Annotated in this window: 47 protein-coding genes and 1 tRNA gene (2 of these 48 cut by a window edge); 28 read left to right on the top strand and 20 right to left on the bottom strand. The window is 42.3% G+C overall.

The features are described 5' to 3' along the window. On the bottom strand, positions 1–2,160 hold the beginning of the coding sequence (locus tag ACQ76V_RS09830; RefSeq protein ID WP_441000323.1) for a lamin tail domain-containing protein. The gene continues 5,781 nt to the left of window position 1, outside the view; only the first 2,160 of its 7,941 coding nucleotides appear in the window; the start codon lies at positions 2,158–2,160; the stop codon falls past the left edge of the window. Positions 2,161–2,427: 267 nt separating this feature from the next. On the opposite strand from ACQ76V_RS09830, the gene ACQ76V_RS09835 reads away from it, so the two are divergent. Next, a complete protein-coding gene (locus ACQ76V_RS09835; protein WP_441000324.1) occupies positions 2,428–2,838 on the top strand; it encodes a hypothetical protein in 411 nt (136 codons plus the stop codon). Positions 2,839–2,909: 71 nt separating this feature from the next. Here ACQ76V_RS09835 and asd read toward each other — a convergent pair whose 3' ends face one another. Then, positions 2,910–3,968: an aspartate-semialdehyde dehydrogenase gene (asd, locus tag ACQ76V_RS09840; RefSeq protein ID WP_441000325.1), complete on the bottom strand. Its 1,059-nt coding sequence runs from the start codon at positions 3,966–3,968 to the stop codon at positions 2,910–2,912. Positions 3,969–4,144: 176 nt separating this feature from the next. Between asd and ACQ76V_RS09845 the strand changes: the two genes are divergently transcribed. After that, positions 4,145–5,617 carry a glycine--tRNA ligase gene (locus ACQ76V_RS09845; protein ID WP_441000326.1) on the top strand — a complete coding sequence of 491 codons (1,473 nt, stop codon included), beginning with the start codon at positions 4,145–4,147 and terminating at the stop codon, positions 5,615–5,617. Between the two features lie 113 nt (positions 5,618–5,730). On the opposite strand, the gene ACQ76V_RS09850 is transcribed toward ACQ76V_RS09845, so the two are convergent. Both ACQ76V_RS09850 and ACQ76V_RS09855 read right to left on the bottom strand, forming a co-directional pair. Beyond that, positions 5,731–6,297, bottom strand: a complete 567-nt coding sequence (locus ACQ76V_RS09850) for a superoxide dismutase family protein (protein ID WP_441000327.1) — start codon at positions 6,295–6,297, stop codon at positions 5,731–5,733. 80 nt (positions 6,298–6,377) lie between these two features. After that, complete coding sequence (locus ACQ76V_RS09855; protein WP_441000328.1) at positions 6,378–7,133, bottom strand: alpha/beta hydrolase family protein; 756 nt, start codon at positions 7,131–7,133, stop codon at positions 6,378–6,380. 71 nt (positions 7,134–7,204) lie between these two features. Here ACQ76V_RS09855 and ACQ76V_RS09860 point away from each other — a divergent pair, with 71 nt between their 5' ends. Next, on the top strand, positions 7,205–7,633 hold the full coding sequence (locus ACQ76V_RS09860) for a VOC family protein (RefSeq protein WP_441000329.1): 429 nt from the start codon (positions 7,205–7,207) through the stop codon (positions 7,631–7,633). Positions 7,634–7,710: 77 nt separating this feature from the next. On the opposite strand, the gene ACQ76V_RS09865 is transcribed toward ACQ76V_RS09860, so the two are convergent. The 3 genes from ACQ76V_RS09865 to ACQ76V_RS09875 all read right to left on the bottom strand — a co-directional run bounded on the left by ACQ76V_RS09865 (position 7,711) and on the right by ACQ76V_RS09875 (position 11,112). Further along, the gene (locus ACQ76V_RS09865; RefSeq protein ID WP_441000330.1) at positions 7,711–8,640 is read right to left on the bottom strand and encodes an IS3 family transposase; all 930 of its coding nucleotides are present in this window, start codon (positions 8,638–8,640) and stop codon (positions 7,711–7,713) included. Further along, complete coding sequence (locus ACQ76V_RS09870; RefSeq protein ID WP_441000331.1) at positions 8,637–9,038, bottom strand: transposase; 402 nt, start codon at positions 9,036–9,038, stop codon at positions 8,637–8,639. Before ACQ76V_RS09870 ends, ACQ76V_RS09865 begins: the two co-directional genes overlap by 4 nt. Before the next feature lie 67 nt (positions 9,039–9,105). Further along, a complete protein-coding gene (locus ACQ76V_RS09875) occupies positions 9,106–11,112 on the bottom strand; it encodes an ABC-F family ATP-binding cassette domain-containing protein (protein WP_441000375.1) in 2,007 nt (668 codons plus the stop codon). Between the two features lie 110 nt (positions 11,113–11,222). Here ACQ76V_RS09875 and ACQ76V_RS09880 point away from each other — a divergent pair, with 110 nt between their 5' ends. From ACQ76V_RS09880 to ACQ76V_RS09915, 8 genes are all read left to right on the top strand, one after another. Continuing rightward, positions 11,223–12,305 (top strand): hemolysin family protein, encoded by a 1,083-nt coding sequence (locus tag ACQ76V_RS09880; RefSeq protein WP_441000332.1) that lies wholly within the window; start codon positions 11,223–11,225, stop codon positions 12,303–12,305. A gap of 406 nt (positions 12,306–12,711) precedes the next feature. Next, positions 12,712–13,272, top strand: a complete 561-nt coding sequence (locus ACQ76V_RS09885) for an RNA polymerase sigma-70 factor (RefSeq protein ID WP_441000333.1) — start codon at positions 12,712–12,714, stop codon at positions 13,270–13,272. A 163-nt stretch (positions 13,273–13,435) separates the two neighbouring features. Continuing rightward, positions 13,436–14,500 carry a FecR family protein gene (locus ACQ76V_RS09890; protein WP_441000334.1) on the top strand — a complete coding sequence of 355 codons (1,065 nt, stop codon included), beginning with the start codon at positions 13,436–13,438 and terminating at the stop codon, positions 14,498–14,500. A 104-nt stretch (positions 14,501–14,604) separates the two neighbouring features. Beyond that, entirely contained in the window at positions 14,605–18,105 is a 3,501-nt protein-coding gene (locus tag ACQ76V_RS09895; RefSeq protein ID WP_441000335.1) for a SusC/RagA family TonB-linked outer membrane protein, read from the top strand. A gap of 23 nt (positions 18,106–18,128) precedes the next feature. Then, positions 18,129–19,550, top strand: a complete 1,422-nt coding sequence (locus ACQ76V_RS09900; protein ID WP_441000336.1) for a SusD/RagB family nutrient-binding outer membrane lipoprotein — start codon at positions 18,129–18,131, stop codon at positions 19,548–19,550. A gap of 155 nt (positions 19,551–19,705) precedes the next feature. Then, on the top strand, positions 19,706–20,836 hold the full coding sequence (locus tag ACQ76V_RS09905) for a C40 family peptidase (protein WP_441000337.1): 1,131 nt from the start codon (positions 19,706–19,708) through the stop codon (positions 20,834–20,836). Between the two features lie 41 nt (positions 20,837–20,877). Next, positions 20,878–21,756, top strand: coding sequence for a serine hydrolase (locus ACQ76V_RS09910; protein ID WP_441000338.1), 879 nt, complete (start codon positions 20,878–20,880; stop codon positions 21,754–21,756). A gap of 16 nt (positions 21,757–21,772) precedes the next feature. Beyond that, a complete protein-coding gene (locus ACQ76V_RS09915; RefSeq protein WP_441000339.1) occupies positions 21,773–22,762 on the top strand; it encodes an NAD(P)H-dependent amine dehydrogenase family protein in 990 nt (329 codons plus the stop codon). Positions 22,763–23,198: 436 nt separating this feature from the next. On the opposite strand, the gene ACQ76V_RS09920 is transcribed toward ACQ76V_RS09915, so the two are convergent. Further along, a complete protein-coding gene (locus ACQ76V_RS09920; protein ID WP_441000340.1) occupies positions 23,199–24,842 on the bottom strand; it encodes an N-acyl-D-amino-acid deacylase family protein in 1,644 nt (547 codons plus the stop codon). Between the two features lie 68 nt (positions 24,843–24,910). Here ACQ76V_RS09920 and ACQ76V_RS09925 point away from each other — a divergent pair, with 68 nt between their 5' ends. Next, positions 24,911–26,323: a D-alanyl-D-alanine carboxypeptidase/D-alanyl-D-alanine-endopeptidase gene (locus ACQ76V_RS09925; protein ID WP_441000341.1), complete on the top strand. Its 1,413-nt coding sequence runs from the start codon at positions 24,911–24,913 to the stop codon at positions 26,321–26,323. Between the two features lie 32 nt (positions 26,324–26,355). Here ACQ76V_RS09925 and ACQ76V_RS09930 read toward each other — a convergent pair whose 3' ends face one another. The 3 genes from ACQ76V_RS09930 to ACQ76V_RS09940 all read right to left on the bottom strand — a co-directional run bounded on the left by ACQ76V_RS09930 (position 26,356) and on the right by ACQ76V_RS09940 (position 30,840). Beyond that, entirely contained in the window at positions 26,356–27,699 is a 1,344-nt protein-coding gene (locus ACQ76V_RS09930; protein WP_441000342.1) for an aspartate kinase, read from the bottom strand. 81 nt (positions 27,700–27,780) lie between these two features. Beyond that, positions 27,781–28,836, bottom strand: a complete 1,056-nt coding sequence (locus ACQ76V_RS09935) for a S1 family peptidase (protein ID WP_441000343.1) — start codon at positions 28,834–28,836, stop codon at positions 27,781–27,783. Between the two features lie 150 nt (positions 28,837–28,986). Beyond that, positions 28,987–30,840 carry a cation:proton antiporter gene (locus ACQ76V_RS09940; RefSeq protein WP_441000344.1) on the bottom strand — a complete coding sequence of 618 codons (1,854 nt, stop codon included), beginning with the start codon at positions 30,838–30,840 and terminating at the stop codon, positions 28,987–28,989. 251 nt (positions 30,841–31,091) lie between these two features. Here ACQ76V_RS09940 and ACQ76V_RS09945 point away from each other — a divergent pair, with 251 nt between their 5' ends. The 4 genes from ACQ76V_RS09945 to nhaA all read left to right on the top strand — a co-directional run bounded on the left by ACQ76V_RS09945 (position 31,092) and on the right by nhaA (position 37,261). Next, positions 31,092–31,343 (top strand): hypothetical protein, encoded by a 252-nt coding sequence (locus ACQ76V_RS09945; protein ID WP_441000345.1) that lies wholly within the window; start codon positions 31,092–31,094, stop codon positions 31,341–31,343. A gap of 73 nt (positions 31,344–31,416) precedes the next feature. Then, positions 31,417–33,543 (top strand): amino acid permease, encoded by a 2,127-nt coding sequence (locus tag ACQ76V_RS09950; protein ID WP_441000346.1) that lies wholly within the window; start codon positions 31,417–31,419, stop codon positions 33,541–33,543. Positions 33,544–33,699: 156 nt separating this feature from the next. After that, on the top strand, positions 33,700–35,829 hold the full coding sequence (locus tag ACQ76V_RS09955) for an amino acid permease (protein WP_441000347.1): 2,130 nt from the start codon (positions 33,700–33,702) through the stop codon (positions 35,827–35,829). 73 nt (positions 35,830–35,902) lie between these two features. Then, positions 35,903–37,261: a Na+/H+ antiporter NhaA gene (gene nhaA, locus ACQ76V_RS09960; RefSeq protein WP_441000348.1), complete on the top strand. Its 1,359-nt coding sequence runs from the start codon at positions 35,903–35,905 to the stop codon at positions 37,259–37,261. Positions 37,262–37,377: 116 nt separating this feature from the next. Here the strand turns inward: nhaA and ACQ76V_RS09965 are convergent, their stop codons facing one another. Both ACQ76V_RS09965 and hisS read right to left on the bottom strand, forming a co-directional pair. Further along, entirely contained in the window at positions 37,378–38,385 is a 1,008-nt protein-coding gene (locus tag ACQ76V_RS09965; RefSeq protein ID WP_441000349.1) for a hypothetical protein, read from the bottom strand. A gap of 14 nt (positions 38,386–38,399) precedes the next feature. Continuing rightward, positions 38,400–39,659 carry a histidine--tRNA ligase gene (gene hisS / locus ACQ76V_RS09970; protein WP_441000350.1) on the bottom strand — a complete coding sequence of 420 codons (1,260 nt, stop codon included), beginning with the start codon at positions 39,657–39,659 and terminating at the stop codon, positions 38,400–38,402. A 169-nt stretch (positions 39,660–39,828) separates the two neighbouring features. On the opposite strand from hisS, the gene ACQ76V_RS09975 reads away from it, so the two are divergent. Continuing rightward, entirely contained in the window at positions 39,829–40,191 is a 363-nt protein-coding gene (locus ACQ76V_RS09975) for a GxxExxY protein (protein WP_441000351.1), read from the top strand. Positions 40,192–40,226: 35 nt separating this feature from the next. Here the strand turns inward: ACQ76V_RS09975 and ACQ76V_RS09980 are convergent, their stop codons facing one another. Together ACQ76V_RS09980 and ACQ76V_RS09985 are read right to left on the bottom strand one after the other, a co-directional pair. Further along, positions 40,227–41,213 (bottom strand): NAD(P)H-quinone oxidoreductase, encoded by a 987-nt coding sequence (locus ACQ76V_RS09980; RefSeq protein ID WP_441000352.1) that lies wholly within the window; start codon positions 41,211–41,213, stop codon positions 40,227–40,229. 18 nt (positions 41,214–41,231) lie between these two features. After that, on the bottom strand, positions 41,232–42,722 hold the full coding sequence (locus ACQ76V_RS09985; RefSeq protein WP_441000353.1) for a lipopolysaccharide biosynthesis protein: 1,491 nt from the start codon (positions 42,720–42,722) through the stop codon (positions 41,232–41,234). 125 nt (positions 42,723–42,847) lie between these two features. On the opposite strand from ACQ76V_RS09985, the gene ACQ76V_RS09990 reads away from it, so the two are divergent. Next, positions 42,848–43,996 carry a glycosyltransferase gene (locus tag ACQ76V_RS09990; RefSeq protein WP_441000354.1) on the top strand — a complete coding sequence of 383 codons (1,149 nt, stop codon included), beginning with the start codon at positions 42,848–42,850 and terminating at the stop codon, positions 43,994–43,996. Beyond that, a complete protein-coding gene (locus ACQ76V_RS09995; protein ID WP_441000355.1) occupies positions 43,996–44,919 on the top strand; it encodes a sulfotransferase in 924 nt (307 codons plus the stop codon). The genes ACQ76V_RS09990 and ACQ76V_RS09995 overlap by 1 nt, the downstream gene beginning before the upstream one ends. Here ACQ76V_RS09995 and ACQ76V_RS10000 read toward each other — a convergent pair. Beyond that, positions 44,916–45,827, bottom strand: a complete 912-nt coding sequence (locus ACQ76V_RS10000; RefSeq protein WP_441000356.1) for a glycosyltransferase — start codon at positions 45,825–45,827, stop codon at positions 44,916–44,918. The genes ACQ76V_RS09995 and ACQ76V_RS10000 overlap by 4 nt on opposite strands. Before the next feature lie 85 nt (positions 45,828–45,912). Between ACQ76V_RS10000 and ACQ76V_RS10005 the strand changes: the two genes are divergently transcribed. Together ACQ76V_RS10005 and ACQ76V_RS10010 are read left to right on the top strand one after the other, a co-directional pair. After that, a complete protein-coding gene (locus ACQ76V_RS10005) occupies positions 45,913–46,749 on the top strand; it encodes a glycosyltransferase (protein ID WP_441000357.1) in 837 nt (278 codons plus the stop codon). Between the two features lies 1 nt (position 46,750). After that, positions 46,751–47,716 (top strand): sulfotransferase domain-containing protein, encoded by a 966-nt coding sequence (locus ACQ76V_RS10010; protein ID WP_441000358.1) that lies wholly within the window; start codon positions 46,751–46,753, stop codon positions 47,714–47,716. Between the two features lie 11 nt (positions 47,717–47,727). Here ACQ76V_RS10010 and ACQ76V_RS10015 read toward each other — a convergent pair whose 3' ends face one another. Both ACQ76V_RS10015 and gatC read right to left on the bottom strand, forming a co-directional pair. Then, positions 47,728–50,229: a YfhO family protein gene (locus tag ACQ76V_RS10015; protein WP_441000359.1), complete on the bottom strand. Its 2,502-nt coding sequence runs from the start codon at positions 50,227–50,229 to the stop codon at positions 47,728–47,730. A gap of 116 nt (positions 50,230–50,345) precedes the next feature. After that, positions 50,346–50,633, bottom strand: coding sequence for an Asp-tRNA(Asn)/Glu-tRNA(Gln) amidotransferase subunit GatC (gatC, locus tag ACQ76V_RS10020; protein ID WP_441000360.1), 288 nt, complete (start codon positions 50,631–50,633; stop codon positions 50,346–50,348). A gap of 161 nt (positions 50,634–50,794) precedes the next feature. On the opposite strand from gatC, the gene ACQ76V_RS10025 reads away from it, so the two are divergent. The 7 genes from ACQ76V_RS10025 (at position 50,795) to ACQ76V_RS10055 (ending at position 56,736) form a co-directional block, all read left to right on the top strand. Continuing rightward, positions 50,795–51,079: an HPr family phosphocarrier protein gene (locus tag ACQ76V_RS10025; protein ID WP_441000361.1), complete on the top strand. Its 285-nt coding sequence runs from the start codon at positions 50,795–50,797 to the stop codon at positions 51,077–51,079. Then, the gene (gene ptsP / locus ACQ76V_RS10030; RefSeq protein WP_441000362.1) at positions 51,072–52,799 is read left to right on the top strand and encodes a phosphoenolpyruvate--protein phosphotransferase; all 1,728 of its coding nucleotides are present in this window, start codon (positions 51,072–51,074) and stop codon (positions 52,797–52,799) included. Before ACQ76V_RS10025 ends, ptsP begins: the two co-directional genes overlap by 8 nt. 6 nt (positions 52,800–52,805) lie before the next feature. Continuing rightward, positions 52,806–53,849, top strand: coding sequence for a bifunctional phosphoglucose/phosphomannose isomerase (locus ACQ76V_RS10035; RefSeq protein WP_441000363.1), 1,044 nt, complete (start codon positions 52,806–52,808; stop codon positions 53,847–53,849). Positions 53,850–53,875: 26 nt separating this feature from the next. After that, positions 53,876–54,670: a biotin--[acetyl-CoA-carboxylase] ligase gene (locus ACQ76V_RS10040; RefSeq protein WP_441000364.1), complete on the top strand. Its 795-nt coding sequence runs from the start codon at positions 53,876–53,878 to the stop codon at positions 54,668–54,670. Then, positions 54,642–56,000: a tRNA lysidine(34) synthetase TilS gene (gene tilS / locus ACQ76V_RS10045; RefSeq protein WP_441000365.1), complete on the top strand. Its 1,359-nt coding sequence runs from the start codon at positions 54,642–54,644 to the stop codon at positions 55,998–56,000. The genes ACQ76V_RS10040 and tilS overlap by 29 nt, the downstream gene beginning before the upstream one ends. Before the next feature lie 3 nt (positions 56,001–56,003). Further along, positions 56,004–56,570, top strand: a complete 567-nt coding sequence (hpt, locus tag ACQ76V_RS10050) for a hypoxanthine phosphoribosyltransferase (RefSeq protein WP_441000366.1) — start codon at positions 56,004–56,006, stop codon at positions 56,568–56,570. A gap of 76 nt (positions 56,571–56,646) precedes the next feature. Further along, positions 56,647–56,736 (top strand) — tRNA-Ser (locus ACQ76V_RS10055). 176 nt (positions 56,737–56,912) lie between these two features. Here ACQ76V_RS10055 and ACQ76V_RS10060 read toward each other — a convergent pair. Both ACQ76V_RS10060 and ACQ76V_RS10065 read right to left on the bottom strand, forming a co-directional pair. Further along, positions 56,913–57,332: a secondary thiamine-phosphate synthase enzyme YjbQ gene (locus ACQ76V_RS10060; RefSeq protein ID WP_441000367.1), complete on the bottom strand. Its 420-nt coding sequence runs from the start codon at positions 57,330–57,332 to the stop codon at positions 56,913–56,915. A gap of 75 nt (positions 57,333–57,407) precedes the next feature. Further along, positions 57,408–57,671, bottom strand: partial view of an SDR family oxidoreductase gene (locus ACQ76V_RS10065; protein WP_441000368.1) — the 3' portion only. It continues 513 nt past the right edge of the window; the window shows 264 of its 777 coding nt (coding positions 514–777); its start codon lies beyond the right edge, outside the window — the gene reads right to left on this strand; its stop codon occupies positions 57,408–57,410.

A 57,671-nucleotide genomic window follows, 5' to 3' on the forward strand; every position in this document is an offset into this window, starting at 1 on the left:
TACTTCATTGGCAGATCCTGGAGTTCCAAAGCCGTTAGGATTATTGGCCCAATTGTTTTGGTATGTGCCTGAAACATTAACGGCGCGACGTTCCAGTGCGACTTCATCACCGCCCCAGCCGGAGGAATATTGTAGAGAATCCAGCAGGCTACCGTTCTGGTCCCGAATGATAATTTGGTCGCCGCCATTATTAAGGGCAGGAAAACCGCTCATGGTAACCAAAGAAATGTCGGGATGGTTGGTTAATAAGGTGTTATCAGGAGTAAGAACCACAAAACTATCCGGAGGTACAATAAATTGATCACTTGAAATGGTAGCCTCAAAATCTTCCCTGTTGTCACTTAGTATCCAGTTTTGAATATCAATTGATTTGTTGGAGTGGTTGTAAAGCTCGATATATTCGGAGCTGGTTGACGGCGGCGCATACATTACTTCATTTATTACCACATCGCCTGAATCTGCGGGAGATGGATCATAAAATGTAAAAGAGGTATCGGTGGGGGTGATGGTATTGTCAAAAATATCTTTTGTATTATCAATAGAAAGGGTATAGGTCTGAGCATCTTGAAGAGTTGAACCCAATAAAAGTTCTACGGTGTCAGCTGCTGTTTGATTAACGGATGATATGCTATTATTGGTGATACTATAACTGCCGGTTTGATCAAGGCGCTCACCAAAAACAAGTTGAAGATTTTGGGCAGATAGAATATACAGACCAGTAAGTTTTGGAGGCGAATTATCAGGAGCTATCTCGTTAGCGGTGCCAGGTGTACCGCCATCGGGATGGGGAGAATCTCCCCAATTTTCTTGGTAAATGCTTGATGTTGACGACGATCGCCGTTCCAGAGCTACATCTGTGCCACCCCAGTTTGAATTATATGTTAGTGAATCTACTTTAGCTCCAGCATTAGTGATTAATTGTACGGCATCAGGAGTTGTATTATTGAGAGCAGGGAAAGTGGTTTGGTGGTAGGATCTATTTCCAAAAAGGTTATAAAGTACCGTGGTATCGGCAGAAATAACCAGAAAACTGTTAGGTTCTATGGGGATCGGATCCGATCCTAAACTGGAACTACTGTTATTATCAGCAATTTGCCAGTCGGCAAGATTTAGATACTTATTACTGGTGTTTTTTATTTCAATGTACTCTTCATTGATCGTCGTTGGATAATCATAAGCAAATTCGTTGATGACGAGGTCTCCATCCGTATAGGCGTCAAAAAACTGAAACTTAAAATCTATATTGGAATCGATGGCATTTCCTTCACTGTCCTTAATATCGTTGACAGTCAGGGCATATCCCCCGCCGGGGATAGGATCGTTATAAATTAGTTGAACAAGGTTGCCTGAAGTACTGATGTTATCTGGATTGCCGATATTGGGCGAAATGATAAAATCAGATGTTTGAATACTGGCCGGGTCAACGTCCAGATTAAAAGAGACCTCAATGGTTTGATTATCTACAACGGTAACCTCTTGAATGTCCAATGGAGGATTAATTTTTGTGACTTTTATATCATCATATTCAAAGCCCGTGGAACGAGAACCAATATATTTACTGAAAAGACCAATAAATATATTGGTTGAATAGGTGTTATCATTTGCAGTTCCTTGCGAAATAAATGAAGTGCCACCACTAGGGTCAGCAAACAATTCCCATTCCCCGTTTATGTTTCGTGTAGCTTTAATCCGTACATTGACGGAACTTGAACCAACCAAGCCATCAGTACCATCAATAATTTTCGAGGCGTTGTTGCCATCTTGACGGTATAGGCTTACTTCGTCTGGAGTATTCCCTACCTCAATATAATAGCCATTCACATTACTCTTTATGGACTCAGTATCTGAAATAATATAAAATCGGGCTAAGCTTGTACTTGAAGTGGCAAAGTCCATGTTTATAAGAGCTTCCCATTCTCCATAAGCAGCTGATGAAGTAGTACCAATTACGGCTTCATCAGCTACTGCCGGAGCGTCAAGCTGAAGCGTATTTGATGCATCAACAATATGCTTGGATTCTTTGTCAGTCCAAGTAGGGTTATTAGTATAATCTCCGTCACTAAAACTTTCATCAATGATGATTGTTTGAGCGAAGAGGGATGATGTAATAGAAATGAAAATCCCAATGAAAAGGAAAACCAACTTAGTTTTGTATTCCATACCGATTTGCTTGATGAATAGTCTGCCAGAAGAATAATAGAGCAGATTATGAACCCCCAATAATTCCTTCAACGCAAAAAAAGAGGGTGAAACTGTTATCCACAGCTTCACCCCGGAAGGACATTTGATATTGCTCTCTATTTCAACGGCTTATACGCTTTTATGCGTTTCTGTTAGTAAGACCATTGAGATCATAAATCCTTACAAAATTTTTCCAGAAATTTTCTATACTTATTATTCAATGTTTAATTAATGTGATATAGTTTGATGAATTACTCCTCTAATCCTTCCGTACCGGTTGAAATATCCAATATTAAGCACGGCTTGCAAGTGGCCAAGGGGCTGATGAAAGTGAAAGAAGACGGACTCCATTTGGAATTTGAGGTGAAAGATAGTTTTGTGGGGATCATAAAATCCGGTGTTCAATCGGCGGTTATTTCTTATGCTGATCTGGAAGACTTGCGTTTTGAAAAGGGGTGGTGGAATGGCAGCCTCATTTTAGAAGGCAGTTCCATGAAAGTGTTCGAAGATCTTCCGGGAAGTGAGCAGGGACGGTTAAAATTCAAAATAAAACGATCTGATCGGGGTGATGCCCAAAATGCGGTATCTTCGGCTCGGGTTCATCTCTCTGAACATAAGCTTGAACAAATGGAAAAAAGAGATGCTGAGGAAAGATAATATAAAAAGAAAATCCTGTCAGAGTTGAGGGCTCTAACAGGATGAAATATCATGTGAACAGATGTTAATTATTAGCTGATAAATCCTTTGGCAGTTAAGAGTTCGGCATTGAGAATAGCTCCGCCGGCCGCTCCTCGGATGGTGTTGTGTGCCATTGTCACATACCCCAAATCCATGACAGTACCTTCGCGAAGTCGTCCCACCGCCGTTTGCATTCCGCCTTCCCGATCGGCATGGAGACGGGGCTGGGGATAGCGATCTTCTTTATAAAGCCGAACTGGATTTTTGGGCGATGAGAGTAACTCTAAATTGGCAATGGGATTCTTCCAATTGGTAAATGCTTCTTCGGCTTCTTCAATTGATGAAGGAGCATTTTTCAGTTTCACTGATGCCGAAAGTAGGTGTCCCTCGATGGTCGGAACTCGCACAGCCGTTGCTTGGATCTTAAAATCATTAAAGGCAATAGTATCGTCTGACAGAGTCCCCAGAACTTTGGTGGCTTCGGTCTGCACTTTGGGTTCTTCTCCACCAATATAGGGCACCACATTTGCCACAATATCCATGCTTGAAACACCGGGGTAGCCGGCCCCCGAAACGGACTGCATTGATGTAACGATCAGCGAATCAATACCGAAGGCATCATGTAAGGGTTTTAAAGACATTGAAAGAGGTACGGAAACGCAATTGGGGTTGGTGACGATCCATCCATTGCCTTCGGGATCGAAGCTTTGCTTTTTAATTAATTCTGCATGGTCAGGATTTACTTCGGGCACTAGCAATGGAACCTGGTCATGCATGCGATAGTTTTTTGCATTGGATATGACAGGGATGCCTGCTTCGGCGAAGTTCTTTTCGATATCACCGGCAACGGAGGAATCCAATCCGGAAAAAACAAAATCGACGCCTTTGAATTCTTCGGGAGCACATGCTTTGACTTTCAGGTTAGCTGATGCAGAGGGCAGTTCGGTCTTTTCAATCCAGTGGACGGCCTGTTTGTACTTCTTTCCAGCGGAGCGTTTGGAAGCGCCCAATGCTTTTATGGTAAACCACGGGTGATTTTCTAAGAGACGAATAAACTTTTGTCCGACAGCGCCGGTAGCTCCGAGTACGCCAACCTGATACGAATCCATAATGTTGTTGATTAGGTAAACTTATTAAGTGTTAGGATAAATAAAAGGAATGAGGGAAGAATCATTCCTTTTAGAACGGGCAAAAATACACATAAAAGGATAATTAATTAAAGCAGTAATTTTTTCTATCTTTGGGCATCTCAAAATCATTGTTTAACCTAAATTTTAGCACGTACATGTCAGTTACCGAACTCGATAGTTTAGACACCATTGTGTCGTTGGCGAAGGCCCGCGCTTTTATTTATCAATCCTCAGAAATTTACGGTGGACTCGGAGCCGTATATGATTATGGTCCGCTGGGCGTGGAGCTAAAGCGAAACATTCGTGATATGTGGTGGAAGGAGATGACCCAGAGACATGATAATATTGTAGGACTCGATTCGGCGATATTTATGCATCCCAAAGTATGGGAGGCCAGTGGTCACCTCGATGGTTTTAACGACCCCATGATTGATGACAAGCAGTCGAACAAACGATATCGAGCCGATATGCTGATTGAAAATCATATTGCTAAGCTGCGCAGTGATGGTAAAGCGGATAAGGCCAATGAACTTCAGGAATTGCTGGATACTGCGGGATCGCGCAAAGGAGTGTGCGAAGATCTGCATAAGATTATTATGGATGAAGAGATCCGAGCTCCGGAATCCGGCGCGTTTGAATGGACCGAAGTACGTCAGTTTAACCTCATGTTCAAGACGCAGTTTGGGGCAACATCTTCCGGCGGTGAAGGAGATGACGCGGTTTATTTGCGTCCCGAAACGGCCCAGGGTATTTTTGTAAATTTTAAGAATGTCATGGACACCGCCCGTCAGCAGGTACCATTTGGCATTGCTCAGGTTGGTAAAGCCTTTCGCAATGAAGTTGTAGCACGTCAGTTCATTTTCCGCATGCGGGAATTTGAGCAGATGGAGATGCAATATTTTGTAGAGCCGGGAACCGATAAAGAGAGCTATGATCACTGGCTCAACAAACGCCTTGATTGGCATAAAGCATTGGGGATTCGTGAAGATAAGCTGCGCACGCATCCGCATCCCGAAGACAAATTAGCCCATTATGCTAAAGCTGCTGCCGATATTCAGTATGAATATCCCATTGGTTGGCAAGAGGTTGAAGGCGTTCACAATCGGACCGATTTTGATTTGAGTCAGCACATGGAATACTCAGGCAAGAAGCTGGAATATTATGATCAAAAGAAGCAGGAAAAGTATATTCCCTATGTAATTGAGACCTCAATCGGGTTGGATCGAACGGTGATGATGGTGCTTTGTGATGCCTACCGGGAAGAGGAAGTGGATGGCGATACCCGAACGGTCTTAAAGATGAATCCACAGCTGGCGCCAACGAAAGTGGGTATTTTTCCGCTAATTAAAAAGGATAAGTTGCAGGATCTGGCGCATAAGATTACTGATGATCTTCGTGAAGATTACAATGTGCTTTATGATGAGTCCGGTTCAATTGGTAAGCGTTATCGTCGGCAAGATGAAGCGGGAACGCCTTTCTGTGTGACAGTTGATTTTGATGGCGTTGAATCGGAAGGCGAAGATACGGTGACCATCCGCTATCGCGATGATATGACACAGGATCGGGTTCCGGTCAGTCGATTGAAGGAAGTTATTGATGACAAGGTGAAAAGCTGGAAACCCGAATAAATTTGCACCTAACTTTGCCTCATCTTGTACTTGATTCAAGGTCTATAGCTTATTAATAAAAAAAGGAGTTCACCATTAAAGTGAACTCCTTTTCTTTTTTGAGATCGTATTTTTTAAGTATCAGCGTTGGCGACTCCAATAACACCACATCCCATACGCGGACCAGCTGCGCCAGTGGGTTGTGATTTGAGATCATCTTCGCCACCGTGAATGATAACACCTCGTCCCATGATACTTTCCGGGCCATTCAGTGTGATTGTATTATCCACATAATCAATGGTGGCATTTCCGTTGGTATCAGCTTCGAGGTTACCCATATCTCCTACGTGCCGGTTTTCAGCTTCAGGACCGGCATGTGGATTATCTGCCGGATTATAATGTCCGCCGGCTGAGGTTCCGTCAGCAGCTCTACAGTCGCCATATTGGTGGATGTGAAATCCGTGCTTGCCTTCGGTCAATCCTTCAAATTCACCCTGCACGCGAACGCCATTTTCAACTTTGGTGAAAGTGACGTGCCCGGTGGCATCCCCATTTTCTGTAGGATGAACAACGGAAACAGCTTCAGCAAAAGTTGTAGCCGGTTCTGTTGTTGTTTCTTCCTGTTCCATTTCTTGTTGGGTGCATCCCATGGCGAAAAAGACCAATAAAAATGATAATAAATACTTTTTAAATGATTGCATATATACGATGATTTTGGTTTTTGTTAGAGTTCCAATCCTCAATTATTAACAAGAGCCAAAGTATAGGCATTCAATGAAATTTAAAAATAGCGATCAGCCCAGGCTGCAATAACTTCAGCTACAAATATACCGTCTTCCTCTTTGTTGAGCAGGTGATCTGCATCATCCAGTGAGACAAAGCTTTTGGGATGACGCGCCATTTTGTAGATGTGAGCCGCATTGTCGATGCCGACAATGTTATCAACAGGTGAGTGGAAAATCATGAGAGGGCGGTCCAGATTTTTCACTTTTTCGTCCATATTATTTTCCTCCAGATCATCAAGAAACTGTTTTTTGATTGTAAAGTCGCGGCCGGCCAGCGTTACAGTTGCTTTGCCTTCTGTTTTTATGGTATCAAGTTTGGCTCCAAACTTGTCTTTAATACTGGTGGGACTACTGGGAGCCGCAATTGTTACTACCGCTTTGGAGGATGTAATTCGAGAAGCTGCCTGAATCATCGCTGCCCCGCCCAGCGAATGTCCAATCAGTATAGCGGGCCCCTGCCAATGCGATTCCATATATTCTGATGCGGCAATGAGATCTTCAATGTTGGATGAAAAGTTAGTATCTGCAAAATCGCCCTCACTTTCTCCAAGGCCTGTAAAATCAAATCGAAAAACGCCAATACCATGTTTGGTAAGCGTTTTACTGAGGTTTTTCACGATTTTAAGATTTTTTGAGCAGGTAAAGCAGTGGGCAAAAAGTGCAAAGCTTTGGGCTTCATCATCAGGCTGATCTATCCGGGCTGCAAGAGAATCTCCAAAAGCGCCTTCAAACGTAATTTTTTCTGATCGCATGAGTGGTCCTCAATTTATATTTTATATGCTTTTGTATAATAAAAAATCTTATTTCAAATAATTATAGCATTATGAGTGAACAATCAACACCGTTATTTCACTTAGCATTTCCGGTTTCTGATCTCGACGAAACCCTTAGTTTTTACAGGGATGTCCTTGGCTGTGATACCGGCCGTAGCTCAGATCACTGGATCGATTTTGATTTCTGGGGACATCAGGTTGTAGCGCACCTGAGTCCGGAAGAGGCGGGGAAGTCAAGCATGAACGACGTCGATGGTCATGCGGTTCCGGCCAAGCATTTTGGATTGATTTTAGAATGGGAACAGTGGGAAGAGCTTGCAGAGCGCCTGGAGGAGAAAGGTATTGATTTTATTATCGAGCCGTACGTCCGTTTTGAAGGTAAACCCGGCGAACAAGCCACGATGTTTTTTAAAGACCCCAGCGGCAATGCGCTCGAATTCAAGGCGTTCCGTAATAAAGAGCAAATTTTTGCGACCTAATGATCGTCGCGAGTAGAGAGATGTGAGTATTGAGGGGTTTGTCAATCCCTGAATAAGGTTGACCGCAATTGGTGTTTTTAGTTTACATGTACCATGCAATATGGTAGCTTTTTGTTTCTGTCAATCATATCCAGATGTTCTTGAGTAATCGGAGGAGTTCGGTAAGAGCGTATGGTTTGCACTGCCCTTTCCTGGGGCACCAGCTCTAACCACTCTTGCTCGTAGGCCTCCGGAGACTTCCGCCCCAGCGCATTATGATGGCGAATGCTATTATAATCGTTAACGGCCTGTTTAGCCAACCTTTTTAACTGCCGAAAGCAGTCAGGGCGTTTAGGGAGCAGATACTCGTTTTTAATCGTACCATTTATGCGTTCGGCAAAGGCATTGTCCTGGGCAACCTTGCCCATACTAATCAGCATAGCATTGCTTCGCAACAGAGCCAAGTACCGCCCGTCAATATATTGGCTCCCCCGGTCCGAATGATGGACCAGCCCCTTCAAAGCTTGCGGATCCCGGCTCGATATGGCCTGTGTTAAGGCCTTTACATTAGCTTCTGCTCGCAGGCTCTTGCTGGCGGCATACCCTGCAATCCGCCGGCTGTAGACATCGATAATAAAGGTTAGGTAATAAAACCTGCCGCCCACCTTAATGTAAGTTATATCGCTCTGCCACACCTGGTTAGGCCCCGTAACCACGCGGCCTTCGATAAGATTTTCGAAGACCTTATGGGCCGGGACCGTGGTACGCATTTTATTTGGGGTACGCTTGACCCCATAACCCAGCTCCATCATTACAGCGAAAAACCGATCGCGTCCGATCCCTTCAGGCTGCAAGTGCCAGTAGAGCTTTTCCAACCCGCAGCCGGGATGCCGGGCCCGGCGCTTATCCACCAACCTCATAAGATTGCGCAACAGCGCCAGCTGCTGGTCTTCGCGTTTAAAATGGGCCCACACCGCCTGTTTAGTCACTCCGGCAGCGGTATATAAAGCATTCAGGGAATACCTCATGGCTTTTCGGTTTGTTCGGAACCATGCGATGGTTTCGTAGAAGAATTTTTTTTTAGATCCAGCCCGTATTCCTCTTTGGCCAGATCCATCATCTTCTCATAAAAATCCAGCTTTATCTGTTTCTGGCCTAGTGCCCGCTCCAGATCCGCTATTTTCTGGTGAAGATCTTTGAGTTTGATATCTGTGCTATCAGCCATTTCAACAACAGTTATGGTAGGTTCGTCAGTGGGAGAAAATTTATGAATCCACCGGTAAATGCTTGGTTCACTGGCATAATACAGTTTTGCCAACTCTTTTACCGTATATTTTCCTTCTCTGAATTCTCTGACTACTTTTCGACGGACTTCATCGCTGAACTGTCGCCTTCGTTGTAGTTTTCTTTTGATCCGCTTATTCATAGTTGGTCCTTTTAAACGGTCAACCTATGTTAGGGACAGACAGTTCTCACTTCTCTCTACACAATACTCATGAATCACTACTAAACTTTTCCTCGATTTCGCTCATCTGCATTGCCAGTTCTTCCCATTCGGCGTAGATCTCAACCAGTTTTCCTTTGAGCTTTTCATATTCCATGGAGATCTCCTTGACTTGCTCTTCATCGTCATAGAAATCGGATTGTGCCATGAGCTCTTCAATCTCATCCTTGCGCTCTTCAAGCTTCTCAATCTTTTCTTCCAGTGGATCAATCTGCTTTTTCAATGGCTTTAGCTTGTTGTACTTTTTCTGCCGCCGCTGCGCCGCCAATCTGCGTTCTTCCTTCCGCGATAACCCGTTGTTAGAAGAACCCGGATTGTTCTCTTCTTGCTCTTTTTTATCAGTTTCTTCCCGCTCCTCGACCTTATCCAGATAGTAAGAAACGTTCCCGTGGAAGGTATTCGTCTCATCGGGCCGCACTTCCAGCACTTTGTCTACAATGGGATCCAAGAAATCGCGATCGTGACTCACAATCATATAAGTGCCTTCGTACTGATCGAGGGCTTGCTGTAAAATCTCTTTAGACTGCATATCCAAGTGATTGGTTGGTTCGTCAAAAATCAGGAAGTTAGCCGGTTGAACCAACATGCGTGCCAGAGCAAGACGACTTTTTTCTCCACCCGACAACACCGACACTTTTTTAAACACGTCGTCACCTTGAAAGAGAAAACATCCCAAAATAGTACGCAGTTGCGTTTCATCCGTTTTGGGTGCGGCTTCCCGCATAATCTCAAATACTGTTTTATCGAGATCCAATTCATCAGCTTGGTGTTGAGCAAAGTAGGAGGTGGTCACATTGTGGCCGGGTTCTCGTTCGCCAGTATTAAAATCTTCAAGTCCGGCAAGTATGCGAATCATGGTCGATTTACCGGCCCCATTGGGACCCACAACCGCAATTTTGTCTCCACGATCGATTGAGTAGGAAAGATCCTCGAAAACAACGTTATCATCGTATTGCTTTCGGACATTGTTAAGCTTCATTACAACCGCGCCGCTGCGCTCGGGCGGGGGGAATTCAAAGAAAATTTCCTCTTCCCGCTCGTCGAGCTCAATTTTATCCATTTTCTCCAGCTGCTTGATACGGCTCTGCACCTGGGCAGCCTTGCTGGCGTTATAGCGGAACTTATCAATGAATTCCTGGATCTCCTTGATCTCCTGCTGCTGATTTTCGTAGGCTTTGCGCAGGTGCTCTTTTCGCTCAGCATGCTTTTCCTCGTAGTAATCATAATTGCCCGCATAATCCAACAGATCGCCGTATTCCAAGGCCAAGGTGCGTGTGGTAATCTTGTTTAAAAACGCCTTGTCGTGCGAGACAATAATGACTGCGCCTTCGTAGCCATTTAAAAACTGCTCAATCCAGCGAAGTGACTCAATATCAAGGTGGTTTGTGGGCTCATCCAACAGTAGATACATGGGGCGCTGAAGGAGTAACTTACCAAGCGCAATGCGCATCAGCCAACCCCCGCTGAATTCAGTAGTAGAGCGATTAAAATCGTCCGTTGTAAACCCGAGTCCCATTAATACTTTTTCGATGTTCGATTCCAGGGCATAGGCTCCGGACTGTTCAATGCGATTTTGTAGTCTGCCCACTTCCTCCATCGCTGATTGGTATTCCGATGTCCCTTCCTCAAGCGTTGCCAGTTCTTCACGCGCTTTTTGTACCTTGTCTTCCAGCTCCTGAATATCCGCAAAAGCACTCTCCATCTCCTCATACACAGTTAAATCGGGGTCGGGATCAACACCATCCTGTGGAAGATAGCCAACGGTCGCGGCTTTCGACATGGTGATATTTCCACCATTGGGTTCAATTTCGCCGGCAATAATTTTGAGCAGCGTCGATTTTCCTGCGCCATTGGGACCTACGAGTCCGACGCGTTCACCGGGATTGATGATGGTACTGATTTCGTCGAGCAGGGTTTCATCCCCAAAAGAAAGTGATATGTTTTCGAGTTGAAGCAAGGAGTTAAGTTCTTTAAAATTGGCAATTAATATAACCATCAAAGCTGTGGAGCTAAATGATTATTTTAAGATTGTTTTGAACCCATTCGCAATTCCGGATACCGTGATCTGAGCTTTTTAATCAGTTACAATTATCCTATTTTCGGTCTATGTATTTACTGATTTTTTATTTAGGGCTTGCCATTGGAGTATCGTTTCTGTGTTCAATTCTGGAAGCGGTACTACTATCCGTGAGCCATTCCTATATTGCCATCATGGAGCGAAAGGGGACAAAAGTAGGGAAGCTGCTCCGTTATTATAAAGAGGATGTCGATCGCCCGCTTTCAGCCATTTTAAGTTTAAATACTATTGCCCATACCATTGGTGCCGCCGGAGTAGGGGCGCAGGCACAAATTGTTTTTGGGGATGCCTATGTAGCTATCACATCGGCTGTGCTAACATTTTTGATTCTGGTGCTTTCTGAAATTATCCCAAAAACTATTGGAGCAACTTACTGGAGAAGACTGGCGCCTTTGGCAGCGAAAATTTTACGAGTATTGATGTTTTTGATGTATCCCCTGGTGGTGATGTCGCAGGCAATTACGCGATGGCTTTCGCAGGATGAAAAGATGCCCAGCTTTAGTCGGGAGGAATTTGGCGCCCTGGCCGATCGTGGGGTAGAGGAGGGGATCTTTGAAGAAGAAGAATCGCGCATCTTCAAGAACTTGATTCGCTTTAATTCATTACGAGTGAAAGATATCATGACGCCGCGTACTGTTGTTGTAGGCTTTGATGAGACGCTAAAAGTAGATGATGTCAGTGAAAATATTGAGCAACTGCACTTTTCGCGGCTGCCGGTATATGGCAACGCCCGCGACGAAGTGACGGGCTATGTGCTTAAAAATGACCTCTTGTTGATGTTGGCACGTGGTGAAGTAGATAAGGAGTTAAAAGAGTTAAAGCGTGATATTCTTATCGTGCCCGAGATGATGCCGTTGCAAGATTTCTTTGAGCAGCTCATGAAAAAGCAGGAACATATCGCCATTGTGGTTGATGAATACGGTGGATTTGCCGGTGTTGTTAGTATGGAAGACCTCGTAGAAACCTTACTGGGGATGGAAATTATTGATGAGGTGGATACGATCGAAGATATGCAAAAGATGGCCCGCAAAAAGTGGATGGAGCGTGCCAAACGGCTGGGGATCGTCCCCGAAGATACCGAAGAAGCCTCCTCAATTGATTCTGCTTCTTAAACTTGCTTAGAGCCTTTTCTTTGTATCAAAAAGTTTAGTCTATCAAAAGTAGCTATTTAGTAATAGCAATTGACTCATCTATCTTTAAGTACAGCTTACATTTTTTTACTGTTTACGATTCGCCATTTGCTCAATTATTTTTGAGCTTCAAAAAGATGGGCACCTACTATGTTATTGATTAAAAGTAAGAATAGATGCAACCTACCGCTGCGAGAAGAAGGTGCAGTGATTTAGTATTTATTGAGTTATCGGCATAAGATGGTATTTAGTAGTGTGTATTTTTAATTTATTTTTTAATTATAGGTAAACCACTTGGATATAATATTAGACTAATCTTTCTTAACACTTAATTGGGATGGACATTAGGACTGGAATACTGATGATGATATCAGTTTTTCGATAGCATATGAATACGGCAAAAGAAAAAACTTCAGAGCCTGGAAATAACCTCGTGGAGAAAATCCGCCAGGGAGACGAGCGGGCTTTCGAAGAACTTTTTCGGGAGTATTATTCTGATCTCTGTTCTTTTGCTTACCAGTTCACAAAATGTAATGAACAGGCCAGGGATATCGTACAAGAGGTATTTACAAAGGTATGGAAGCGACGGCAGGATTGGAATATTCATCGTTCTGTTAAAGCCTATCTGTTAAAAGCTGTTCGCAATAGTGCCATTAACCAAATTAATCGTAATGATCACCGCAGTAAAGTTCGAGAAACCTTTTCAAGAGAGCGCCTCCAAAGTGTGAAGTTCCCTGCTGATATTGAAGTTGGTAAACTGGATCGGGTGGTCGCTCAAATTTGGGAGGTAGTTGTAGCAATGCCCAAACGTCGGCGCAAGGTTTTTATCCTTTATCATCGACACGGGCTGAGTTATAACGAAATTTCTGAAGTGCTGAATATTAGCCGCAAGACTGTGGAAAATCACATGGGACTGGCTCTAAAAGATATTCGCGCACAAATCAGGTAAGTCAGGATTTCTTGATTGGTTTTCATCGATCTAAAAATTTGTTCATTATCCTGTCTCAATTTGTTTCAAGACTATTTTTATCCATCTGAAATTTTTATTGGGGGGAAGGCTCTTTACGGTTGTCTTATAAATAAAGAACAGGTGGATCATAAAGGATATTGCAATGGAACTTGATGGAATTGATTATCAATTAATTGCCAGCTATTTGGCGGGCGAATGTACTGATCAGGAGCACAAAAAAGTGGATCAGTGGATCAATCAGAGTCATGAGAATAAAAAGCAATTTCAAGAATTTCGTCATATCTGGCAGCTATCGGGAGAAGCCGTTTCTCATCAAAAGATAGAGTGTAATCTTGACCAGGAATGGAATCGGCTGGGTAGGCAAATAAGTAAAGAGAATGTTTCATCACGAAGTAAGAATTCTGATCAAAAACGTTATTGGTCTTTTCGAAGTTCTTCAATCCATTCCAGAACCCAGCAATTTAATCGTATAGCAGCAGTATTCTTAGTTGCAGCTTTTTTGGGAATTTTATCGTATCAAAGCTGGAGCCAGTCAGAACAAAAACAGATAGAACCGGTTCTTAGGCAGATTAGTACTGATAATGGACAGCGAGCCAATCTATCGCTGAGTGATGGTACCGAAGTGATGCTCAACGCTGATAGTCAACTTGAGCTACCAACCCAGTTTGCATCTGATGTACGGGAAGTTTACCTGAAGGGCGAGGCTTATTTTAACGTATCAGAAAATAAGGAAAAGCCATTTTTGGTACACTCTAACCAGTCTGTTGTTAGGGTTTTGGGAACGGCTTTCTCCGTTCGATCCTACCCCGAGGACCAACAGGTGCAAGTAATTGTTGAAGAAGGACGGGTATCATTTGGAAAAGAAAACGGAGCTGAAGATCAAAAAGCAATTTTAAACCGGAATGACTTAGCTACATTTAATGTCTCAACCAGCTCTTTGGCTACTCGAGCAGTAGATGATATCGACTTATATATGAGTTGGCGGGACGGTTATTTGAAATTTGAAAAAACAAAACTAAATGATGTAGCCAAGTCCTTGGAGAGGCGGTATGATGTGAAAGTATTTTTCGAGGATCCGGCACTAAAAGAACTTTTACTTACGGCATATTTAAAAAGTCGGTCACTCCGCAATGTATTGGATGTAATTACAGCATCGTTGCAGATAGAATATCAATTAGATGACAATAAAGTCACGTTCATGAAATAATTGGTTGAGATTTTAATATCATTTTTTGTAACCGGTTTCATTAAAAAATAGTAACTCAAAAGCGATAGTTCTTAAATATAAAAATAAATCCAAACGGAGGTTCTATGAAAGAATCGTTATTGCATATGTTGTCAAAGTCGGTGCTTTGGTGTCTGGCGGTATTGTTAATTTCGCCAGCAAGTCAGGCATTCACGACCGATGCTCAGGGACAGTATCTTACGTCTGCTGCAAATGAGTCTATAAATAAAACATTTTACTCGGTTAGCAAGTATTCCGATCGGATTCCGGAGCTACAGGGTATCATTTCGGTTGACGTTGAGAATGCGCCGATACGAGAAGTATTAGAAAATATCGTATCGCGAGCAGATCTTGGAATAGCTTATAATGCTGAACTGCTATCGTTAGAGCAATCCATATCGGTTGATATGAACAATGTAACGGTAGCCGAGGCTTTGCAAAAAGTTCTTGAGCATACTCCTTATGAGGCTGCTATCTCCAAAACCCGAGAAATTATATTACAGGATCGACCGGATCCACAGCCGCTGTTAATACAGTTTCAACAGGAGATTTCCGGTACGGTTACAGATGCAGAAACCGGTGATCCGCTGCCCGGGGTTAATGTGATGGTGCCCAATTCAACAGTTGGTACTTCAACCAATGAAAATGGGGAATATGCTATTACAGCGCCTGATGATGCTGATAGCTTAGCGTTTTCTTTTATTGGTTACCAGGAGAGAATAGTTGCTATAAACGGAAGAACTACTATTAATGTAGAATTACAGTCCCAGGTTCAAACCTTTGATGATGTAGTGGTTACTGCATTTGGTGTTGAGCAGGAAGAGAAAGAGCTCGGTTATTCCGTTCAACAAATTGATAGTGAAGAATTAACAGTTGGAAAAAATGAAAATGTAGTTAGTTCTTTACAAGCTAAAGTTTCTGGTGTGCAAATTACAAATACAGGTGGGGCACCAGGGAGCAGTTCAAGGATTTTAATTCGAGGTATAAGTTCCTTAGATCCCAGTGCGGATAATCAACCTTTATTTGTAGTTGATGGTGTACCGATTGATAACTCTACGGTTGAAGCCGGTGATACGCCTCGTGGATTAAGCAATCGTGCAGCTGATTTAAATCCCGAAGATATTGAATCAATGAGTGTTCTTAAGGGTGCTGCAGCATCTGCCTTATATGGTGTTAGGGCTGCCAATGGGGCTGTGATTATTACTACCAAAAGTGGTCAATCTGGAGATACACAAATTAATTTTAAGAACTCTATTGGTTTTGACCGAGTTAATAGCTATCCCGAATTCCAAAAAGTGTATGGCCAAGGTTTTGGTGGTGAAGCAACCACTGATAGTTTTTGGCCTAATTGGGGGGCACCTATTGCAGATGTGGCTGATACCCTTGATGGGTGGCGATATCATGATATTTGGAGAAATTCCATGGAAACGGGAGTGAAAATTAATAACACCATTAGCGTTTCTGGTGGTGGCGATATTGCAACTTATTATGGTTCTGTTTCAAACCTATCCCATGATGGGGTTATGCCTTTTAGTGATTGGGGGAGGACTTCAATTAAACTTTCTGGAGATATAAGTCCTAATGATGAACTGCAGATTTCATCCTCCGTTAATTTTGTGAATTCTGGTGGGAACAGAGTTCCAGCTGATCGTTTTATGGAGCGTTTAATGTATTGGGCTCCAACTAAACCAGTTACCGATTATGAGAAAGAAAATGGTACGATGAAAGGATACTATGCAAATGGTAATGCAGGGACGAATCCTATTTATGATGCCAAATATTCAACCTACGAAGATGATGTCAATCGTGTAATTGGTAATTTGAATATTAATTATAATTTCACCGATTGGATGAGTGTTTCCTATCGATTAGGTATGGATTATTACAATGATAATCGTACAAATATCACTCCTGGACCGCAAGGTGTAGATAATGAAAACGTCCTTAGTAGCACTGGTTTTATTAACGAATTAAGGATTAGCAGCCGAGATTTGAACTCAACATTAAACCTAATGTTGAATGGTGATGTTACAGAAAAAATTTCTGCAAAATTAACACTCGGTAACGATATATTTGATCGTGAAACCAGTCAAATTCGTGCAGAAGGAAGTGATTTTGTTACTCCAAATTTTTATAACCTCAGTAATACTAGAGAAATATCAAATAACCAAAATCTGGAGCAACGCCGTCTTATTGGTGTTTATGGAGACTTAATGCTTAACTATGATGATTTCCTATTCTTAAATGTTACAGGACGTAATGACTGGTCATCAACATTGCCGGTTGATAATCGTTCTTTCTTTTATCCCTCTTTTAATTTAGGATTTGTCTTTTCAGAAATAGCAAATTTGCCGGACTTTATTTCGTATGGTAAGCTACGTGCCTCATATGCACAGGTAGGAAAAGATGCAAGTCCATATTCTACTAATATTACATTCAATTCTCCCTCACAGTATCCAATAAATGGACAGGTTGGATATACACGAAATCAAGTTATAGGAAGTCCTGATTTAAAACCTGAGATAACAACCTCAATTGAGATTGGAACAGATTTACGGTTCTGGGATGGACGTGCTGGAATAGATTTCACCTATTATAAAGCAAATAGTGCTGATCAAATTCTTACAGTGCCTATTTCTAATGCGGTCGGCGGAACACGACTTGTAACTAATGCCGGTGAAATAGAGAACAGAGGAATAGAAATGCAAATAAACTTCAGACCTATTGAGCAACGGAATTTTCAATGGGATGTTCGAGTTAATTACAGTCGAAATCGCAATGAAGTTATTTCTATTCGAGAAGGCATAGATGAAATAAATCTGGGTTCTTCATTTGGATATGGTGGTTCTTCAGCCAGTATTAGATTGGTTGAAGGAGAACCATTTGGAAATATCTATGGCACAAGCTATCAACGATATTATGAAAATGGTGAGCCAGATGATAAGCTGTATTTGGATGAAGATCGTCCGGTTGTTATTGGGGATGATGGATTCCCGGTTGTAAATACTGATCAAAAAGTTCTGGGTAATGCATTTCCAGATTGGATAGGAGGAATTAGAAATAGCTTCTCATATCGCAATATAAGTCTTTCATTCCTGATTGATATCCAGCAGGGATTAGATGTATACAGTCAGTATGACAACTTTTTTGCAGCATTTGGAATTACAAAAAATACCTTGGACCGAAATGAAACCAGAGTATTTGAAGGAGTTACTGATGATGGTCAACCCAACGATCAGGAAGTCTGGTTGGGGCAAGGTATAGGGCCAGATGGTCGAGATTACGGTGCTGGTTTTTATCGTAATACTTATCGTACTGCTACCGAGAACTTTGTGAAAGATGCTTCTTTTATTAAGCTACGTAATATAAATCTTTCATATAGTTTGCCAGGGAGTCTGATTGATCAATTGCCTTTTAAAAGTGTAACAGCGTCTGCTACTGCAAATAATATTATTCTTTATACTCCATTTGATGGGTTTGATCCAGAATCACGCAGTGGTCCAGCAGGAAGTAATGCAACTGGTTTTACTGGGCTTGATCATCCTGGCGTAGCAAGCTTTGTATTCTCTCTGAATTTCTCCTTATAAAGAAAGTTTAAAACAGAATAATTATGAAGAATTTAAAACTATTAGTGTTTTGCATGCTTAGCGTCATACTTGTAAGTATGGCCGGTTGTAGTGATTATTTGGATATTAATGAGGATCCAAATAACCCTACAGAAGCACCTCTTTCTGGCTTAATGACGAATGCGACTTTTGAAACATCTCAAAACATGTATTCATTGGGCAGTAATACCTCTTATTATGTCCAGTATTTAGCTTCTCCTAATCCAAGTAGTTCAACGGATATCCAAGACGATGTTGCTTACGACAATACTTGGTTTGGTTTCTATGATGTTATGACAGATTTGGCAGTACTAAGACAGGATGCTGCTGAGCAGGGAGCTACTGATTATTTGGGGGTGGCAAATATCCTAACTGCTTTAAATTTGGCAACTGTTGTAGACGTGTGGGGCAATGTCCCTTACAGTGATGCCTTCTTCGTTGAAACATTGAGGCCAAGCTATGATAGTCAAGAAGCACTTTACGATACGGTTCATACTCTTTTGGATAGCGGAATTCAAAACTTGGAACAGGGTAATTCAACGATCGAGCTGGGAAATGATGACTTTATCTATGGTGGTAATACTGACCAGTGGATTCGTCTTGCACATATGCTTAAAGCTCGGTATCTCAATCACCTGAGTAAGCAACCAACTTATTCGCCTACTGATATATTGGCAGAAGTTGATCAGGGTCTGACGGGCAATGCCGATGATGCTCAAGTTGACTACTTTGAAGATCAATTTAACCCATGGGCTGAAGTTGCCATCGATAACGCAAACTTACTACTGGGCGGTTGGATATCAGAGCAAATTGTTAAACATCTGGATGGTACCCTTTACGGTGTTGAGGATCCCAGAATAGGAACCTTTATGGGAACCACTGATGATGGTGATTATGTGGGTACTCGAAATGGTGCGGGTAGAGGTTCGGCTCCTGAACAGGGAGCACGAAGCGTATTAACGACCGATACCTTTTATGCAGCTGAAACGGCACCTGTTTTGATTGCAACCTTTGCCGAGCAAAAGTTTATTGAGGCCGAAGCTGCATTTCGGGCTAATCAACCAACACGTGCCTACAATGCATATATGGATGGTATCGAAGCACATATGGACAAAGTGGGAGTTTCGGAAGCTGAAAAACAGGATTATATGACGGATCCAGCTGTTGCAGTTGGTGAAGGTGGGTTAACTCTTGACCTTATCTTCAAGGAGAAATATACGGCCATGTATCTACACCCGGAATCTTGGGTTGATGCGCGCCGATATGATTATCAATACGATGATATGGAATTACCTGCCAATCATAACCCTGATTTGAATGGGGAATTTATTCGAAGATTATCGTATCCCGATTCAGAAACGCAACGTAATTCTGGAAATGTTCCTGATATATCTCTATCTGATCGCATCTGGTGGGATGTAGATTAATTACACTACTATAAGTGGTATTTAAATTCATAAAAAAGGCACAGATATTTTTCTGTGCCTTTTACATATCATTATAACATATGGTTAACAAGTATAGTTTTATAAAGTTTAGGGTTCCATCATTGTCACTTATGGTTTTGTTGGTTGTCTCACTTATGGCATGTAATCTATCCCAAAAGCAGGATATTAAACAGAAAATAAGTAACATTTCTCAACATTTTGCACCTGATAGTAGAGTAGCCCTATTTGATGTAGAAGCTAAGTCAAATAATGGCGAATGGGTGCTAAAAGGGGAAACGAATCTTCCGGAAGCTAAGAACGCATTGTTTGATTCACTTTCAGCAGTGAATGTGACTACTGTTGACAGCATCAATGTGCTGCCAGAGGATGGTCTTGAGGGGAAAACTCTGGGGATTATTAACAACTCTGTAGCGAACCTTCGATCGCGGCCTTCGCATCCTGCTCAACTCGTTACACAGGCCACGTTAGGAATGCCTGTGAAGGTTCTTAAAAAAGAGGGCAGCTGGTATATGGTCCAGACACCTGATGATTATTTGTCGTGGGTTGATTATGGAGGGATCCATCAAATGAGCAAAGACGAATATGACGAGTGGAAATCTTCGGATAAAATTATTTATCTCGAAACCAATGGTTATGCTTATGAGCAGCCGAATCGCAAGTCACTGAAAGTATCTGACTTAGTAAGTGGAAGCATCCTCAAAGTTGCTGGTACAACCGAAAACTTTTATGAGGTTGTCTATCCCGACGGCCGAACCGGTTTTGTAAATCAATCTGAAGCTCGTTCATTTGATGATTGGAAGGCATCCGTTGAAGCATCTGAGAATCAATTGGTACAGGAGGCAAAATCATTGAAAGGAGCGCCGTATCTGTGGGGAGGAACATCTCCCAAAGGGATGGACTGTAGTGGCTTTACAAAAACGATTTACTTTATGAACGGCTGGATTATTCCCCGGGATGCCTCTCAGCAAGTGCATGCTGGAGAAATAGTTGATTCAACCGGAAGTTTTGAGAATTTACGTCCGGGCGACCTGCTGTTTTTTGGCAGAGAAGCATCCGAAGATCGTGACCGGCGTGTAGTGCATGTGGGGATGTGGATTGGCAATGACGAATTCATCCATTCTGCGGGAAGAGTAAAGGTAAGCAGCATTGATCCTGAAGCTAAAAATTATGACGAATATAATGTTAATCGCTATCTCGAAACACGTCGATATTTACAGCATAAAGAAGGAAATATTCTGGATGTAAAAGATATGTACGAGATATAATAAAGATTAAATAGTTACTTATGAAGTTGTGTAAAAGTGTAATGAGTATAGCAATAGTATCTTTGTGCATGGTCGCTTGCACATCACCTCCCGAGACTATTGATCAATTAGAAAATAAGATCAGAAAGCAGTTAGCTTCTGTTGATGGGGAGTTTGCTATAGGTTTTAAAATGATTGATAGGGATCGAGAGCTATATATCAACGAGCGGGAGATGTTTCATGCTGCAAGTACCATGAAAACACCCGTAATGATTGAGCTTTTTAAGCAGGCTAATGCCGGCAATTTTTCGCTGGATGATTCAATACAGGTTAAAAATGAGTTTCGTAGTATTGTTGACAGCAGTCGCTACCAGATGGATATCGATGAGGACAGTGAAGGAGAGCTTTATGATCTTGTCGGACAACAGCGTCCCATTCGTGAGCTCATCAATGATATGATTACAAAGAGCAGTAATCTTGCTACCAATATCCTTATTGAAAAAGTAGGAGCTGGAAATGTTACTAAGACGATGCGCAATTATGGGGCAGATAGTATCAAAGTACTGCGTGGGGTAGAAGATATAAAAGCATATGAGCGGGGAATAAGTAACCGAACTACGGCTTTTGATGAAGTTATGATTTACGAAAAGCTGGCTCGGGGCGAAGTGGTCAACAAGGAAGCATCCGAAACAATGATTGCTATCCTCAAGGAACAAAAATTTAATGAGATGATTCCGGCCCAGCTCCCGAATGATGTAGAAGTAGCTCACAAAACGGGATGGATAACAGGGGTGAATCACGATGTGGGATTTGTAGAGCTACCTAACAGACAGCGATACGTATTAGTCCTTTTATCTAAGGAAGCAGAAGATCGTGAGCAGGTATTGAATACGTTGGCCGACATCTCACGAACGATATATGATTTTGTTCAAAACCAGTAACTCAAAAATATATTAGATGATAAAGGTAATACAGTTGGGGCTTGGACCCATCGGGCAGCGGTTAGCCCGATATTTAGTTGAACGAGATGGAATACAAATTGTCGGGGGCGTAGACCCCGATCCTAAGAAGGTTGGCAAAGATGTGGGAATTCTTGCAGGTTTCGAGGATTTGGGTATCCCCATTTCGCCGACGCTGGAGGAATGTTCTGCAACTGATAGTGCTGATGTAGCAGTGATCTCGACCGTCTCGTCCCTACAGAAAATGGAGTCTCAGATTAAAGAGGTTGTTGACTATGGTTTAGATATAGTATCAACATGCGAAGAGCTTTCGCATCCTTGGCAAACACAGCCCAGAATTGCCCAGAGCATTGATGAGCATTGCAAACAAAAAGAGGTTGCTTGTATTGGAACGGGTGTAAATCCGGGTTTTTTGATGGACTATCTGCCTTCTGTATTGACATCCGTTTGTCGAGAGGTAAGCCAAGTCAAAGTAGAGCGCGTGCAGGATGCACGTCCCCGCAGAAAACCGTTCCGGGATAAAATTGGTGCCGGGCTTACAAAATCTGAATTTGAAGCAAAAAGAGATAAAATCCGTCACGTTGGATTAACTGAGTCAGTCTATTTAATTGGCGATGCGATGAATTGGGAGCTGAACAATGTCAGAGAAAAAATGATGCCGATTTTGACTGAAACCCACATCAAAACAGAAAGCGGAACAGTTGCGAAAGGTGATGTTGCAGGGGTTCGTCAAATCGCCCGTGGCTATCAGGGAGATGAGGAAGTAATTACCTTGATATTTGAGGCGGCTGTTGGTATTGAGGATTCTCATGACAGTATTCAAATAACCGGAACACCCAGCTTTACCTCCAACATTGCAGGTGGCATTAATGGTGATATTGCCACTTCAGCTATTATTGTAAACGCCTTACAATCGATCACTCAAGCTGCGCCGGGTCTTAAAACAATGCTTGATATCCATGCTCCGGCATATTTCTCAAATTTGTAATAATACAACACTGTATTGCATGAAAATGATAGAAAAAGTTACAGCCGTATCAATTTTATTTTCATATTATTTTAATAGGATGCAAAACAGCTCCCAAACCAGAGTTTAAGGTTCATCAGAAGCCGATACAGTTTGATTCTGCACGGGCTCAGCTTTCGCAGCAATTGGAATCGAAAATGTAGGTACGAAAGATAATCGACTGACCGATGATCAATTGCATACAAATGTTCGGCTTATCAAGAATTTATCAGAAAAGCACAACATCCAATACTTGATAGGTCATTACGAATACCCCAGGTTTGAAAGAGACCCGCTGTGGAAATAACGCGATGACAAATACCGGACCGAGAAAATTGATCCCGGCCGGGAATTTATGCAAGAGCTTTGCCAGCGTGTATCAGACTTAAAGCTTAAGGGGGCCCCTAAACTCTAAAAATCATTTCTTATACCCGGGTCCATGAACTATGCGCCCCGGCGTTGCCCCTGTATGTTCGCCATCCTTTAGTACATGTGTGCCATTGACGAATACGTGTTCTATGCCCTCGGCATATTGATGCGGATCGGTATAAGTAGCTTTGTCCGTAATAGTTTCGGGGTTAAATATGACTATATCGGCAAAATGTCCTTCTTTGAGATATCCGCGCTTATCAATTTTTAGATTAGTTGACGGCAATCCTGTCAGTCGATGGATAGCTTCTTGCAATGAAATAACTTGTTCATCTCGGACGTACTTACCTAATAAGCGAGCAAAAGTTCCATAGGTTCGCGGATGGGTACTGGATTCGAGAATGTCACCTTCGGCAGCTACCGAGCGTGCATCCGAGCCAAAACTCATATACGGTTGCTCAATTTTACGCTCCACATTTTCCTCCGACATCACAAAAAAGACCGCGCCTATATCGCCGCCATTTTCAATTAGCAGATCAAGGATGGTTGGGATAGGATCAGTGCCCCGCCGTTCGCTCACCTCAGTGAAGCTTTTACCGTTGTATTTTTTAAGTGAATCTACCTCAAATTCGAGTAATAAAATATTATCCGGCGATCCGGCTAACTGATAGAAGTTTTCCCAGTCGGTTTTGGAGCTGCTCATTTCGGCTTCAATTTTGTTCCGAGTATCAGGGTCTTTTAACCGCTCTATAAAATCAGCTGTAGAACCTTCTTGCGCCCAAGGAGGGGTTGTGGCATCAATGCCTGTGGATGCGGCCGTGTATGTGTACATATTTGCCGAAATGTTGTGATCGAGTGCCCTGAGTGAATCGACTTTTTCAAGTACCGTATTGAGCTTAGACCAGTTTTGTTCACCGGCTGCTTTCAGGTGGTAGATCTGCGCGTCGATGTCAGCCTTAGTAGCAATTTCAAAGAATTCATCGGTCGCATCTAAAAGGTTATCACCTTCACTGCGAATATGAGAAACGTAGGTGCCGTTATACTCAGCAGCCGCTTTGGAGAGTGCAATAAGTTCATCCGTGTCAGCAAACCATGCCGGTGCATAAATCAGTGAAGAACCTAGGCCCATGGCGCCTTCCTCCATCGCTTCGCGCACGAGTCCTTGCATCTGGGTCAATTCCTCATCGGTGGGAGCACGGTCCTCTCGTCCGATAACATTTACGCGAATAGTTGTTGCACCTACAAACGAAGCTACATTTGGGCTTACCCCCTGATCAGTTAAGTATTCTAAAAATTCGCCAAGTGTCTTCCATGGCTCCCCATCATGCATCTGTTTATTAAGGGGCCCCATGGACGAGCCTTCACCAAAAATTTCGAGCGTTATGCCTTGCTTGATATCACTCATTGACCGGCCGTCGTTAAGCAGGCTATGATTGGCCCAGCTCAGCATGTTGATAAATCCCGGTACCACAGCTTTTCCTTCCGCATCAATAGTTGTTGCAGTTGATGCAGATTCAAGATCACCAATGGTGGCAATAGTATCATTTTTAATGCCAATATCAGTGGTCGTTGGTTTATCACCTGTACCGTCATAAACGATTCCGTTTTTAATAATCACGTCATAATCTGAGGAACAACCTGCTATAATAAGGGTAGTTGCAAAGATTAAAAGATAAAATAATTTTACGCGCATACGGTTTCGTTTTTCATTAAAAATTTGTTAGCTATGTTATCGGTTTTTTGCTTTTAAAGCACGCATGTATGGTTAATCTAACAAATGGGGACGGTGTAATGAAATTAACGGTTGTTAAATCTTTTACCATGCTGGTTATTGCTGCTCTGTTGGCGGGGGGATGTAAATCTTCTGAATCGGTCTTGGAAAACGAGGAATCAGAAAAGGATATGCCGGTATCCGCACTGGCAACGATGATTGATACCTCGCAGGTATTTTCGGCCAACTTAACCGGCTTTGCGCTGTACGATCCGGAAACCAATGAAATGATTCACAGTCAAAACGGAGATCGTTACTTTACACCGGCCTCGAATACCAAGCTTTTCACCTTTTATACAGGATTGAAATTATTACCGGATTCGCTAAAAGGATTGGAATACGAAGTGCGTGGCGATTCGCTGATTTTCTGGGGGACGGGTGACCCATCGTTTTTGCATCCCGACTTTGGCAATGACAAAGTCTATGAATTTTTAAAAAATAGGGAAGAAAAGCTCTTTTATTCTGATTCTAATTTTGACGATGAGCTGTTGGGACCGGGATGGTCGTGGAGCGATTATCAGTACTATTATCAGCCGGAAAAAGTACCGTTTCCCATGTTTGGAAATATTGTCCGGTTTACCATTCAAGAGATCGAGCTGCGTAAAATTGCCGAAACGGACAGCGGATTGGCGGTATCTCCTAAATATTTTCAGTCATTTATAAAGGAGAATGAACATCGAGATGATTTTATACACCGTGGCATGATGGATAACACTTTTTTGTACAAGCAAGAAGCTGACACGAGTACGTATACCATTGATAAGCCATTTCACTATAGCCCGGACTTATTTGCAAAAATGTTGTCGGATACGCTCGGTAAAAAAGTTGAATATGTGGATACTGAGCGTCCGGAATCCCCCAAAAAGATATACAGCATAAAATCGGATACTGCTTACAAGCGCATGCTGCAGCCAAGTGATAATTTTATTGCCGAACAGTTGTTGTTGGTTACGGCTTCCGAGTTGGGGATTCCGCTAAACTCGCGAAATGTTATCGAAAAGATGAAAAAAGAGTATTTGGAAATGTTACCACAGGAGCCTCAGTGGGTAGATGGTTCGGGACTATCGCGCTATAATATGTTTACTCCTGTATCGATGATTCGACTGCTGGAGGCAATTGATACTGAATTTAGCAATAATGAAAAGTTATATCATCTGCTTCCTGCGGGAGGTGAGCGAGGGACTATCCGTAGTTGGTATGCCCCGCGTGATGAAAGAGAAGAACCCTACGTTTTTGCAAAAACAGGAACGCTGAGTAATAATCACTCTCTTAGTGGATATCTGTTAACCAAAAGCGGTAAAAAGCTCTACTTCAGTTTTATGAATAATCACTATGTGGGATCTTCATCCATCGTAAAAAAAGAAATGGAGAAAGTGCTGTGGTATATTCATAGTACTTTTTAAGTGCCCCGGATATTTGGAAGTACCTTTAATAATTACTCAAACAGTTTTTGGTGGATATCCCTGACTACGGGAAGAACCTGATCTTTATCGACTACAAGATTGAGGTTCCCTTTTGCTCGACTGTATGAAATTAAATTTTGTGGTACGTTATTGACTTGAGTGAGAATATTAGTAACCAAAGATCTGTCGTTACTACAGCCTACCAGGCTGATGATTCCCTGCTGGTCTAAAACGTCTACTGATCCATACCCTTTAAGTTGTTCAATGACTTCATCAAGGTTAGCACCATTTTCGATGCCGATAGAAACTGAGGCCTCGGTTGTTGTTACCACATCTACCGCCAAGTGGTGCCACCGGAGAATGTCAAAAACCCCTGCTAAGAATTCATAACCCATCACGGTTTGGGATGATGTTACTGTAACTATGGTACAATTTTCTTTATAGGTGATGGCTTTAACCGGTCCTACACGGGTAGATTCGGAAGAAATGCGGGTACCGGACTTGTCAGGATCAAAAATATTTTTCACCCAGACCGGGATCTGTTTTTGGGATGCCGGTTTTGTCGTAGAGGGATGTAGTACCTTGGCACCAAAATAAGCGAGCTCTGTTGCTTCTTGGAAACTGAGTTGAGATATGGGTTTGGCATCCGGTACAAAACGGGGATCACAGGTGAAAATGCCACTCACATCAGTCCATATTTCAATGGCTTCAGCATTAAGTGCTGCCCCGATTAAGCTTGCTGAATAATCAGAACCCTCGAATCCCAACGTAGTGGTATGGCCGTGGTCATCTATCCCATAATAACCGCCCATAATGGGAACCTGTCCATTATCAATTATCTTTTTCAGGGATGCAGATTGGTTGGCTATATAGTCCTCATTGGGATTAGCTTTCCCAAAATCTGAGTCTGTGCGGATGATATCGCCAGCATCGACCCAGCGGGTGGAAAGTCCTACAGTTGAGGCACACTGGGCAAATAAATAAGATGAGAGCTGCTCCCCAACAGAGGCTATTGCATCTTTCTTTTGGGCGGTTAGCTCCTGCTCACTGTTGATGGTCTTAAGTTGGGTTTCCAGCCCATCTGAAAGTTCATCAATCCGGTTGTTACAGTTGTCTAAGACAGATGCGTCGTTCGGGGATCCATCAAAGAAATCTTGAATTATCTTTTTGTGTCGGTGGTTAATCTCTGAAGCAATACTATAGGATTCATCGATATCATCAAGGGCCGTTCTTGCCGCTTCAATGAGCTTGCGCGTTGTTCGAGATGTAGCAGAAACAACCACAAAAGGGGATTCATAACGTTTAATAATATTGACAACCTGTTGCCAGGTCTGGGCATCACTCATTGAAGTTCCGCCGAATTTAAGAATACGCATCAAACTGATGTTTTATGTTGATAAATTTGTGTACGGACGTAATAAATTGGGTATCACTAATATCACACCCCAAACTTTAGTCTACTGTAGCGAAGACAGTTGGTTAAATCCTTTGCGTTCAAGAAGTGATCGCTGTTCTCTTAAAAACTCTTTTACTTGGTTTATTGGGATGGCTTGTGTGATACCATAATTAATGCGGGATTTTTGTGCTACATATACAGAATCGGAGTAGGGGCGTGTAATTCTTGAATACGTATCTTCATTGGGCCGGGGTACTAAGATGTTTTCGCGGCTTACGGTAGATGAACTTGCCATTCCCACCCATTGGAAGGATTCAAAATTATCGTTGCTGGCTAAAATCAATCCCCCGCTGATACCCGGATTGAAAATGGCGTCGGTAACAAAAAAGCGGTCATTCCAGCTTTCTGAAGAACTGGCTAATCCCCGGGTGACTATGGGATAACTTTTGGGAAATCCTAACACGTATATCAGTGATCCCAATTGCAGAAAATCACTGTTACCCGCTCTAATCGATAGGGGATAAAGGTCCAGATTGCTAACTTGTTCGAATTCTACATTTAAAAGCGCCAAATCTGAACGGGATTTGGTAGCTATAACTTCGAAGGGTTGTAGCTCTGAAGAAGTGTATACAAGGTTTGTTTGGTTTCTCTTAATACTGATAGATTCTATATAAGTATCCTCAGGAATATCCGCCCCTTCGTAATAGGTGATCATGGTATCAGGGAAAAAAACCGTGTGATGACAGGTAACCAGCAGTGAGTTTTGGTTATTGCGACCGAGAATAATGGCCGTTCCGCCCGTACTCTCTTCTACAGAGGTTTGGGAGGTAGCAATATCTTTTGGATTGTTGGTTTTGATGTCGGCCAGTGTTATCGCTTTGCCACTAAATTCAAAGTTGTTATAAAATCCGGTAGAAACGATACGAACAACCGACTGTTGGGCATTTTTTAACTTGGAACTGATATCTCGATGTGGGAATGCAGAAGTATAGTATTCAGAATATTCCGTTTTCTGTTGACGAGACGGTTCTGTAGAAGTTGATTGCTGAGAGCTGCTACAGAAAGTAAGTGTTAGAGCAATTGTAAATAGGGATAATATTGCCAACAAATTTTTCATAGAGTAGTTGTTTTAATTATGAGCAACAGCTGTTGCAATTATATCATACAAGCAGTTCTACTGCATTGTACTATTAATTTTACAAAAACTGCTATCCATTTTTAAAACGGATGGGAAAAATGGATTAGTATATTTTAAACTTTTTGAGTTCTACTGCTCCGAAATGGTAGCGTCTATAGAATTACTTTCCTGCTTTATGTGCTTGCGGATCTCATCATCCAGGTGAATATAAAATGCTTGGTCGCCTTTGGCAGGTGAGGGTGGATTATCCACGGTATACGGAAAAATTTCGTTATTTGAGGTGATTAGAAACAAAGGAATGTATTGCTCTCCAATTTGCTGTTTAAATTCAGCGACAGGATGCTCCTCATCAAATGTAATAGATTGGATTTCTGTGTTTTTTGAAAAGAAACGGGATAAATTTTCAAAATTTAAGCGTTCATGAAATAAGATTCGGCCACTCAGGTGACGGGTTACATCTTTATTTTCCATCTGTCCCTGGGTGTTGGGGGCCAGCTGAAAAACGTGCGACCGACCGAATATTTCTCCGAATCGAAGGGCGGCAAGTGAGTTTGTTTCATCATTGGGCGTCAATGAAAGCATGCGTCCCACGCCATCAAGATTCAATTCTTCCAAAGCAAATTCTGATAAGATATTACCGTGGTATGTTTCAATTCCCTTAGATTTGGCACGACTTATGTTTTTCCAGTTTGAATCAGCAATTAATACTTTAAAGCCTTCTTTTTTGACCGCTGTTGCAATTTTCAAGGCCCATCTGTGAGCTCCAAGAATTAAAAGACCATTTGGTACAGGTTTGGCAACGCCTAATTTTCGAGCTACCCATGCAGCCGGCAGACCGTAAATGGTGACTGTGCCAATAATCACGAGAAAAACAATAGGCACCAGCTCGTTGGCATGTTCAAAACCATTTTCTGCTAAAGAAATCGCAAAAATGGAAGAAATAGAGGCTGCCACAACACCGCGCGGTGCCATCCAGCAAAGAAAAAGTTTTTCTCGCCAATTAATTTCTGAAAAATACGTCGATATATACACTCCAACGGGACGAGCAATAAGAATTAGGATGGCAAGGAAAGCTGCGAAGTTCCAGCTCACATTATGGATTAAACTGCTTAATTCTACTCGTGCTGCCAGTAGAATAAACAAAGCAGACAACAGTAGCACACGTAAATTTTCTTTGAATTCGGTTATGTGGTGTATACGGGCTGTCTTTTGGTTTGCCAATGCGATACCCATTAAGGTAGTGGCCCAGAGTCCCGATTCGGGTTGAAGCATATCAGATATCGTAAATACGGTAACTACCACCATAAGATTTACCGGGTTTTGCAGATAATCGGGAAGAAGATGGCGCTTGAGGAGAAAATATATCAATGCGGCACCGCCCAATCCTACGAGCGTACCAAAAAAGATGGTTTTTACGATACTCATCATGGCAACGCTGGTAGCGGCAGAAAAACTGGTGCTTAAAATCACTTCAAAGACGAGAACAGCAAGCATGGCCCCAATAGGATCAATAACAATCCCTTCCCATTTTAGGATAGATCCTACTTGTCCGGAAGGGCGAACCTGACGAAGTAAGGGAATAATAACGGTTGGACCGGTAACGACAAGAATGGCGCCAAGCAGTATAGAAAGTTCCCAGTCGAACGTAAAAAGGTAGTAAGCCGAAACAGCGGTTATGCCCCACGTTAAGATAACTCCTATACTTACGAGGTTCCCAACGGTGCTGCCAATATCTTTAAGTTCTGAAAACCGAAGGCTTAATCCACCTTCAAAAAGAATAATTGCAACAGATACTGAAATAAACGGAGAGAGCAGGTCGCCCATTAAATGGTCCGGATTAAGAAGTCCGAAAACAGGACCTGCAAGGACCCCGCTAATCAACAAAAGTAAGATAGCTGGTAGTTTAAAGCGCCAGGCAACCCATTGTGCGCCAATGCCAAACAGCAGAATACTTGTTATACCAATTAAGAGATGTTCACCCATGAATCGCCGGAAATATTTTTTTTGTTATCACAAATGATGAAAATCTATAAATGAGTGGTTAGAAACAAAATTATTACAGCTTTCTTATTGAGTAGCAACTGAAGACAGAACCAGTTAAAATAAATTGGGTATAGAATCTTTAAATATTACTATGGGATTAAAAATAGTTAAAATCGGGCCAATAATTTTAGGAATAATACAATCCTTGTATTTTAGAGTCTCAATCAATAGTAACTGTCAAGCAAATACTCATGGACAGCCAAATAAAAAATAAACTTATTATAGAATTTTCTTGGCTGTTGGGAATTATTATAGCCTCAGCTGCATTAGAGTATGCTATTATAGTATTTTTTGACCTACACCCGATCTTAAGTGTTAAGATACAAGGGTTTATCGGTCTTGTTGTAGTCGCATATATTATTCGTATGATAGCTCGAATGGGGAAACAGGGAGTTATTGCTTTTGAGGATGATGAACAAGAAAAATCTGGAGAACGGGAATAACATTTCACAATAATTTTTTTTGATAAGCTGTTTTTTCAATTCTGAATAGCTTTAAAACCACAATTATTTCATTTTGGCAGAACTGAAAGATTCCAAAAAACTTAACAAAACACTTGGAGCATTTGATGTATTCGCAATAGCAACGGGAGCTATGTTTAGTTCCGGTTTGTTTTTATTACCGGGCTTGGCTGCAAGTGTTACGGGTCCCTCAGTTTTTCTGGCCTATCTGGTTTCAGGTATTTTGGTCATTCCTACTATGTTGAGCAAAGCAGAACTCGGTACAGCTTTTCCACGGGCGGGTGGCACTTATTATATCATCGATCGGACGTTGGGGCCCTTAATGGGCAGCATCGGTGGATTTGGTTCGTGGTTGTCCCTTGTTTTTAAAAGTGCTTTTGCCCTTATCGGAATGGGAGCATATATCTCAATCTTTTTTGAAGTACCCATAACACCGGTTGCCGTTATGCTGACTCTTGCATTTGGCGCACTAAATATTTTTGGAGCAAAAGAGACAAGCAGACTTCAGAATATCCTGGTTATCACGTTGCTTTCGGTTATGGCTTTTTACCTGGTGCAAGGCTTTTCTTACCTCTTTTCATTAGATATGCTGGATATCCACCGAGAGAAGTTTACCCCCTTTTTTAAGGATGGGATGCAGGGTTTCTTTGCTACTGTCGGAATGGTATTTGTTTCCTATGCCGGACTCACAAAGGTTGTGAGCGTCGCGGAAGAGGTTGAAGATCCGGATAAAAATATACCGCGCGGCATGTTTCTGTCGATATTAACCGCCATTGTGGTATATGTTGCGGGCGTTATTTTGATGACATCCGTTTTGGAACCCGAAGCGTTTTATAAAGATTTAACCCCTGTTGCTACTGCCGGTAACGTGTTTTTGAATTGGTTGCCGGGTGATACAGGTCTCATTTTAGTGGTAATAGCTGCGATTGCTGCCTTTGCATCAACAGGTAACGCCGGTATTATGTCAGCCTCCCGATTTCCCTTAGCCATGGCCCGTGATAAATTAGTTCACTCCAACTTTTCGAAGTTAGGGAAGTTTGATACTCCGGTTTATTCTATTGTTGCAACCACGGGTATGATGGTGTTTTTACTGCTGGTTTTTAATGTGAAGGAAGTGGCCAAGTTGGCCAGTGCATTTAAACTATTGCTATTTGGCCTCCTGAATTTGGCGGTTATTGTGATGCGTGAAAGCCAAATTGAAGAGTATGATCCCGGTTATACCTCACCGTTTTATCCCTGGGTGCAAATGCTGGGGATGTTAACCTCGGGACTATTGATACTTGAGATGGGTATTTTATCTATTCTATTTACCGTCGCGATCACCATAATGTCGGTAGCTTGGTATTACTATTATGCCTATGGAAAAATTGATCGCCAAGGGGCTATATTTCATGTAAGTGAGCGATTGGCACAATACAAAGATCGCGGCCTTGAACATGAAATGCGCCATATTTTGCAAGAGAAAGGGTTACGCGACGAAGACCCATACGAGCTGGTTGTAAGTAAGGCTACAATATTGGATGTAACTGACAAGCAGACCACCTACGAAGATATCGTAAAAAAAGCCTGCACCACACTGGCAACCAAAGTGAGTATGGATAAGGAGGAGCTAATCAAAGCCTTTAATAAAGAGGATGATTTCGGAGCACTTTCGATCGGTAAAGGGGCGGCTTTAAATCATACGCGAATACCGGTTGAGGCAGAGCCGGAGTTGTTTATTGTGCGAATCAAAAATGGATTGGTTACGCGCGATACCTGCTTTGAGGACGATACGGAAGATCAGGAGAAACACAAGTTTTATGCCTTGTTCTTTTTAGTCAGTTCAGAAAAAGATGCTACACAGCACCTGCGATTTTTAGCCCACATGGCTGAAATGATTGATCACGAGAATTTCTTTGAACGTTGGATTTCGGCAAAGGATGAGGCAGAACTTCGGGAAGTATTGCTCCGGAACGAACGGTTTATCAATATTTTTGTTCGCTCTGATGATAAAACGGCCAAACTGATTGGCAAAAAAGTACATGAGATCGACCTGCCGGGAGAAAGTCTTGTAGCTATATTAAAAAGAGGGGAAAGTGTTAATATACCCCATGGCAATACAGAAATTCGAGAGGGAGATAAATTGTCGATCATTGGGCAGATTGAGGATATTAAGCAGATAAAAGAACTCAAAGGTAAATAGTTGGCGTCGATACCTGTGAGCAGATAACAAAAGAAGATGTCCTGTTAACTTTATTAGTACTCTATCAACAAAATAGATAAGAAGTTTTTTTAAGAAAATGACTTATTTTCTTAAACTCTGAATTAAAATTTCATAAACGATTTAACCAAAAAGACCATGCAGCACGAAAAACTGGAAAAGCAACTTGGATTGTGGGATGTATATGCAATTGCTACGGGAGCAATGTTTAGTTCCGGATTTTTTCTGTTGCCGGGTATTGCTGCAGCCATAACAGGTCCGTCGGTATTTATTGCCTATTTTGTTTCAGGTCTTCTTGTATTACCGACTATGTTTAGCGTGGCAGAGTTAGCCACTGCCATGCCTAAAGCCGGGGGGACCTACTATATTATTGATCGAAGTCTTGGACCGGTGATGGGGACGGTTGGAGGTTATGGTTCCTGGCTGGCCTTGGTGTTAAAAAGTGCGTTCGCTTTAATTGGTATGGGCGCTTACATCTCAATTTTTATTGAGCTGCCCATTGTGCCGGTTGCTATCGTCTTGACGCTTGTTTTCGGAGTCCTAAATATTGTAGGAGCCAAAGAGACTACGGCTCTGCAAAAAGTATTGGTTGCTGCCCTGATAAGCATTATGACTTTTTATATTGCTCAGGGATTGTTTGCCGTTTTTTCGGCCGACTTTTTTGAGGTTACACGTAAACAGTTTACTCCACTTTTTATTGATGGCGCTACCGGGTTTTGGGCTACCGTAGGGATGGTTTTTGTTTCCTATGCCGGACTTACAAAAGTTGCCAGTGTGGCCGAAGAAGTTAGAAATCCCGATAAAAATATTCCGTGGGGCATGTTTCTCTCAATTATGTCGGCCATATTTGTGTACGTTGCCGGTGTGTTTATCATGGTTTCGGTATTAGATCCCGCTGAATTCCGAGAAGATCTTACTCCCGTTGCCACGGCCGGCGAAGCCTTTATGAGCTGGTTGCCGGGTGAAACAGGTATTTTATTGGTGGTAATAGCGGCGGTAGCGGCTTTTGCTTCTACCGGTAATGCGGGTATTATGTCAGCTTCGCGCTATCCGTTGGCAATGGCCCGTGACAAGCTTATTGATAATCGATTTTCAAAAATTGGTTCCTTGGGCACACCCGTTATTGCTATTATTGCCACAGTATTTCTAATGATTTTCTTTCTTGTGGCTTTTGATGTGGCCCAGGTAGCAAAACTGGCCAGTGCATTTCAGCTGCTACTGTTTGGCTTATTGAATCTGGCAGTAATTGTAATGCGTGAAAGCAAAATTGAGGAGTATGATCCCGGTTTCAATTCTCCACTTTATCCTTGGCTACAGATAGTTGGAATGATCCTTTCGGCTGTTCTAATACTGGAAATGGGACTTCTCTCTATTCTCTTCACGCTTGTGGTAAGTATTTTTAGTATTGGTTGGTTTTACTATTATGCGTATGGCAAAATTGATCGAGAGGGTGCTATTTTTCATGTAACGGCTCGTCTCGGCAAGCGCAAAGATCAGGGATTGGAGCGAGAAATGCGTGGTATCCTTCGAGAGAAAGGACTGCGTGAAGAAGATCCTTACGAACATGTTGTGGCTGGTGCTGCGGTTATTGATGAACCAAACAAAAACCTGAGTTATAAAACGATTATAAAACAGGCTTCTGATATTTTTGCTGATCGTTTAGATATGGATCAGGAGTTTCTTGTTAATAGTTTTTGCAGGGCTCAGGATATGGGAACAATACCTCTTGGCAATAGCACCGTTATTAATCATATCCGGGTTGAAGAAGACTGCGATCCGCAGATGGTACTGGTGCGTATTCCGGAAAGTATTACTGTTTCTACTGAGGGATTTGAGGTTCTCGATGAGGATGAAACAGGAGAGGTTGAAAACTTGTGTGCAATGATCTTTTTGGTGAGTTCATCCGAAAATTCCAGTCAGCATCTGCGATTAATAGCCCACTTGGCTGAGATGATTGACAGTAGACACTTTATTGAACGATGGAAAAGCGCTGAAAATGAATCAGAGCTGCGAGAGATACTCCTGCGAGATGAACGTTTTATCAATATTACTCTTAGCGAAGATAATAAAACCAAGACGCTTATTGGCAAAGAGATAATGGAAATTGATCTCCCGGGGGAGAGTTTAGTAACTATTCTAAAAAGAAACGGAGATATCAAAATACCCCACGGACATACTTTATTGGAAGAGGGGGACGAGTTGTCGATCATAGGAGAGGTCGAAGATATCGAAAAAGTGAAAGAATGGCGTAAATCTGATGACGGATAATGAAATTCGTATTATCTAAGATTGCGCAAAATGTTATATTCAACACGTAATTTTAAAGTAAAAAAATAGGAAAGTGACAGATAACAGTAACGGTTTAGTAAAGAAGATTAAGGGCTTTTTCCAAAAAGACTCGGCGGCAGGTATGATGCTTTTGTATTCTACAATACTTGCCTTAATTGTAGCAAATAGCCCGCTTTATGAGTGGTATCATCACTTGTTAGAACTACACATATCGATTGGGGTCGGTGATCTTGTGATTGATGAATCCGTCCACCACTGGATTAACGATGGGCTGATGGCCATATTTTTTCTGCTCGTTGGGTTAGAAATAAAACGAGAGCTTAAATATGGAGAACTTTCGACTGTTCAGTCAGCTTTGTTACCGGCTGTTGCTGCGGTTGGCGGAGCTGCGTTGCCTGCGTTAATATTCTGGGGTTTTAATGCAGGTACCGGTTATATGGATGGCTGGGCCATTCCCATGGCGACGGATATCGCATTTGTTATTGGAATTGTTGCACTGCTGGGTTCCCGGGTTCCGGTCTGGGCCAAGGTTTTTGTAACCGCTATTGCGGTCGTGGATGATCTTATTGCTGTTCTTGTGATTGCCTTTTTCTACACCGAGTCAATCAGCATGGTAGCATTGGGCGTTGGCGGCCTTTGTTTGCTTGTATTGATGCTGTTTAATTACCGCGGAGTCAATAAAATTTCTCCGTATATGATTATTGGATTTATTATGTGGTGGGCTGTTCTTAAGTCCGGCGTTCACGCAACAATCGCGGGTGTTATGCTTGGATTTGTAATGCCTGCCAGCCGCGGATGGAGTCTCGAGCGTTTGAAAGAATACGCACAGGAAGGATTTGATCTGTTTAAACAAGCAGAAGACGAAGATATGCCAGTTACCAAAGAACAGGCACTGCATCACATGGAAGAAACGGTAGAACATGCCGAGTCACCCCTACACCGCCTGGAGCACAAGCTGCACTTCTCGGTCTATTTTCTGATTATGCCGATCTTTGCTTTTGCCAATGCAGGGGTTATTTTTGATCCCGAAGTGATGGGCCATGCTTTTGTTTCAACCTTGACGTGGGGTATCGCTATCGGATTATTTGTAGGTAAGCAAATCGGTATTTTAGGGTTTACCTGGATTCTCACCAAGTTAGGCTTCACGGATTTGGCTGATAACAAAGAAACCTGGAAGGTGGTATATGGCGTTGCTCTACTTGCAGGAATTGGATTTACGATGTCACTATTTATTGCTAATCTATCCTTTGAGGCCGGATCTGAAGTTCTTGAGTTTGGAAAAGTGGGAATTTTAATAGGTTCACTTGCCAGTGGGCTGTTGGGTTATTACTTCCTTAGCCGACGTCCGGATTATGGGGCAGATACACAACAACCTTACGATGTTCCAGAGGGAAGTGAAGCAACTTCTTAATTCTTAGATCAGTTTGTTTTTTAAAGGCGGCCTTTATCGGGTCGCCTTTTTTATTTTATGCTGGTGTAAATTAAACTGACTGGTATGCCCGAAAGTACCGGAAGTTTACCTAACTCTTATTCAGTAATTTTGGGATTATCAATAGAGCCTTGCAATTGAATGGTAATTCCTTCTTGCGATTTCGGTAGGGTGATGGATAACAGCTTTTCGATATTGGTTAATACATTACCGAATGTTTCCGAAAAATCGGAGAGAGAAACCTTCATGTTCCTAAATTCAGAATCTTGCAGCGGTTTGTTAAGAATGATGTGTCCCCCGCTGGTAAATAGGGCTAATTCTGATTTAAGAGTAGATTCGATCGCTAAGGTATCCACGGCTTGAGAAGCCGGCTTGGACCGAAGCTCTGCATGTTGAAAAGGGATAGCATCAGATTGATAGCCAAAGCCTTTAATGAAGAAACTGTACTTGTTTTGGAAGGGCTCAGGGGGTGTCCAGATGAGCGAATCCAGCCGTATGCTATGCGCCCCTTCTTTCCAGAAGTTTGTTTGTCCTTTAGAAATGGTCCCTGAATAATTCAGCTTTTGTGCCTTAACTTTTGAAATTAAGGTTTGAGGAATCGAAAAAGTTACACTACTACTTTTAATTTCAATAGCGTGATCAGCCTGGAAAGGTATTCCGTTTACAGCACTTGTAATCCCATCAAGGGCATTCCCTTGAAACGAAACCGTAAGCGAATCCGATTTTATTTCTTGCAGCTTTGCTTTGTTGGTATAAGAAGGTGATACCACCGAAACGTTGGTATTATCCACATGGCTCAACCCATATTCAATACCACCAAAATAGATGTTTAAAAAGTCGAGGTAATTGAGGTCGACTTTGAGTTGCCGTGCACGTTCGATATGATTTCCTAAAATTATATTAAGGTCACTAATCGTGATATCTGCCGAGAAAGGGGCTACCTCTATATTGGAATACTGAACAGAAATCGTGGTTGCTTTTTCAGTCTGTTCCTGGATAGCCTCATCTATTTGCTGCTCCGCTTGTGAAGCTGCTAAGAAGTGATAGCCGATAACAGCTATCACGAGAAACAGAGCACCTATGAGATAATATTTTATATTTTTCATAGATGCGTTTGGCCTTAGTTAGTGAGCTTGTTTAGAATCTCTTCAAAAGTATACGATTCTTCTTCGCTTTCTTTCATATTGCGGAGCGTAAACTTACCCTCAGCGAGCTCATTGCCGCCCACAATAATAACATGACGTGCATTTTCGCGGTCGGCGTCTTTCATCTGTGCTTTAATAGAACGACCGATATAATCCATGGAGGCCGAAAGTCCGGCGCTGCGCAGTTTCGGAAGGTGGTTGATGCCCCATTTACGGGCTTCATCGCCAAGCGTAACGATATAGACATCCAACATCTCTTCTTCGACAAGATCAATACCGAGCTCTTCACAAGCGATGAACAGGCGCTCCATGCCGGCAGCAAATCCTACAGCAGGGGTATGTTGGCCGCCAATCTCCTCAATTAGCAGATCGTAGCGTCCGCCGCCGCCGAGTGCGTCCTGCGCTCCTAAATCGGGACTGATAAGCTCAAAGGCAGTGCGTGTATAGTAATCGAGTCCGCGGACCATGTGTGGGTCCTCTTCAAAGGAGATGTCCAGTTCATCCAGTAACTCTTTGACTTGGGCGTAGTGCTGCGCGGTCTCTTCCGTTAAAAAGTCCGTAATTATGGGAGCATCTTCTATAAACGTTTGATCCTCTTCTTCTTTGGAATCCAGAATCCGAAGGGGATTTTTTTCAAAGCGTTCCTTGGAAATATCACTCATCTCTTCAAGATGGGGACGAAAATAATCCTTGAGTGCTTTGGTGTAAGCCTTTCGACTTTCGGGGTCACCAACCGAATTGATTTTTAATGTCGTATTGCTGATGCCAACGCGATCGTAAATCGACATCATTAGTGCAATGATATCAACGTCAGCAGCGGGATCATCAGCGCCAATAATTTCGGCACCGAACTGGTGGAACTGGCGCTGGCGACCTTTTTGCGGTTTCTCGGCGCGGAACATCGGCCCAATATAATATAAGTTTTGCGTACCGCCGCGCTGCTCAAGGTGATGTTCTACAAAGGCGCGGGCCACGGGTGCAGTACATTCAGGGCGCAAGACATATTGATCCTCTCCGCGTTCAAAGGCGAACATCTCTTTGGTGACGATATCAGTCAGCTGACCTACACCACGAGCGATCAGTTCCGTCTGCTCCATGATGGGCGTACGGATCTCCTCAAAGTTAAACTTTTTGGCCTCCTCATGGATGATGCGTTCCAGTGCTTGCCATTTTCCTACTTCGTCGGGCAGGATGTCCACCATCCCCACATGCGTGCTAAAGGTCGGTTGCGCCATGAATTCTTTTAGATCAGTTGTAAAAATTATTCGGCTCAAAGATAACGGTCTGGTAATAGAAATTCTCACTCAATTTCGTAAGGATAGCTCCAATTTTTGATCTTACTAATAGCCGCGGATTTTCACGGATATAAAACGGATTCTTGAAAACATGTTAAAACATCGGAAATTGAGCAGGAAAATAATCAGAAGTTTTTATGACGTTTATAATGAACTTGGGACTGGTTTTCTGGAATTGGTATATGAAAATTCATTTTATATACTTCTGAATGAATCTGGACTTGATGTAGAGCAACAAGTTCCAATATCAGTTTATTTTAAAGGTCATGAAGTTGGAAAGTACGTGGCTGATCTTATTATAGAGAATAAAATCTTAATAGAATTAAAATCCGTGTCTTCATTATTGCCTCAACATGATGCTCAGATTCTAAACTATTTGAAGGCAACAGATATTAATATTGGGCTAATGATGAACTTTGGTGATGAGCCGGAATTTAAGCGTCTTGTCTTCGAGCGAAAAAGGAATAATTAATTTTGTATCCGTGGTAATCTGCGTAAATCCGCGGCTTACATCCCCGTCAACACAATTTTGCCGGTGTTTTTATTGTTTTTCATGCGTTGGTGGGCCTGTTCAGCATCCTCCCAATCAAACACAGAGTCGATAACCGGTTTTAGTTGCCCACCTTCAAAAAGAGAAAGCGTTTTTGAAGAAAAATCTTTACTAAGGTCAATTTTATACTGTTGGGATCGGTTACGCAGCGTTGATCCCTTTATAGACAATCGTTTCCGAAGGATGGGAACAAGGCTGATTTCTTCTACTTTGTGTCCTCCCAAAAACGACAGATAGACTACACGTCCATCAATGGCCAGCACCTCCATATTTTTGTGCCAGTAGGGCCTGCCGATAAAATCGAGCACCACATCTACTGAATCCGGGCCGGTCGTTCCGATAATTTTCTGGGCATAATTTTGCTCTTTGTAGTTGTAAGCAAAGTCAGCCCCCAGTTCTTTAGCTGTATCCAACTTGTGCTGTTTTCCGGCCGTAGCAATAATTTGTGCACCATATAAATAATGAGCCAGCTGAATAGCAGAAGTGCCTACGCCACTGCCTGCAGCATGAATGAGCACGGTTTCTTCCTCCTCAAGTTCTGCCAACCAATCCAATGCCTGGAAAGCCGTTAAAAAGGTTTCCGGGATAGCGGCCGCTTCTTTAAAGGAAAGGTTCTCCGGAATCCCCATCGCCATATCTTCATGGATTGTGCAGTATTCAGCATATCCACCGCCAGCCAGTAAGCCAAATACACAATCTCCGGTTTCCCACTTGGTAATTTTGGTTCCCGTTTCTTCTACAACGCCGGCCATCTCGAGCCCCAAAATTTCACTTGCACCCTCGGGCGGAGGATAGTTTCCCGTTCGCTGTAGCAGGTCGGCGCGGTTGAGGGCCGTAGCTTCTATCTTTATGAGAATCTCGTTCGCTTTCGGTTCTGGGGTAGGTGCTTCATCAATAAACAAAGAAGAGTTTTTACCGGGATTTTGGATGTGTATTGCTCTCATAATATTGTCACGAAAAGATTATGGCTTTAAAACGTTTGTAACATTGCGAAGTAAATCAAAAACAAGCTGATTAAATTGTTCAGAAATTTTTAGGCTGATAATCGGAATCAGGTATAATCCACATATTATTAATGATCTTATTAAGATGTCAACGTACGTATTAAAAATGGTTGGAACTTGGGAAATGATGAGCAAGACGGCAGACCCGATAAGCAAAACAGGGAGCATAGACCATTTGAATGGTTGCATAGAAAAACGAATCCATACGTATACTAATTTCAGAATATTATATGAAATTACAGCTGTTCCGGTTCCTATGGCAGCTCCCAGAATTCCATAAATGGGAATTAGTAGGTAATTAAGAATTACGGTAACAACGATCAGGATGAGCGTAGAATAAAGGTCAAAGCGGTAATATTTTGAATTTAGGATAATAGCCCCGTTAACACCACACGCCATATCAAAAACATTGGCAGTTGCAATCAGAATAATGACTAATGCCCCACCGGTATATTCGGGAGGCAGTAGATTCATTAAATTATCGATATTAGCTATAACGCCGCAGAATACAAGCCCCCCGGCAATAATTAAATTTAGAGAAGATCCTCGGTAAACCTTTTCAATTAAATTGAAGTCTTTGGTTTTGAATGCATCGGAAATTACGGGCGATGAAATCTGAAAAATAGATTTTCTTGGAATGGTGATGGCCGATCCGATATAGAAAGCGATGGCGTAGATCCCGGTGTCACTGAGGCCGGCCAATGAGCTCAACATGATAATGTCAATGTTATTGACGAGGATAGAAGCGACACCACCGAAGAAAGCAAACAGGCTGTAGTTCCCCATGTTCTTAAGTAGCGACTTTCGGAGAAATTGGAAATCCGGTTTTAGGTTCACTTCAAACTTACGAAGTGTGTAGGATAGGAACCACAGCATGATAACGCCATAAGTTGATACGAAGGCAATCATAAACTGATTGAAAGTAATCCACTTAAAAAAGTACAGTATAAGAATGAAGGCTGCCAGAAAACGTATTGCAACATTTATCAAAAATGATGACATCACTGTATCGTATAGGGCACGTACGTAAGCAGAAAGGACGTGAAAAAATAATATGAAGAAGGCCAGGGGTAGAATTAGCCAGTAATAGTCAATAAGTAAAGCAGATCGTTCAATGAAGTACTGGGTGATTTCTGGTCGAAAAGCATAGAGAATAATTGTTAGAAATAGTAAACCGAAAAAGGGGACGCTAAGTGCCAGGAAAAGAGAACCGTGGTGTTTGTTCTCTTTGTCCCGAAAGATAGGGAAATATCGAATGATGGTATTTTGTGTGCCCAGGTTAGCTAGCTGGGTAGAAACCATTGCCAAAGAAAGTAGCACACGGGTCAATCCATACTGTTCCGGTGACAGTATATTGGGATACATCCAAATGGTGATAATAAATCCCAGCGCAACCCCCAAATACGAAAGAATCGTATTGCGAACACTTTGGCTGACGATAATTCCCAAGACGCTTATGCTTTTATTTTTAAAAGAGTGGGAAGTTAATAATATTCTCGGTCAAAATAATTTCATTATAACAATGCAAAAGCTTTAGTTTTAAGGGTTATAAAATTTGAATTTAAATGTTATAGATGCATTCCATTCACTTTGTCCATTCGTTTTCGAAACTTTCTGAGACTTTTATTTATGATTATGTGACAAGTCTTCAAGATCAGCAGGTGGATGTTGAAGTGCTCACTTTTAATCGCTTAAATAAGCAGGATCGGCCCTTTGAACCGGTAACGAGGGTATCATTACCGTGGTGGGATGTGGGACGAATTTGGCGGATCGCACGAGATACGCTATTAGGAAAAAGTACCGAGACTTCGGCTTGGCCGCTTTACCAGCAAAAGCTTAAAAAAATATTAGGGGTTAAAAAACCTGATGTTCTGCACGCCCATTTTGGACCAATGGGGGTACTGTTGGCTCCCGTGGCAAAAGAGATGAATATTCCTCTCATTGTTACTTTTTATGGATATGATATTTCTGAAATTGTTCGCCAGGATTATTGGCAGAGAGCTTATCAGGATCTTGCTGAGGTGGTATCTTATGTAACGGTTTTGTCGGAAGAAATGAAAGATCGAGCTCTCGAAGTCGGTTTTACCGATGACCAAGTTAAGGTTGTTCATTTAGGAACCCGAGTTGATAATATCACCTACCGCACGCCTTCATATCCGATCACAAACTTTTTGAGTATTGGTCGTCTATCGGAGAAAAAAGGTCATCTGGACACCCTGAAAGCTTTTAAAACTGTTTTAGAACAGTGCAACCGTACATTACAGCTTAATATTGTTGGAGATGGAGATTTGCGTCCAGAGTTAGAAGAATTTATTCAAGCGAATGATTTGCAGGATCACGTCTGGTTGTTGGGGCGACTTCCACATTCCAAGGTAGTAAAACATCTACAAAATGCGGATGCTTTTGTGCTGAATAGTAAGACTGCAGCCAGTGGTGACAAAGAGGGTACGCCTACGGTGTTAGTCGAAGCGCAAGCTGCGGGTTTGCCATGTTTGAGCACGTTTCACTCGGGAATTCCAGAAATAATTCCGGCAGAAAATCATCAGTTTCTGGCTGAAGAGGGAGATGTGGAGCAGATCATATCGAAGATGATAAATTTATTAAATGCATCCGAAGAAGAAATCATGGACATAAGTAAACGGGGGCGTAATCGTGTTGAGCAAGCATTCGACGTAAAGGGTGAAGCAGCAAAATTCAAACAGTTGTATGAAGAATTGATCTAATGGTTTTTATACTCGGTATAGAACGTTCGGCAACAACTTGGGTATCAAATCTTCTGGAGGCACATCCAGACACTTGTGTTTATGTTGAACCAATGTCTGCAATTACCGCACGATTCAAAGAATGGCCGGATCGTTTTGAGCAGATAGAAGATGTTAAACAAAAAGCCGACTATTTTAACTCTGAGTTCGAAATTCTTAAGCGCCACAAAAATTGGATGTTAACCAATGTATCCTCAAATGCACTGGCTTGGCAGTTTGATTTGTGGCTTTCAAATTGGTTAGTGCGCAAACAATTGGCAACCGAAGCTGCACGGGATTTTTCGGAAATAAATTTTCATCGCAAAACTCAGCCTTTTGTCAAAAAGAACAAAGAATTAAAAATTGAGGTAATTAAAGAACTCCGCTTGAATTTTAATCCGGCAATCATTCGCCATATCGATAATTCTGCCCGTGTATTAGTTATCGTTCGAGATATTTTTGCCAATATTGAATCTATCTTAAATCATATAGAGCAGGGGAACTTAGCTGAATTAAAACAAGTGCTTTTAAAGCATTACGGACAGATAAATGCTGAAATTATTTATAAATATTGGAGAGATAGTTATAACAGTCTTTTCAAAGGTCTTGAGGATTATAATATTGAATATATGACTTTAGAACATACTGCTTTTATTCAGTATCCGGAGTGCGAGATAAATAACCTTTGTACCTTTGTTCAAATCGATGATTCGAATAGTATTTTAAATTATCTGTATCAATCAAATAAAAAAGGTAAAGGTATTCACAATACAAATAGAAGTCATGATGCACTACAGAAACGAAATACAAAAGCTAAAAAGAAAGTTTGGCCAAAAATAAGACATTTAGTGAATATTGAGGAATTGCACCCTGAGTTAAGAAAGATTGTTGAGCTTCCAAATTAGTTTTTTAAATACCCTTCCCAGACCCATTTTCGAAACTGAAATAGCATGGCAGCTTTAGATGGTTGAAAGATTAAAAGGTAGCCCAACGCCAAGGGAAATGAGCCAAAAAATTTAGCGGTTTCCGACAGCCAGTTTAGGCTTTTTTGCAGGGCAGGGGCTTCTCTTAGTCGAAGCCGCATACTTTGTCCCAGTCCCAAGGCCTGATTTTTGATGTATCCTTTCGTCAGCCGATTTGGGCCTACACGGTGATACAAAAATGCATCCGGTATATAAAAAATATCGTTGTTCCTCTCACGAATACGCCGAAAGAGTTCCTTTTCTTCACCCGCATTCAGGGACTCGCCTTTGCGTCCCAAGTTTGGATTAAAAGGTTCGATGTCTTCAAAAATCGATTTTTTAAATCCCATATTTCCGCCAAAAGGATATTTGGTTTTTGGATACTTTTTAGGTGATGAACCCAGGTCGTGATGGCCCAAAAGAGGAAGTAAAAAATGAGACATCCATGAGGGGCGTGGAGCATCGAATTGCACGTGAATTTTTCCTCCTGCAGCAATAGCGTTGGGATGATTCTCAAAAAAAGAAATCCAGGCCGGAATGAGTGATTCTGAGGCGCGGATATCATCGTCCAAAAAAACGATATTGGGAGCTTTAGCTTCTTTGATACCACGGTTCCGAGCATGAGAAAGCCCCTGCGCAGTTTCTTTGATATAACGGACGGGTTTGCCGTCTTTATTGATCGAGTGTTGATATTTTTTTACGATCTCAGGGGTTTCGTCCTCTGAATTGTTATCGATCACCAGTAGCTCAAAATCAGGGTCAGATAGATTTTGCAGCAGAGACTGCAGAGTATCATCAAGATAATGAGCCCGATTATAGGAGCAGATAATAAATGTAACTGCCGGTTCCATAGTGATTACGGTAAATGTTATTTGTTAATCGGCTGAAAATATATGTTTTTAGCAGAAGAATGCGAATTGTTGATCCTAATTTTTAATGGTAAAAACGGACTCCAAACCACTTGTCTCGGCAATTATTACGACCCACAATCGAGCCGACTTACTACCCCGTGCGTTGGATTCGGTGATTGTACAATCCTATGAAAATATAGAGATTATTGTTGTTGATGACGGTTCTACGGATGGCACTGAGGAGGTTGTGAGACGATATCAGCAAGATGTGACGTTAAATTATATTCGATTGAAAAAATCGGTAGGTGCTTGTAAGGCTCGTAATAAGGGGATTGAGACTGCTTCGGGAGAATTTGTTGCAGGCCTCGACGATGACGACAAGTGGCACAGAGATCGCATAAAAGAATTGGTGGCGGCTTATAATGATAATTATGCTGCTGTTACTTCGGATACGGTGATGGTGTATAAAGACGGTCAGGCGCGATGGAAAAAGAAAAAACATATTGATTTGGATACACTCCTTTATACAAACCAGGTGGGGAATCAAGTGCTGGTGCGCCGCGACCGGATGATGTCTGTCGGAGGATTTGATCCACAGCTTGAGGCGGCACAGGATTATGATCTTTGGATTCGGCTGTGCCAAAAATTTGGTCCCATTAGAAATGTTCAAAAGTCTTTACAGACCATATATATGGATCACGAAGAGAATCGAATTACAAGTCGGTCATCCTTTAAAGGGTACTTTCAGTTTTATCAGAAACACAAACAAAAGTTTAACCAGGCACAGCGGAAGTATCAGTTGTATAAAATCAGGAGGGCACAGGGCAAACCGGAATCGATAAATGAATTTATAAGTTGCGTGCCTGTGTTTCGTTATTGGAAAGAGGTGAAGCGAATTACAATGGGTCTGGTAAGACAATAAAATGGAAGAAGAAAACAGGCAGAAACTGTACTCCCTTAAAACAGCAACACTGGATTTAATATGTCGGTTATCCGATCCGGTCCGGGAATTTAAGCCAGAGAAAAATATTCTCATTTTTGGTTATCCTCGAAGTGGAAGTACATGGTTGATGGAGTTGATCAGCAATCTGCCGGGTACTGCGAACTTGTGGGAACCGTTGCATATACGGAATGTGGAGCCGTTCCAGGAGCTTGGGTTCGGATGGCGGCAGTATATCCCCGAACATGAAAAATGGGAGGCTGCAGAAGAAACATTTGAGGAACTGTTCAGGGGAGAGTATCTGAACTTTTGGCTTACTTCGAGAGATTTTCCTTTACGATTTGTCACTGCAGACCGAATGATTGTAAAATTTGTACGAGCTAATGGCTTGATACCTTGGCTCACGAATAAGTTCGACTTTGAGTTAGCACCAGTATATTTGCTCAGACATCCCTTTGCCATAGCAGCTTCACAGATGAAAGAGGGAAGCTGGGATTATGAGTTTAAAAACTATGAAATACCTGATGTGCCTTATAACCATATTTTTAAACGTCATGAATCTTTCTTATCAACATTGAAGACTAAGGGCGAAGAGATGGTGGCAACCTGGTGTATTAATAATAAGATAGTTTTTGACCATGATCGTCATAATAAAGATTGGACGACAATCTTTTATGAAAGTTTGTTGTTACATCCTGAGAGGGAGTTACAGTGTATTTTTGATTTATGGGGAATGTCGCTTCCAGAAGAATTATTTGAGGACCTGCGTGATGCAAGTTCTACAACCCAAAAGGCTACTTTTCATAAAGGGTTAGATACCCAGCTTTCGAAGTGGAAAAGATATTTTGATCATACGGATGTTGATCGGATGATTCGGGTATTGGATTATTTTGAGATCGATATCTATAACGATCATCTGTTACCTCGACCAATGATGGGAACGGAATGATATCCTCTTTATTAGTCTTTTTGGGATTTAGTGTTTCCTTTTTTTAAGTAAATTATGATTAGACTTATACCCGCAGCCCAAAGTATAAGATGACCCATCCAAGCTAACCGCCCGCCCCAAATAGCAGAAGTCGGTTTAAAACTCATAGTTATGGTATGTTCTCCGGCTGGGACCTGCAATCCGCGCAGCACAAAATTGCTCTTGTAAATTTCTGTTGGTTTGCCGTCAATAGTAGCTTCCCATCCCGCGGGATAAAATATTTCACTCAGTACCAAAAACTGATCTTCTTCGGATGAGGTGCTAAGTGTAATCTCGTTGGCCTTGTAATTTTTTAGAGTAACCTGAGCTGTGGTATCAACGGATGATTTGACCGCGTCGTCTGTTTCTACAATAGCTCTTGTAGATGGATCAAAATTAGCTGAAGGTTTCATTCGATTCACAGCTTCTTGCGGTGAGCTGACGATAGCAACAGAATCTACAAAAAAGGCTTTGGGCAGTACGTCATCGTTGCGGTACACCCGCTGGTTATTTTGATTGAATACCTGCGTATATCCTCCAAAAGGAAGCTGTTGCTGTATAGTAATATACTTTGTGTTCAGCATGTCCAGCACGGAATGGTTAAACCCGGTTTGATTATCCATCAGGAGATGGTCGATCAGGTCTTGGTAGATCGCCAGTTTGGCCCCGGAATATCCGCCAATAGTGGGATAAAAGTAAGAGGGAATCGCGTTGTTGAAGGGATTGCGATCCAAAGCAAAAGCACGATAGGGATAGCCATTCTCGGAAGCGATATTCTGCATGATAAACTTATCGGCCGGCGTTTGCTGCTGCTGGATCATCTGCTCAGCCTCAAGGGCATCAGAAGCCATTTGATCTTCATTCACGTAGCGGCTGTCGACGCTCAGCATATCGTAGGCGGCAAGAACCAGCAACCCAATAAGAAGATAACCTTTGCTGATTTTTCGTTTTATGAAACCGACGATTAGTCCCCCGGCAAGCAACGTTAAAATGAGGTACCGTGTGGAGTCGCTGCTGGCCATTTCTTTGCGATCGGGTTTTAGTCGCGTATTGATAAAGTTTTGAACCCGCTGTTGAACCTGGGGATTATCAGGCGACACATTATTCTGCTGGGCTACCTGTTGAGCATATTGCTCGAATTCGCCCGGTTTTTCAAAAGAGAGCAATGCATTACTGCCGAAGGCAAAGGCTACTCCCAGACCAATGGCAATGCCCAGCGGAGCATATAACTCTTTTATAGATTTCTGTTTGTCTTTGGCGATATCAAAGAGCGCTTCAACGCCATAAACGGACAAAACAGCAAAGCAGAAAACGGTAGCAATAAGCCAGGTTTCGGGTACGCGGAATTTATCGAAGTAGGGAATATAGTTGAATGCAAATTCATTAAAGGCGGGCAGGTTGTGACCCAATGAAAACAGAAGAGTCAGGGAGCCTACGCCAAAGAATAAATATTTTATTTTCTTTCGATATGCGAACAGGCCAATTAACGCTAAGATAAAAGCGATAGCTCCCAAATAGTGCGGACCGCTGGTAAATGACTTCGGTCCCCAATAGGCTTCGCCTGATGATCCGCCGTAGAGACCGGGAATTATAAGCGTTAACAGTTCACCGACACCCTGCGACCAGCTAAAAGCGTATTCGAGCGTGAGTCCGCCGCTACCACCTGATGATGCCAGCGTAGAGCCGGCCCGAGTGCTGTATTGGGAATATTCGTAAAGCCGCCAGTATAGGTCGATGCTGCAAAGAATGCCCAAAATGCCGGCCCCAAAAGCGATACCCGTTCGCTGCGCCCAATCCCAGAGTTCCTCTTTTTTGTAGGCCAGCCAACTGTCGTAGATCCACCAGAAGCCCAATAGGTACAAAAAGTAATAGGTTATCTGGGGATGATTTGCCCGGAGTTGTAGCATTACCGCCAGCGCAAACGTAAAAAAGGCTAATAGTTTTTTCTGAGATCGGGAGATTAGATAGTAGCCCACAAACATCCAGGGGACAAACGCAAAGGCCATGAACTTAGCGTAATGGCCGGCTTCGATAACAATGGGCAGATAGGTTGTAAATCCCATGAGAATAGCCCCTATAGTTGCCGAAAACGGACGAACTTTTTGAACAATAAAAAAGAGATACGCACCGCTTAAGAGTATCCAAAAGAAAGCGAGAGGATGTGTTTGTCCGCCCATCCATTTAAAAAATGAGTCGATGCTGGGCGGAGAGGATGGATTGTGGATAACAGCAGAAGGCATGCCTGAGAACATGTTGGTAGCCCATAGTGGGTGCTCATTGTAGGTTTCAACGTGTTCTATGACAGACTCAGCTCCGGCCCTCCATTGCAGTACATCATTACCAAGAAATTGCTTGCCGCCGAAAAATATAGCTGAATATAGCAAAAGTGGGAGAATAAAAAGCACAGCCAACGAAATCCAATGCTTCTTATTGGCGGACAGTTTTGAAATAAAATCTTCCTTTAGAGAATGGGTTTGCTCTTTTTTCGAACTCAAGGCAATGAATTTAATATGATTTAAAATATGTCATCCTGAACTTGTTTCAGGATCTAAGTTTTGAAGTATATTCAAATATTGATCCTAATACTCGGGTCTGCATGACATGATTAATATCACTCAATTACACGCGGTACGCGGAAGTAATCGGTATCGGCGTCGGGCGCGTTTTTAAGAGCGTCTTCATGAGAAAGCGGCTCTTTCGCTTTGTCATCGCGCAGACGGTATTCCAGCTCAATTACGTGCTCAAGGGGTTCCACATCAGAGGTGTCCAGCTCTTCGAGGGTGGTCATATAGTCGAGTATCTGGTTCATATCGTTCACCAACGATTCTGTTTCTTCTTCGCTTGGCTGTAATCGAGCCAGATCAGCAACGTACTTTACATCCTTTTTTGTGACAGACATGTAGTTTGGTTTTAGCAGTTATAAATGGCAATTAAGTTAAGAAAACAGCAGCTAAGTTTACAATTCTTTCAACGCTTTATAGTAACGTTATTTTATTGCCAACTGCTGTGGATAGTTACTTCAATAATTGGCATTTTACGCTTTAAACGAAATATTATAGGATGATAAAAAAGAAAATAACGATTGTTAATGATGCTGGTTTGCATGCACGTCCGGCGGCCGCCTTGGTAAAGTTAGCATCAAAATTCGAATCAGATTTTTACATCCATTTGTACGGATATAAGGTGAATGGGAAGAGTATCCTTGGGGTCATGACCCTTGCTGCGGAAAAAGGAGCTGAGCTCGAGCTGGAACTCAGTGGTCCGGATGAGGAAGAGGCTACCGAGGCTATTAGCGAACTGATTAATGATGGGTTCGGCGAAGTTTATGAGGATGAAAATGAGTGATCAGGTAGATAATAAAGAGATGCATATTTCCGGAGCGGCAGCCTGTCCCGGTATCGTGATAGGTAATACCAGCCTTTATCAGCGTGTGCGTCCAAATATATCTGATACGCAAATTTCTGATGATGAGGCTGAAGAGCATATTCGTAGATTTTATGAGGCTCTGGGTGCAGCTGAAGAGGAACTTCGGATGCTATTAGAAAACCCTGATCTGGAGGATACGACCCCCTTTATTCAAACGCAGATCGCAATTTTAAAAGATCCGGAACTGCATGATCGCGTTGAGCAAGAAATTTCGGCAAATAATAAGCCTGTTGATTCGGCGGTAGAAAGCATTTTTCGAAATTACTTGCAGATTATCCAGAAGAACCATGGGGGAACGTTTCAGAATAAATCGGTGGATATTTCTGATATTCGCGACCGTTTATTACAAATATTGCATAACAAAAGGGATGAAATAAAAGAGGGTACGATCTTGGTAGCTCGAGAGCTGAGTCCCCGGGAAATTATTTCATTTTCAAACCGTAATATCAAAGGGTTAATTACTGATCAAGGTGGTACAACATCGCATGCCGCAATTATTGCTCGTTCAATGAATATTCCTACCGTGGTGGGAACCCAGAAAGCGACTAAAGTTATTAACTGTGATGATGAGGTTGTGCTTGATGGACGTAATGGTGAAGTGGTTGTTCATCCAGAAAAAGAAACGCGCAAAAAATATCGAAGTTTGATCGATCAGCAAAGTCAAAGGGAGGCTGATTATAAATTATTATGTAAAAAGCCGAATAAAACATCTGATGGAAAGCCTTTTTCATTGCAGGCTAATGTTGAGTTTACCGAGGAGCTAAGTATTGCCAATGAATACAGGGCCGAAGGCGTGGGATTGCTACGAACAGAATCCATTTATCTTAGCGGTAAGGGTTTTAAGAATATTGATCGGCAGGTTTCTTTTTATACATCCATTCTTGAATTGACAGCCCCGCATTCGGTTACTGTACGGTTATTTGATGTGGGGGGCGATAAGTTTTTCGAAGATGAACATAAAGAACAAAATCCTTTTCTCGGATGGCGGGGTATCCGGATGTTGTTGGAACAGCCAGAACTTCTAAAAAATCAGCTGCGGGCTATTTATAAAACATCCGGGAATTTTGAGGGACGAATCCGCCTCTTGGTCCCCATGGTCTCAACGATTGATGAAGTCCAAAAGCTGAAAACTATAATCAAAAAAGTTCAGCAAGAATTAATTAGCGAAGGCATTTCTATTGATGAGAAAGTCCCAATAGGGTTGATGGTAGAGGTTCCATCTGTAGCTTTAAAGGCAGATCTTTTTGCTACCAATGCAGATTTTTTGAGCATTGGGACTAATGACCTTACCCAATATGTGTTAGCAGTAGATCGTGGGAATGAACGAATAGCGAATTTATATGATCAGCGACACCCGGCGATCTGGCAACTAATAAAGGAGGTGGCAGAAGCAGGTAAACGTAATAATGTGCCCGTAAGTGTGTGTGGAGAGTTGGCTTCGGACCCTATTGCGGCCTGTTGTTTAATGGGGCTTGGTATTGATACGTTGAGCATGAATTCAGTGGTGTTACCGTCGGTAAAACAGATGTTACGATCAAATTCTTATCCCGATATGCAACAGTTGGCTAAGAAAGTATTACAAGCTGAGACGCTGAATGATATTGATAAGTTATTTTCAAACTGGGAGACAAAAAAATAAGTATTTATGTACCTGGAGGACATCAAATCGATAGACAGTCAAAACATGTGGGAGTTTTTGAACACCTTTCCTGATCAGTGGAAAAAGGCCATGGAGAGCACCAAGGATATTGAATTGAATATTGATAGGGAACGTATATCCAAGATATGTTTGGTGGGAATGGGAGGCTCAGCAATCGGGGCCGATCTACTACGATCATTTTGCTATCATAATAGCCCATATCCCATGCAAGTGGTACGACATTACGAAATCCCCCAATGGGTGGATGAAAATACGCTGTTTATCGCATGCAGTTTTTCGGGTAATACCGAAGAAACCCTAACTGCTTTAACAACCGCATGTGAGGAGGGAGCGCAAACGTTAGCGGTGACATCCGGTGGGGAGCTGATGGTAAAGGCGGCAAAGGAGGAGTTCGATTACATTAAAATTCCTGGTGGAATGCCGCCACGTACTGCGCTCGGCTATAGCTTTGTTCCGTTATATCGTATTTTTCAGTATCTGGGGTTGGTGGAGGAACGAGACGGAGCTCTGAAAGATACGGCACGTTTTTTAACAGAGCAGAATGACTTATTTTCAGATCCCGGAGATAATGAGGCACTGAATTTAGCTGAAGAAATTAACGATACATTGCCGATCATTTACTCCGATTCAATTATGATGGAGCCGGTGAATCTCCGATGGAGAAATCAGTTCGCCGAAAATGCCAAGACACTGGCTTATGGTAATAGCCTTCCTGAGATGAATCACAATGAGATTGTAGGGTGGGAGCGTATTGTACACCTAACAGGCCGCCTTTCGGTAATACTATTGATTGATCGGGAAGATAATCCACGAGTACAGCGCCGCATGGAAATTGTTGAAGAGTTGGTGGAAGACCAGACGGCCTCCTTGCATATTCTTAAGACCCGTGGACAAACACGCTTAACCCGGATGTTTTCACTTATCCAACTGGCCGACTGGACTAGCTTCTATCTTGCTATTGTAAATGATGTGGATCCTACGCCTGTGACCAAAATTGACCTGTTGAAAAGTAAATTGGCGGAAGCTTGAAATTTAAATTCTAAGCGCATTTTATTTTGAACGGTACATTTGATCAGTCAATATTTTTGCAAGAATTAGATACCCAATGGTTGGGGCATGGTATTCGTTATTTTGAAGAGTTGCCGTCGACTAATACTTATCTAAAACAGCTTTCGGCTTCGGAGGTAGAGCATGGGCTGCTTTGTTTGACCGATCACCAAACCGAGGGAAGAGGACAATACGAACGCAAATGGGAAACAGAAAAAGGACAAAACCTGACATTTTCGATTGTGTTTACTCCTGCCGATACCGGCCGTTTCCATGTGCTGACGTTGGCTTGTGCACTGGCAATGGTTGAAAAGTTGAATGAATTTTTAAATGCCTCTTGCGCAGCCATAAAATGGCCTAATGATATTATTCTGAATGATAAGAAGACTGCTGGTATCTTGACAGAAACGGTCTTCAGCGGGAATAAATTTGATCGTTTAATTATTGGGATTGGCCTGAATATCAATCAGGAAAAATTCTCGGTTGAGTTAGAAGAAGTTGCGACCTCGGTTTCGCGGGAGAAGGGTCAAAATGTTAATCGCGAACAGTTTTTGGCCGATTTACTAAACCGCATTGAATATAAGTATACCCAGTGGGAGCAACGGCAATCATCGTTAATAAAAACGATAAACCGGAATATAATTGGTTATGGGCAATGGCTTGGTCTCAAAATTGATGATAAGCTGCAGGATGAAGTATATAAGTTGCTGGGTATTGATGAGAAAGGAGCGTTACTGATGTTGAACAGGGATGGCGGAATAGATTCATTCTCTTATGAGCAGATCCAACTTGTTACAAATTGAACAGACTGTTAAGGAATCGACAGAATCCATTTTTGCCGATTCAACGCCTGCATTTGTCGTTGCCGTAAGTGGCGGTGTTGACTCAATGGTGCTGCTACATATTTTTAAGTGTCTTGATATTACTGGAGTAGTCGCCCATGTGAATTACCAGAAAAGAGGTCAAGCATCTGATAAAGATGCTGAGTTGGTAGAAAAAAAAGCAGAAGAGTGGGGCTTTGAATGTGAACTTATTGAAGTCGATGCAGAAGAAGCCCAAGGGCAAAATTTTCAGCAGTGGGCCCGTGAGGTCCGCTATGGTTTTTTTAGGGATTTGGTTGCGAAGCATAATACAGAAGGCATTGCCTTGGCGCACCATAGAAATGACCAGGTAGAAACCATATTGCAAAAAGTTTTTCGCGGCGCCGGAATGCCCGGCTGGAGCGGGATGGACGTTTGGGACGGCGAACTGTTTCGTCCACTCTTACCTGTTACACGGGAACTGATAGAGGAATATGGCCAGAAGCATAAAATTCCGTTTCGCACTGATGAATCCAATCTGGAGAACCATTTTGCTCGCAACTTTTTGCGAAATGAATGGACGGAGAAGCTGACAGAATTTTACCCGGGCTGGGAAGCAAATGTGTTGCGAATGGGGGAAGAAGCTGAGAATTATCGTTCCGCTTTACAATGGATTGCACAGCAGATCACCGATCAGAATAGAATTCATAAACAAGATTTTGATAGGTTAAAGCCCGGTTTGAAGCGGGCGTTGGTTTTACATTTACTAAAAGAACAGAACCCCGGTATTTACGTTACGCAGGAAAATCTGCATCGTGTGGATGAGTTACCGGATGTACAAACTGGCAAGAAGATCCAGATAACCTCGGACTATTCCATCATCCGCGACCGCGAATATTATATTCTTATGGAAAAGGAGAAGGAGGACTTTGAGGATCAAAAGCTAACTCGCGATGACCTGCAAGCTTCGGTAATGATCATTAACGAAATAGAATTTTCGGTTGATCCGTACAAAAACCCTGATTTTAAAGAGGGGCTCTTTCTGGATGCTGACAAAATGAGTTGGCCTGTTACGGTGCGAAGGTGGAGTGCCGGTGATCAAATCCGTCCGCTGGGAATGAGCGGACATCAAAACGTAGCTGACCATCTGACGAATCGAAAAGTAAGTGCTGCACATAAAGAAGATGTGTTGGTGATAGAATCTTTTGAAGAAACGATTTGTGCTCTTATCTTTCCGCCAATTAAAAATCAGTCATCCCCAGGCACTATTTCAGAATTGGTCAAGTGCGGCAAAAGTACGAAATATTGCCTCAGAATAAAGTATTTAGCGTAATTCATGTCATTATTTAATCCTGAGACGGTTACCTGCAACGGAGAAATATTCAAGATCTATTTAACGGAAGATGAATTGCAAGAACGGGTTGCCGAGTTAGGGGACGAGCTTGCGGAAAAGTATGAGGGAAAGAATCCCATCTTTATTGGGGTGCTTAATGGTGCCTATATTTTTCTTTCGGATCTGATGCGCCAAGTTGATATCTCCTGCGAGGTCGATTTTTTAAAACTCAGCAGCTACGGGGATGAAAAAGTGTCGTCGGGAGAAGTAACCGATCTTAAGGATATTGATGCTGATATTGAGGGCCGTCATGTTGTCTTGGTGGAAGATATTGTTGATACCGGTCTGTCGATGAATTACCTGGTGGATAAGTTACAGAAGAAAAATCCCGAGTCTATTGCTACGGTAACCTTATTACACAAAACCGAGGCTACGCACCACGACGTGCAGCTTGATTATGTGGGATTTCAAATCCCCACGCTTTTTGTACTGGGATACGGACTCGATTATGCCCAGGAGGGAAGAAATTTAGCACAAATTTATATTCTTGATAGCGATCCAGAGGAGTAATTCCTGTTTCACAAAAGAAATGTAAGTTTGGCATTGATAAAATTTGCTGAGGCACTTATATTTGCGACTCTTTATTGGAGAGGTGGCTGAGTGGTCGAAAGCGCTCCCCTGCTAAGGGAGTATACCCCCATAAGGGGTATCGAGGGTTCGAATCCCTCCCTCTCCGCTCCAATACACTCAAGGCTTTGTTGAGCAGGCTTGGAAAAAGCTTGCTTAACGAAGCCTTTTTATTTTTAACAGGGGTTGGTCAAATAAATGAGTGACTAAGCCTTTGTGAAAATATTCCCATCTTTTTACGCAACTTGGCTGCAGAACGTATTCTGACTTAGTTTAATAGATGTACTACTCCCCGTGCATCGTTATGACCAGTTTTCTGGAACCACTGCTATTTCGGTGTTCACAAAGGTAAACACCCTGCCAGGTTCCTAAATTGAGCTTGCCATTAGTTATGGGAATGCTCACCGAATGTCCGAGTAGTGAACTCTTGATATGCGAAGTCATATCGTCCGGTCCTTCCAGCGTGTGTTCGTAGAGTGAGGTATCTTCGGGAACCATCCGTTTAAAATGGGAAGCAAAATCCCTTCGTACTGAGGGATCCGCATTTTCATTAATAGTGAGGCTTGCGCTGGTGTGCTGAATGAAGATATGTGCAATCCCTGTGTTGATCTGCTTTATTTCTGGAATTTGCTTCAGCACTTCATCCGTAATAATGTGAAAGCCTCGAGACTTTGGGGAGAGTGTTATTTTTCTTTGAATCCACATTGGTGTATTGAAAATTAAGTTTTAAGAAACTTGCAACTATGTAACCATTCCATTTTCATTTCTACCATTTGGCAATTATCCAAACAGTCCTTTGATATTGCCGCCGTCGTGGCTGATTGTTTGTCCGGTAACAAAGGATGCATGCGGTGACAGCAGCCATCCGGCCAGTGATGCTAACTCTTCTCCTTTGCCAAATCGTCCTACCGGTATGGAGGCCTCCATTTCTTCACGAACTTCTTCAAACGATTTATCCGATTCATCCGCGGCCTTTTTGATGACGCGTTTTATAGCAGGCGTATCATGTGACCCCGGGGCCAGTACATTAACGGTTACGCCTTG

Source organism: Fodinibius sp. SL11 (assembly GCF_052060035.1).
Taxonomy (GTDB): Bacteria; Bacteroidota; Rhodothermia; order Balneolales; family Balneolaceae; genus Fodinibius.

Excerpts from the sequence above, each read along its gene's own strand:
- ACQ76V_RS10035 (WP_441000363.1), top strand. The coding sequence starts at position 52,806 with ATGTACCTGGAGGACATCAAATCGATAGACAGTCAAAACATGTGGGAG.
- gatC (WP_441000360.1), bottom strand. The coding sequence starts at position 50,633 with ATGTCTGTCACAAAAAAGGATGTAAAGTACGTTGCTGATCTGGCTCGA.
- ACQ76V_RS09930 (WP_441000342.1), bottom strand. The coding sequence starts at position 27,699 with ATGCGTATTCTTAAATTCGGCGGAACTTCAATGAGTGATGCCCAGACC.
- ACQ76V_RS09940 (WP_441000344.1), bottom strand. The coding sequence starts at position 30,840 with ATGGGTGAACATCTCTTAATTGGTATAACAAGTATTCTGCTGTTTGGC.
- ACQ76V_RS09885 (WP_441000333.1), top strand. The coding sequence starts at position 12,712 with ATGAATACGGCAAAAGAAAAAACTTCAGAGCCTGGAAATAACCTCGTG.
- ACQ76V_RS09865 (WP_441000330.1), bottom strand. The coding sequence starts at position 8,640 with ATGAGGTATTCCCTGAATGCTTTATATACCGCTGCCGGAGTGACTAAA.
- ACQ76V_RS10060 (WP_441000367.1), bottom strand. The coding sequence starts at position 57,332 with ATGTGGATTCAAAGAAAAATAACACTCTCCCCAAAGTCTCGAGGCTTT.
- hisS (WP_441000350.1), bottom strand. The coding sequence starts at position 39,659 with ATGGCGCAACCGACCTTTAGCACGCATGTGGGGATGGTGGACATCCTG.
- ptsP (WP_441000362.1), top strand. The coding sequence starts at position 51,072 with ATGAGTGATCAGGTAGATAATAAAGAGATGCATATTTCCGGAGCGGCA.
- ACQ76V_RS10000 (WP_441000356.1), bottom strand. The coding sequence starts at position 45,827 with ATGGAACCGGCAGTTACATTTATTATCTGCTCCTATAATCGGGCTCAT.
- ACQ76V_RS09875 (WP_441000375.1), bottom strand. The coding sequence starts at position 11,112 with ATGGTTATATTAATTGCCAATTTTAAAGAACTTAACTCCTTGCTTCAA.
- ACQ76V_RS10005 (WP_441000357.1), top strand. The coding sequence starts at position 45,913 with ATGGTAAAAACGGACTCCAAACCACTTGTCTCGGCAATTATTACGACC.
- ACQ76V_RS09990 (WP_441000354.1), top strand. The coding sequence starts at position 42,848 with ATGCATTCCATTCACTTTGTCCATTCGTTTTCGAAACTTTCTGAGACT.
- ACQ76V_RS09845 (WP_441000326.1), top strand. The coding sequence starts at position 4,145 with ATGTCAGTTACCGAACTCGATAGTTTAGACACCATTGTGTCGTTGGCG.
- hpt (WP_441000366.1), top strand. The coding sequence starts at position 56,004 with ATGTCATTATTTAATCCTGAGACGGTTACCTGCAACGGAGAAATATTC.
- asd (WP_441000325.1), bottom strand. The coding sequence starts at position 3,968 with ATGGATTCGTATCAGGTTGGCGTACTCGGAGCTACCGGCGCTGTCGGA.
- ACQ76V_RS09860 (WP_441000329.1), top strand. The coding sequence starts at position 7,205 with ATGAGTGAACAATCAACACCGTTATTTCACTTAGCATTTCCGGTTTCT.
- ACQ76V_RS09995 (WP_441000355.1), top strand. The coding sequence starts at position 43,996 with ATGGTTTTTATACTCGGTATAGAACGTTCGGCAACAACTTGGGTATCA.
- ACQ76V_RS09920 (WP_441000340.1), bottom strand. The coding sequence starts at position 24,842 with ATGCGCGTAAAATTATTTTATCTTTTAATCTTTGCAACTACCCTTATT.
- ACQ76V_RS09870 (WP_441000331.1), bottom strand. The coding sequence starts at position 9,038 with ATGAATAAGCGGATCAAAAGAAAACTACAACGAAGGCGACAGTTCAGC.
- ACQ76V_RS09905 (WP_441000337.1), top strand. The coding sequence starts at position 19,706 with ATGGCATGTAATCTATCCCAAAAGCAGGATATTAAACAGAAAATAAGT.
- ACQ76V_RS09910 (WP_441000338.1), top strand. The coding sequence starts at position 20,878 with ATGAGTATAGCAATAGTATCTTTGTGCATGGTCGCTTGCACATCACCT.
- ACQ76V_RS09980 (WP_441000352.1), bottom strand. The coding sequence starts at position 41,213 with ATGAGAGCAATACACATCCAAAATCCCGGTAAAAACTCTTCTTTGTTT.
- ACQ76V_RS09900 (WP_441000336.1), top strand. The coding sequence starts at position 18,129 with ATGAAGAATTTAAAACTATTAGTGTTTTGCATGCTTAGCGTCATACTT.
- ACQ76V_RS09935 (WP_441000343.1), bottom strand. The coding sequence starts at position 28,836 with ATGAAAAATTTGTTGGCAATATTATCCCTATTTACAATTGCTCTAACA.
- tilS (WP_441000365.1), top strand. The coding sequence starts at position 54,642 with ATGAGCAGATCCAACTTGTTACAAATTGAACAGACTGTTAAGGAATCG.
- ACQ76V_RS09890 (WP_441000334.1), top strand. The coding sequence starts at position 13,436 with ATGGAACTTGATGGAATTGATTATCAATTAATTGCCAGCTATTTGGCG.
- ACQ76V_RS09965 (WP_441000349.1), bottom strand. The coding sequence starts at position 38,385 with ATGAAAAATATAAAATATTATCTCATAGGTGCTCTGTTTCTCGTGATA.
- ACQ76V_RS09880 (WP_441000332.1), top strand. The coding sequence starts at position 11,223 with ATGTATTTACTGATTTTTTATTTAGGGCTTGCCATTGGAGTATCGTTT.
- ACQ76V_RS09895 (WP_441000335.1), top strand. The coding sequence starts at position 14,605 with ATGAAAGAATCGTTATTGCATATGTTGTCAAAGTCGGTGCTTTGGTGT.
- ACQ76V_RS09855 (WP_441000328.1), bottom strand. The coding sequence starts at position 7,133 with ATGCGATCAGAAAAAATTACGTTTGAAGGCGCTTTTGGAGATTCTCTT.
- ACQ76V_RS09915 (WP_441000339.1), top strand. The coding sequence starts at position 21,773 with ATGATAAAGGTAATACAGTTGGGGCTTGGACCCATCGGGCAGCGGTTA.
- ACQ76V_RS10025 (WP_441000361.1), top strand. The coding sequence starts at position 50,795 with ATGATAAAAAAGAAAATAACGATTGTTAATGATGCTGGTTTGCATGCA.
- ACQ76V_RS09955 (WP_441000347.1), top strand. The coding sequence starts at position 33,700 with ATGCAGCACGAAAAACTGGAAAAGCAACTTGGATTGTGGGATGTATAT.
- ACQ76V_RS10010 (WP_441000358.1), top strand. The coding sequence starts at position 46,751 with ATGGAAGAAGAAAACAGGCAGAAACTGTACTCCCTTAAAACAGCAACA.
- ACQ76V_RS09835 (WP_441000324.1), top strand. The coding sequence starts at position 2,428 with ATGAATTACTCCTCTAATCCTTCCGTACCGGTTGAAATATCCAATATT.
- ACQ76V_RS09850 (WP_441000327.1), bottom strand. The coding sequence starts at position 6,297 with ATGCAATCATTTAAAAAGTATTTATTATCATTTTTATTGGTCTTTTTC.
- ACQ76V_RS09925 (WP_441000341.1), top strand. The coding sequence starts at position 24,911 with ATGGTTAATCTAACAAATGGGGACGGTGTAATGAAATTAACGGTTGTT.
- ACQ76V_RS09945 (WP_441000345.1), top strand. The coding sequence starts at position 31,092 with ATGGACAGCCAAATAAAAAATAAACTTATTATAGAATTTTCTTGGCTG.